Source organism: Agrobacterium genomosp. 2 str. CFBP 5494, from assembly GCF_900013495.1.
In the GTDB taxonomy this organism is placed as follows: Bacteria; Pseudomonadota; Alphaproteobacteria; order Rhizobiales; family Rhizobiaceae; genus Agrobacterium; species Agrobacterium pusense.
This window is the reverse complement of the sequence record NZ_LT009718.1, coordinates 1933462-1988564: the sequence shown is the minus strand read 5'-3', so window position 1 is coordinate 1988564 and position 55103 is coordinate 1933462. Positions and strand designations below refer to the sequence as shown.

Here is a 55103-nt window from a genome sequence, read left to right as displayed (position 1 = left end):
ATCTTATTACGACATCAGGTACCTTCGCCAACGGCCGCAACTCGATCCTCGACATCGCACGCTCTATGCGACCCGAGGCCGAGCGCGCAGCCATGTCTGTCGATAACGTCTTCGTCGAGGTCCGCACGGTCGGAGGCGGAGCTGGCGGTGCATATGGCGGTTTCCAGCCGTTCGGCGGCTATCCGGGAATCGTTGTCACTAAAGGCTTCTGGCTCCACGAGCTTCCGGATACGGCGATTACCTATGTCATTGGTGCGGGGGCTGCGTCCGGCGGCGCATGGGGTGGCCAGACGACGTTCGGAAGCGGTCGGCATTACGTACGGTCGGCAGCTACGCCGCGCGGCGGCAACTCACCCCTCGAACATTACAAGCTTGGCACCATCGCGGCGTCGTGGGATGCAGATGGCTCGTTGCCGCCCATGCTTTTCCTGCCGCTGAACTCTGTGACAGGCTTCGACACATTTGACTTCGCGTGGCATTCGAACCGAGGCCCCGGTGGCGGCGGCAGTGCTGCAAGGGATTCTGCAACATCAGGCGGAGCCATTGGTCGCTTTTCGCGATACGGCGGTCAGGGCTCACGGCAGTCGCCGTCCGGCGCTACGAACGGCGGCGCTCCTGTCGTGACGGACGCGAGCCGTCACGGATCAAATCACAACCCCCTCTACTTCGATTCATTAGGCGGCGGAGGAGCTGCGATGGCGAACGCCTCTTACCCTGTAGGATCCGGCGGATATCCCGGCGGCGGCGGAGGAAGCGGACACAACGACGGTAGCGGCACCGTCGGAGGCACCGGAGGCGATGGGTGCATCAAGCTTCGATTCCGCCGAAGGGAGATCAAGTAATGACCGAACCCCGTTACCTCGTCCTCGACGACAACGGCATGGTGACGAACGCCGTCATCGGCTTCGTCGATCTCCCTGCTGTTGGCTTCATCGAGCAGACATCGGAGCTGACGCACGTCGGCCTCTATTGGGTCTACGACGCGATTGCTGACGATTTCATAAACCCCTACGGGTCGATGCCTCCGACCGCAGTCGAAGAGGAGTCGATCTGATGACCGCCCGCGTCTTCGCCCCCCTCCCGCGGATCCTCACTCGCACCTTCCGCGAGACCGCCGCTGCTGTTTGGCACCGGCATCGGGATGATGGGAGCACGGCATCGGATCCGCTGGTCGTCATCTTCAACGCCAGCTCCGATGTTGCCGATGCGGACGGCATCTCCATGCGTTTCGGGGTGCCGATTGCCTCGTGTGCGATGGCGGATGCGCTCAAGCTGGAGCCGACACGAGCCGGAAATCCGAACGAGATCTTCCGTATCGATGGCGCGGACGAGCTGGTGATCGATGGCGCGGCGTACGATGTCGAATCTTGCAGAGCGGACGGCTACGGTATGCTGACCATCGTCCTTAGAGGATAGCCGAAACGCATGCCGCACGTCCGCACTCAGCTCAGGAACGCCGTGAAAACGAGGCTCTCGACCGTGCCTTCGATCAAGGGCGCGCACAACATGAGCCGCCACGGGCGCGACTTCCAGACCAGCAGCTTCCCGGTGGCCCTCGTTGCGGTAACGGAGGCTTCGTCGCCGAATCCGGGACATCCGGCTGTCGGCGAGCGCCCCGTCACCCGCCGTTATCGGGTCGATATCCAGATCGGTGTCCACGAAGACGAGGCAGATGCCGAGGACATCATCGATTCCGTCTGCTGTGACGTCGAGAAGGCTTTCGTAAAGCCGGACTTCGGCTTCGGCGGGGTCAACAAGTGGATCTACACCGGAACGACGGCGATCGATGGTCAGCCGACTTCCAGCGGAATGCTCCTCGTCGAGACCATGACCTACACCTGCGAGATCCAGACGCTGGATAGCGCGCCCGACATCAACCTATACGCCTAGCTCTTTGGGAGAACAAAATGGCAACATATCCAGTAAGACAGCTCACCAAGATGCAGAGGCTCATGGGTTGCATCAACCTCTTCCGGAGGCACGGCGACAAGTCGTGGCTCAAGTGGGGGCCGTCGGCGAGCGTCGACTTCGAGCCGAACATCACCACGCAGCCGGTCTACACCAACGAATTCGGCGACCGTCGCCTTCTGCGCAACATCACAACGCTGAAGGAAGGCACCGTCAACATCAATGAGCTGTCGGCCTTCACGGATCTGACGTATGCAGCCACCTTCGTCGCCGAGCAGAAGTATCTCGAGCAGGAGGCCGTCGCGAACGGCACCCTAATCATCGAGGACGCGGTCGTGCCGGGCATCTACCAGATTCCTGGAGTTAACGGTGCGGTGACGGGCATCTCCGACGGTGCCGACGTCGATTTCATCGAGAACACGCACTTCACGTTCCACTCCGCTACCAACCTCATCGAAGTCCTGTCGAAGCCTGTCGGTGCCGATGCGGATCTCGCCATCGCGTACACGCTGCCTGAGATCACCGCAGCCGATGGCATCCTGAACCTTGAAGTCATGTCGGCTTCCGGCACGCGCGGCGAATTCATGTGCATCGGCATGATCGCCGACAGCGACAACGGGGTTCCGATGACGCTGTATCTCCCCGACGTCGAATTCCGCCCGTCCGGAGCGATCTCTGCCGGAGACACCGAGAACGTGAACACCGTGGGTCTGACCGGATCCGTCTACACGACCGCGGACAAGGGCTACGGCACGCTCACCGGCCAGCGGAAGATCGTCAACGCCTGATCCATTCAGGGAGCCGGATCACTCCGGCTCCTCTCGCCATGCATGCATGCAAGGAGGAACGCATGTCCACTATCCCAGAACATCTCGACATTCTCTCGCCGGAAGATCTTCTGGCCGCGATCCAGCATCAGAAGGTCACCATCACGGTGCAGGGCAAGTCATTCCAAGTTCGTGCGCCTACGATCACTGAGATCTGTGAGATCTTCGGAAAATACCAGGATCTCCTTGAGCTTCTCGATCCCGCCCGTCGTGACGACACCGAGGCCGACAAGCAGGATGCTCTCATCTATCTCTTCCGTAGAGCGCCGCGTGCTGTCGCCGCCTTTTCCGCGTGCGCGCTGGATCGGCCTGGCAACGCCCAGTACGAGGAAGCGCTCCTGGGCAAGCCGGATGATTTCCGACTGGCTCTCTGGTTTGCGGCGGTTGAAACACTCCTGCGCGAGCACGGGACGCTCCAGAGTTTTTTTATGATGATCGCGGGCCAGCTCCAGGCGCTCGGGTTGACCCGCGTGTCAGCGCTGCTGCTGCCGATCTTGGAATCGATGTTGTCGACCCCAACGCCGGGTCAGCCGACAGCGGCAAGTCCAAAGTCTCGAAAGACCGCTGGACGCAAGGCGGCCTGAACCTCGACGGCGCGCTCGTTCAGATCGTCAAGCTAGCCGTCGAATTCGAATGCCGGACCGGCCGCTCTGCAGGAGACCTGACGCTCGGACAGCTTGCAGCGCGGACGGCGACGCTCCGGGAGATGGACAAGCTCAGGACGTTCGAGATGGCAAAGGCCGTCGCGGTGGCAATGAGCGGAGACGCCAAGGCATGGGATGCGCTGACGAAGTGAGATAGAGAATGGCGACGACACCTGAAATCAAAACCAGATTCACGATCGACGGCATGCGGCAGGCCGCGACGGGTCTGCGCGGTTTCGCGAGGACGGTGTCGCAAGTCCTGTCCTCTGCGGGTCGTGGTGGCGATCCTCTCAAGTCCACGAAGAAGGGTCTGTCGGGCGCGACGAAGGGCACCAAGGATCTATCCAAGGGACTGAAAAATGCCAAGAAGGACACGGACTCGCTCACGAAGTCCGTACTGAAACTCGGCGCGAAGGGTACGTGGGGCGGGGTCAAGATCGGCGCAGGTGGGGCCACTCTTGCAGTTGGCGGTCTCGCCACGAAGATGTCGTCCCTTTCAGCGGCGGCGATCAAGGCTGCCAAGGATTCGGCAACGAGCCTGAAGGCGATCTCGATCGATGCCCAGCGCATCGGCGGCAGCACGTCCGACGTCGCAGTCCTTGGCTACGCTGCCGACATCACAGGAACGGATCGCGACGAACTCGTTACACAGATCGCGACGATCTCGAACGAGTTTTTGACGCTCCGAGAAAACATTTCGAAGACGGCGAAGCAGTATTCAGACTTCTATCGCCTCACGGCAAGAGAGGCCGCGATCTATGCTCGGCTCGGCCAGAGGGAAGAACTGAATGGCCTGATTACCGGATTCTCGGCAGCCGACACGGAAGCGCGGAAAGCATCGATCGCCGACATCGAGAACCGTCTCTCCATCATCGATGGCGCGCTCAACTCTGCCGAGGCTTCGAAGAACGCCAATTACGGCGGGCCCGATCTTACTGAGGTATTCAATAATCCGGACACCATCGCGTCGTCTCGTCCGAACTATGGAAAGCGGCAGATGGTCGACCGTCAGGCAGCTCGGTTTGCGCTTGAAAAAGAGCGCATGGAGCTGCAGCAGGCGTATGACGAGTTCTGGAGCGGTCAGTCCACGCAGGCGCAAGCCCTTCACGAACTCGAGCAGTACGGGATCGACATCGAACGCGCGAGCCGCGGTGGGGTCGAGGGGTTGCTCGAGATTTCTGACGCGTTCCAGCACATTCAGGATCCTAGCCAGCGCGCTCGTGTCGCGATGAGGCTTTTTGGCGAGGATGCGGGCGTCAAATTGATCCCGCTTCTCAACGGTGGCAGGAAGGCGATCGACGAATACCGTCGGACGCTCGAGAACTCCGGTGCCATCGCAACTAAAGAAGATATCGCGGTCGCCGAGGAGTACACCCGCGCGATCCAGAATCTGAAGACCGCAACATCCGGTGTGCAGTTGACGATTGGTCGTGCACTCACTCCGGATCTCATCAAAGGAAGTCAGGAGCTGACCGCGTGGCTGATTTCGTCACGTCAAGAGATCGCAAAGGCTGCCGTCGAGGCTTTCAATGACACCCGGGTGTTCGCTGAGGACGCGGCCAGCCTGTTCTCCGGTAACACCGACGACATCAAAACGCCCTGGCTCGATTCCGTCGTACAGAAGACGCTCGCCCTGCGCGCGGTGTGGGCGGACGTCCGCAAACAGGTCGGTTTGCTGTGGGAAGGCAAGAATTCGGACTACGCATGGATCAACGCGATCCGGGACGGCCTCATCTCGATCAAGGATTTCGCGGTAGATGCCTGGAAGGTCGTCTCCGGAGGAGATGCCGTCGACTTCACCTGGCTGAACACCGCCAGAGACTACGTCGTATCCTTCGCGACACGTTTCCAGGATGCGTTCGGGATGCTGAAGGATCTCGTCGCGAGCCTCGGCGAATTCTTCAAGCCTGTCCTCGACTACCTCGGCAAGGACATCATGACCGTGGGTCTCTTCCTCGGTATGACGCGCATGATCGGGCTGTTCTCGGCGCTGACCGCAGGGGCCGGATTGCTCTTCAAAGCTCTCGGCGGCGTCTTCTCCTTGGCCGGAGCGGCAGTCGGGGCTGTTGGGGGACTCGCTGGTGGGGCTGTTGGGGCCGCCGGGGCGACCGCGGCGGGTCTCCGCGTTGCGCTTGCTGGTGTCGGTACCGCCCTCGGCGGACTCACTTCAGCGGCGCTCCTGCTCGGCACCACGCTCGCCGGAGCATTCCTGCTCGGTCAGCAGGCCGCGAAGCTGTTCATGGCCGACACGATGGCGGCTTACGACAAGGTCATCGAAGGACAGGCGGCGGTCATCCGGGCGAACGACGAGAAATACATGCGGGAATATCTGGGCCGCCGCGATGAAACGAGCCGAGACCGCAGAACTGCCTACTGGAAGAGTCAGGGCATCCTGCAGGGCGGCTGGCAAGGCAAGTCGGCAGCCGAGCGCAATCTCGAAAACGCACAGAACTCGGACATCCGGATCTGGGGTGCAGCTCGCTACTCCGGGCCGGATGCGGCTGCGCGGTACCGTGAGGAGCAGGAATTCCAGAGAGCCGAGCAGGAACGCCAGAACGCGCAGCCCTACTCGAAGAGAGTCGCCGTCGACCTGAATGTTGCAGGCCGTACGACTACGCTCGAGGGCGACGAGGTCGGCGTGATGCAGCTCACGCGTAGCCTCGAACAGGCAACGCGAGGGTACTGATGGCTGACTACCAAGGACACACGAAACTTCTCTGCCCGGCTCTAGGCATTGGCTGGCAGACCGCGCTCAATCTCAGCGTGGAGCTGTCTCCAATCGCCGAATCCGCCGCCATTGAACGAGACTGGAACGGCCGTGCGGTCAATTTGGCCGATCCAATGTTCCGCCTGTTCGCCATTCGAATCTCTAGCAGTGCCGACGACATGCGGCCACCCGCGCTCGCCAACCTGTGGCCCGGAGAGACATTCACCATCGTTCCTCCGGGCGAGATCTGCGTCGTCATCCCTGCAGGAAGCAGCACGGCTATCTTCCCGCGTAAAATTCATTCGGCAAGGGCGTTGACGCTGGGCTTCGATGACGTCGCACATGTGTTCGCTGGCAAAACTGTCACCCTGTCGTCACCCGCGACAGAAACGGTGCGCGTCTATGCCCGTCTTGAGCACGAGGTCATGGTCACTGAACCGTGGCGGCAGTCCTTCCAGGAAGCGGAGGCTGCCTATTCATGGCAGCTCGCGACTGAAGAAGTGGGAGGTCTGTTCGTATGAAGCGGCTCCAGTTCATCGAATCCTATGATGCTCCGTTCGCTCCGGTATCTGCCGACGGCGATGCCTTCGTCGTGCTTTCCGCTGTGGTCACCGAGCAGCGCGTCGGCCGGAAGGTCGAGCCATCCTTCCGCGTTGTCATCGCCAACCCAGGAGCCGCGGGGTGGATGCCGGCAGCCCTCCGTTATGCCGATCTCTGGGAACAGCGGGAAGAAGATCCGGATCCGGTTCTGATCGCGCGCGGACGTCTCGTGCCGCTGCCCACAGACATGGCCGAAGCCACCATCGAGCTTGCGTTCCGGTGCCTGCCTCCCGACAGCGACGACATCCTGACATCCGCCGCCGACGCACTGCGTATCGGCGAGGATTTCGACTACGATCCGGATGCGGATCCCGCTGACCGGCTCGATGCCGAATGTTACGACCCGCTATTCTTCAGTTCAGATGCCTCCGACGATCCCGAGAACGTCCTTGCAGCTCGTCCGGAGATCTGGAGATGGGATCGCGCGTCCCTTCAGCTCGGCCGCACGCACCTCGTCGACAGCGACGTCGTTCATGACATCGGCTATCAGTCGGTCGGCGCGGCTCCGTCGCTGTCCGTCACGAATCCCCCGAAGCCGATCAGCAAGCTGCGGATCATCGCGTCCTGGACACAGGCCGCCAAAGGCAGGCAGACGGTGTCGGAGCCGGATTCCGTCTCGACCTATACATACGATGACTTCATAGGTTCGTTCCCGCAGCCTGGTGCCGCGATCGGAGCCAACACTGGGTGGACGCTGGCCGAAGCTGAAATCGAGGATGTCCAGAACGACCTGTCTTCATGGATGACGATCAGTGGTGTCAAATTCGGGAACGCGTCGGGCGGTCAGGTCGAACTCAGGTCGAAGACCGTTCATTTCCGCCTCACGGCCGCGTATGACTATTCGCAACAACGGCAGGAAATCCTAGATATCGTGATGCCCTCCGGGCTCCAGGATCTGCCGGACGAAGACGACCAGAGCGAGCTGATCGAGTCTCCGATCCAGCTTGGGCCTCTCAACATAGACTCCTCAACGCGCGAGTGGATCTACGAAGACCCGGAGACGCTTGAGGTCATCCAGTACGTCGTCGGCGACGAGGTTCTGGCTGCCGGCAAGGCGTGGACGTGCGCCATCGACCACGAAGCCACTGAAGATTTCAGGGTAAGGGAATACGACGGCGGACCGGTCCTATGGCTTCAGCGAGAGAAGCGTGCTCCCATGCGCGACAGCCGGAACTCCCGGTTTCTCGATCTGCCACGCGGCATCCGGGCCGTTCGCCACGCCGTCCTGCGCCTTGATCGTGCTGTCATGGAACGTCGCCAGTGCGCTGAGACGACGTTCGAGGTTCCATGGATGCTCGGCAGAGGGATCACGACGGCGCACTCCTGCCGGATCGCGCATCCGAAGCTGCCGGGAGTCGAGGTCACCGGAAAGGTCACGGCGGTCGAACTCAACATCGAACGCGGCGGCAGGCGGTCGGCCAAGATCACCATCGTGAGCATACCAGGATCTGGTTCAATCGCTCCGATTCCTGGACCCGACCAACACCAGACTGGCGACATCGTCTACAGCACGAGCTATCGGCAGCCGCGCGTCCCGGTCAACGCCTTCGCTCTCGCATCGGTGCCGCCGCGTCACTATTTCTTCGAGAACACGGCTGCCGATCAGAGGCTGGCCGCCATGGGCTCGGACGACCCCGTCGGCACGATCGGATCGATGCCGACGAGGCTGAAAATCGCGATGCCTGCTCTCCGGGAGGAAGACCTCCTGACGAGGCGGATGTCGGTGACGTGCCTGCCGCCCGCGCTGCCGCGCCAGATCAACCTGAGGCCTGACTTAGGAGGAGAGTGAGATGTCGCAGAAGCTGATTATGGGGCTGTCGGGATTCGTGCAGAGGCGGATCCGCTCGGAAGTGGACGGGCGGCCGCGCACGGTGACGGTCGACGTGATGGCAAGGTGGGATGTCGATAACGAGACGGGGTTGATAATCGGAAGCGAGCAGCCTGTGGATGCGTCGTCGTGTCAGATCAACACGAAAATCGTGTTTGTGGCGCCTACCTCAGGCGATCCTGCAGATACCGATGCCACATCGCCTTGAGCCTCGTTTTGCCTAAGTCGACGAGCAGCATGTGATCCTCGATCGAATGCTCGACTTGGTAATCGACGTGGCCGAGTTCGTACAGCCGAAACATCAGGAAATGGCGCGGCATGCGGTCGGCGAGCTGACGCAGATCATCGTCCTGGACGGTGCCGCGATTAATCATCAGGCTCAGTTCCGGCGACACGCGGAGGATCGTCTGCCGATGCTTCTCGATGTAGTTGTCCTCTTTGTGCCATTCGTGCGTCGTTGCCCGGTATAGCGAGCCGCTGGGCGTCACCACGACAATCTCCAGGATACCGGGATAAATCCCGAGAAGCAGGATCTCGTCGACGCTGAGGCCGCTGTGGTTCGGTCGGTTTCGGATCGTCCGGATCTTCTCGCCGAGATCAAGCCTACCGACGATCTCCGGCGGGATGCCGCCGCCAAGGATGTTGTGTTCGGCACGTGCGAGCACCGTCAGGCCGTCGGCAGAGAGGTAGTAGTGGATCTGCTGGTCTTCGAGCGCACGGATCTCTCCGATGATGGCTTCCTCGATTGGCGTAAAGGCAGAAAATGTCATGTCCGACCTCGAATCTTGCAGGGCACCAGGATGCACTCATGTAGTTGACACCCAGTTGCACCGGAACCCCTTTCATGGCCGATAACAATATGCCGTCAGGCGAGATCCTTGAGTTGATCAAGGGGCAAGCACGCCTCGAGACCAAGCTCGATCAGTTTTTCTCGACGCAGGCGGCGATGAAAATCGAACTCGACAGCCTCAAGGCCGACATCGGCTCGGTAAAGTCCGACGTCGCGGAGATAAAAGCACAGCGGCGCGCCACAGCGGCCTATGTCGCCGCTCTTTCGACCGCTGCCGGCGTTTTCTGGATCTTCGTCGGCGAGAAAGTCAAAAAAATCTTCGGCGCATGAAGTGAGGCGGTGTCTGGTGCCGTCAACAAAGTGTCGATTCCTGATTGAAAAACAGTGCGTTGACAACTTGCGTCAGGTTCCGCCGACGCAAACCATCCTTGCAGACCGCCCAACAAAGAGGCGGCGATTGAAGGATGTAAAATGATCAGAAATTGCAGAATGGCCACCAACGGCCGCCCCCTCGAGGAAGATATCGATGCCGTCCTTGCTCTCAGCGCGCAGGGTAAACGGAACAGCGAGATCGCCGCCGCCCTCGGAGTTTCCAGACAGCGCGTTGAACGGGTCTGGATCCTCATCCGAGAAATCGAAGCCACAACACCCCCACCTCCCGCCGTCGAGCCAGTCGCTCCGACACCAGAACCCTCCGAAAAAGAAAAGAAGAAGCCGATCCGGATCTCGAAAGTGAACGAGGTGGACATGGATCTCCCCAAGGGGATCGTTCACCGCTTCATCCTGTCGTCCGCCCAGGACGATACTCCGGTCTTCGAGCCCTTCTGGCGCAACCTGCTCGCATACTCCGAGTATCTCGGAACCGACATCGGGCTCGGCGGCTACACCTATCAGCTCGGCCTCTACGAGGATCACGCGGTCGCCACCGCCGTCTACGCTCCCGAACTCCACCAGTACCTCAGCTTCGACCGCACCCACATCACGGACAGTCTCTTGTGGATCGGCGATGCCAATGTTCTCCCCACGACCGCGAACCCACTAAACGGATGGACGACGGCCAACAAGGGGCAGCACGTCATCGTGCCGCATGCCAGGGTCGCTCTCGAATCCATCCCGCGCATGCAGGGACAGCCTCCACGGATGGCGGTCTCCACCGGAACTGTCACCCAGCCCTCATACACACCGCGCGCCAGTGGCCGTAAGGCGCTTTTCCATCACACGTATGGCGCTCTCCTGGTCCAGATCGACACCGATGGCGAGATTTTTTTCAGGCACCTGCTCGCAGACAGCGACGGCAACTTTCAGGATTTGGACGTCAAGGTGACCGATGGCGTGGTCACGACAGGGCATCGGGTTGCAGCCGTAACCTGGGGCGATATCCATTTCGAGCAGCTCAATTCGACCGTCGCCCTGAGGTCATGGGGCTTCGATATGCAGTCCCGCGCGATCATCGCCAACGACAACATCCTCGATCGCCTGCGCCCCGAATATCAGTTCCTCCACGACACCCTCGATTTCCGTCGCCGGAATCATCACGGGATCAAGGATCCGCATCAGCGTGCTGCTGTCCGCGCCGTCGGATCCGAATGTGTTGAAGACGAAGTCAGGGATGCGGCAGCCTTCGCGAACGCCGTTCGTCGCGACTGGTGCCAGACCGTGATGGTCGAATCCAACCATGACGCCGCTCTCGCGAAATGGCTTAAGGATCCGGAGGGCGCACTGGACGCGCACAATGCCTGGTACTGGCACGATCTCAATGCGGACTGGCACCGCGCGATCCGCGACAACGTCGTCGACTTCAACATTGTCAGGCAGGGCATGCGCCGGGCGGGGCTTGCAGATGACATCCAGTTCGTCAGCTCCGGAGGCAGCTATGTCGTCGGCGACGTCGAATGCGGCCTTCACGGCGATCTCGGTGTCGGCGGTACGAGGGGATCCCCAAACCAGTACAGGCGCTTCGGGCCGAAGACGAGCAGCGGGCACACGCACACGCCGAAAATTGTCGAGGGGGTCTATGTGGCAGGGGTCAGCGCGAACTTGGATCAGGGCTACAATCGCGGGCCAACGACATGGGCGCATGCTCACATCGTTCAGTACGGAAACGGCAAGCGGGCGATGCTCATCCTGAGCGAGGATGGCAGGTATGAGCCTGCAGCAGAGGCTGTCGAGTTCAGGGCTGCTGCCTGACGATCCCGACATCGAACAAGGCGGCCACAGTGCCGCCTTTTCCTTTCCCGGTCCGCTGCCGGCGCTTCCTGTTCTCTTGATGTAATGTTAGAACATAACAAGAACATCCGGAGACGCTTATGGGGGCCACATACATTCCAACAGCATGGAAGTCGGCGACTGCACAGCAGATCGAAGACGCGCTGTCGTCGGCCGTCATCCGGCACATCGATCTTCGCGGCCTGACGGCCTCAGACATCTCCCGCCGATATCCGAGCATCCGTCTCGAACACCTCCAGAAACTCCGCCGCGGCGAAGCTCTCGGCTTCCGCATGCTCTCTTCCCTAGCTGAGGCGGTCGGCCTCCGAGTCAAAATCGAGGTCACCCCATGAAGAACACATACGCACGCGCCATGAAAGGCATCCACATCTCGGAAGGCGGCTACGTCAACCACCCGAAGGATCCGGGTGGAGCAACCAATTTCGGCATCACGCAGCGCGTCTACGATTCCTATCGCAAGGATCGCGGCCTGACAGCCCGGTCGGTAAAGCAGATCACGAGCGACGAAGTGGCCGCGATCTACAAGACCCAGTACGCCGACAAGATCCGCTACGACGAGCTGCCGGCCGGAATCGACTACGCGACCCTCGACGGGGCCGTGAACAGTGGTGTCTCACGCGGGGCGAAGTGGCTTCAGAGCGCACTGGGTGTCAGTTCCGACGGCAAGATCGGCAGCCAGACCATTGCGGCTGCCACGAAAGCCGACGCCATCCACACAGTGAAGTCCATGTGTGCGAAACGGATGTCCTTCCTTCGCGGCCTCTCGATCTTCAGCACCTTCGGAAAGGGATGGACTTCCCGGGTGGCGCGTGTCGAAGCCGAATCCGTGTCCATGGCGATGGAGGCTCGCGGCATCTCGAAGGCGTCTCTTCCCATCGCATTGTCCTCGGAATCGCGTCGAGCATCCGAGGACAGCGCTGTTACGAAGGGAGGCGCAACCGCCTCAGCAACCGGAGCCGCAGGTGGCGCAACCGGCACCACGGCAGCATCCGGCGGCGACTGGTCGAATCTTGCAGGGGTCGAGAGCATCCTTCTGATCGGAGCCACCGTCGGACTGATCGTGCTGGCTGTCTATCTGATCAACCGCAGCCGCGTTCAGAGAGAGCGCGCCGCTGCCTACGCCGCGGTCGCGGCAGGAGCCACAGCATGAACCCTGCAGTTCTCGGATTCGTCCGCCACGGCATTACCCTGGCATTCGGCATGTTTCTGGCGAAGACGAGCCTGTCGCCGTCCGATGTCGAGACCCTCGCGTCGGCCGCCATCATCCTGATCAACTGGGCCTGGTACGCGTACGACAAGCGCGCGGATCTTCCCCGGAGGAAGCGGAAGGCGGATCCATGCTGACCTGGCTGACCTCGTCGATCGGGAAGATCGTGGCCAAGTGGACGGCCTTCATCGGCATCGCGGTCGCCGTCTACTGGAAGATCTACGCCGACGGACAGGCTGCCGAGCGCGCCAAGCAAGTGGCCGAGAAGATGGATGCCGTGAAAGAGCGGGAAAGGATTCAGGATGCAGTTGCGAAGATGCCTGCTGATGCTGTGCGTGGCGAGCTGTCTCGCTGGGTGCGCCGCGACGGCTGACTGGTGCGCGTCGAACAGGCCGATCCGCCCGACGGCTGCCGATATCGAGACGATGTCGGAAGGAACCGCTCGACAGCTCCTTGAGCATAATCGGACGGGTGCAAGAGCGTGTGGCTGGAAGCCATGAAAAAAAGCCGGAAACTGATCCCGGCTTTTTCACTCGTTCGTCCGCGCTAGTCTCCGCGCCAGTTGTTTCTTCCGAAGGGGTCGTTCCAGTCCTCCCATCGAGCGTAGTCCGATTGTGGACGTCCGACCGCGTTGAGACTACTCGATGCGCGAATAAGCCATGTCGGCTTCTCGACTGCCCGCTCCTCGACCTCCGGATATGCACCCGGATTTTCAAGGATCCGCTGCTGCTCCTGTTCACGCGCAATCCGCTCTGCGATCTTCTCGCCAAAATGGTTCTTCCTCGGCTTCTCGATCACGCAAACAACTCCTTCTGTCCTGCATTCTCGCGCTGCTCGATCTCCTGAATCGACCCCTCCCGGTGGTAGTCCGGTGTCGGCCTCGGGATGGAGCCGATCCATCTCGTAGTTCTCAGCCGGTCCCGCTCATGATCCCACCGATGCCAGACCCAGCGCGGCGCCGAGGTCGATTTCGGCTGCTCCTTCATGACATCGTCGTACGCGGCTCGTTTGACCGCCGCTTTCGTGATGCGCTTGCTCATGCTGCCATCCTTTCCTGCTCGGCGACGAGTTCCTCGAGGGCCACGACAGCCGCCGGGCTAGGGCTGCCTGTGATGTGGATCAACTCTATATCCTCAATGCCCATCTCAGAAATCCTCCAGTTCGGCCATCGCACGGGCCGTTGCCGATTCCCATGGCTGAATATCCTCGCCGCGCTCGATGTCACCGACGGCAGCTTCGAGGCGCTCGACCTGCGATGTCGTCACCTGGATCTGCCACGGCCGATATTCTGTGCTGAACAACCACAAGCTATAGCGATCACAGTCCGCGATCTCGCAGAGCAGTGAGTTTGCATCTTCCTGATCGTCGAATGCCGTTCCGATCTGCCACGCGCCCCGCCTCCAACGACTGCGGAGAGCCGCCATCGCATCGAGAGGCGGCACCTCAGTCACACGCGGATCCGCACACCAAGTCACGCGTACGCTGCCGCCCATCTTGTCGGCGACCTCCCGCATGCGCAGAGGATGTGGATGCCTGTCGCGCACCAATCCGATGTCATCGTGGGCGGTGTAGATCGGCGTCAGATGAGCAGCATCGCCGCCGATTTCACAGCGATACGGCCACGCTGCTTCGCGCCAGTAAGCGTCGACGGCCAGATCCCGGATCCGGTCGAGGGTGGCTGCTGGTATCCGGCGATGTGCGGCTGTCGAGACACCGCGCGAGTACGCGACGAGGGTCGTCGGGGATAGGCTGAGAGCGGCGGCTGTCGCATCGCGGTCGATGCCGTGGTGCGCGAGCAGTGCCTCCGCATCGCGGAAAGCGGTGACGATCTCACTGTCGGTGAGGTGGTAGAGCGCAGTGTATGGCTGCTCCTCGACGTCGATTTGAAGTTCCATTTGATTTCTCCCGGAATTGTTCGTGTCCCCTGCGGCGAACGTGGTCATCTGTGTGAGTTGGCTGCCGCGACCTCCGAGCGGAGGTTTCGGGGGCTGCCAGGCCCCCATCATCAGGCGGCTCTACCCATACTGGTCCCCATCCTTGCCTCCCGTTTGGCGTACATGATCAAAGCCGCTTCGAAGGCCGCATCGCTCATCGGCATTGTCTGCTCCACCATGCCGTCAACGACCTTCTCGAAATGGGTCTTGCGATACACCAGGCGTGCGTCACGCCCCTTCTCGATCCTGACCATGCAGACTGCGCCATCTTCGATGGATCCATTCTCTATGATTTCCTTCAGAATCTGGGGGTTGTAGTGGTAGCCTTTTGCCGACTGGAGTTCTGCTTCAGCTTTTTTGACGAGGTCAGTGGCGTTCATCTCGATGCTCCTTGTATCGGCGGCCCGATGCCGTGTGCCGATGACTAATGCTGTATCGTCGGCGCGATGCAGGCAATAGCCGAAATCAAAATAATTCATTGTCAACAATTACTTAGGTTAACGACGCCTGATTTCACGGCCAGAAGTACACACATTTGTCCGTGAGTTTTTCGCCGGCGAGTTCGGCCGTTTGTTGTTTTCGGCCGCCGGCGGGATCCTGGTCTCATCAGACAAGGAGGTGTCTCATGGAAACGAAGAAGAAATCCTGGATCACGTTGCTGAATCCGTTCAACTGGCTGTTCGCTCTCTTCGAGCCGATCCTGCGGTTTCTCGGCCTGATGCCGCCGCCGCGCACGGACGGTTTCGAGAACCTGCAGAAAGCCGACGTCGACGAGGCAGCAGAGGATGCCAAGCGAACTGAGGAGGCCATCGATGCGATCATGAAGGAGATGTCGCCCGCCGAGGTCGTGAAAGCCTACGCGACTGCTTCTCCCGAGGATCGCGCCACGATGGATCTGTCGGCTCTCGATGCGGGAGGTCAGGACTGGCTCCAGAGCCTCAGCGCGGACGACCTGACGCTCTTGTCGATGTCTACGACGGGCGGATGCGCACGGAGCCTGGAAGCTAGAGCCGTGAAGCCGATCTACCCGCGGCCGGCAGCCGAAACAGAAAAGGCCGAGATCCTGAAGATCCCGACCTTGGAAGACGTCGAAGAAGAGAAGCGGGCGTTCGTCGCCGCGCGGTATCGTGAGCTATTCCATGCTCCGGGCATTGCCAACACGAATCCGCGATACGTGCCCAGCGGCACCGTCCACTGAAACTGACACCCAGTCGCTCTTGATCTTGAAGCCGCCCGATGTAACCGCCGGGCGGTTTTCGATTTCGAAGAGCCGGATAGCGTCCCACAGCTCCGGGATTTCGTTCAGGATGCCGCCCCAACGGATCGCCATCGCTTCGTCGGAGAGATCGGTACGGAAGTCCATCAGGCGGCTCCACGGTCACGGTTGCGCTCGATGTGCGCCTGACGCTGTGCGAGAGCGACCCGGAGACGACGGACCTCGGCTTCCAAGCTCGCGACATGGCGGACGGCGCGCATGGCAACGCGACCCAGCTCGTCAGCGCGGCCGCGCGCCTCAGCCAGCTCGCATGCATAGCGATAGGCCGCCCGGCGCTCTTTGCGCTCTTCGGCGGCCTGCTTGCCAGCGGCGTGCGCGTCGGCGAGCGTGGTAACGATGGCTGTGGTAAGGAGGCCGAGTTCCAGGCCTGCGCGGCCAGCCGGATTGCGAGAGTCGAAAATCGTCATGCCCATACTCGATACCTCCTGGTGAACTCGAAATGTATCGATATACGGACCCGAATCGCTTGTGAGCCCGCAATCTCTTAGAATCCTTAACGGAGTGCGATCGCGCTCATGGACTTCTGCCTGAGCTATCGCGGCAGCTTGCGCAGAGATGCATCGTTGCCAGATCGACTTCCGCAGACGGTGCATCTCAGACATTCGGCAACCCGCGACAGCACCGCCCGGATACCGAGGACGCGGCGGATATCGCGGCGCTCTACCTGGCCGAGACGGCGGCAGCGCGGACAGTACCCGAGGATGACGTACCATTCCGGCAAGCGATCGAGGGTGTCGTATGCGGACATCGGTTCGCTCCGGCGACTGCCTTCTCCGACCGTATAGCCGACCTCTTCAGCCCGCAGCAGATCGATGCCGCGGCGGTGTTTCACAGTGGCCTCTCGTATTTCGGCTTCCACCCTCGCGCCATGCCAGCCGACATCACGCAGGACGCAATATAGAGCTGATCTCGTAGGAAATCGGCGTCGGCGAGCAGGGAACGGATCGCAACAAGCGGATCACCGCCTGCGGCCTTGAGTACAGACACAGCGAGATCGGGTTCGGGAGATGACTGGGTGCCAGTTCCGGCGTCCGGGATATCGAGTGCTAGCTGCTGAGCCATGAGATCTCCTTTAGGAATGTTATCCGCGTCAACGAATTTGTTCCTATTTTGTTCTCATACACTCCGGAGTCAAGCGAAGTCTTGCGTCTCGAATCTTGCAGGCGTCCGGATGAAGATCACACCACTGCGACGAAGCTCGATGGATGCGCGTACCCCATCCATATCCGGATGACGAGGGATGCCCGGCGGTTCGAATCCGCCTGTTGCAGTGATTTGAAGCTAGGAATTGCTAGCTACATCAACGGCGCGTTGGAGACTTATCCACAATCCGTTGACAAACGCAAAAATGACGACGAAATCCTGTCAACAAAATTCCGGTGATTTGCTGGTGATTTTGGGGGCTTGTTGTGTTTTGTCCGCTGACAGATTTTTCAGCGGAAGCATTTGATTTCCTTGAGGAAATTTGGTGGGTGATGTAGGGCTCGAACCTACGACCCGCTGATTAAGAGTCAGCTGCTCTACCAACTGAGCTAATCACCCGACCGGCACCGTGTGGCGGTGTGAGGGGGCGTATAAAGGGGAAGTTTGGGCTTGTCCAGCGCGTAAATGAAATTTCTTCGATTTTTGTGACGAAAAAATTTCGGCCGCGCTGGAAAAGCCTGGAAATCCGGGGTTTTACGGATTTTTTCTTTTCGTCATCCGCGCCTGAACGCCCGCCCGATAAAGATGAGGATGCAAGCGCCGATGAAGCCGGCGATCAAATATCCCAGCCAGCCGGTCAAGACGATTCCGAAGACCGAAAGGATGGCGTTGGCGATGATGGCGCCGACGATTCCGAGAAGGATGTTCATGAAAACACCCATATTGCTTTTCATGAATTGTTCGGCGAGCCACCCCGCGACGCCACCGATGATGATGGCTGCAATCCAGCCAATGCCAGCAGATTCCATGATTTCCTCCCATGTTTGCTGCACGATCAAAGGTGATGATTCGCGCGGGGAAAAGCAAGGTAAACTCCTGAAAACCTCGCTTCATGCGGGTGGTTTTCCGCGCTGCAGGCGCTAAATAGCCTGATGCGGTGCAAGAGATGAAAGGCGTGGATGTGCGGTTGATGTTTGGCGGATGGATGAGCGGCAGGCGAGTGCTTCACAAGCGGGCGGGCCGTGGCCGGCGGAGCGGCGGACTTGCCGCCTTTCTGGTCGCGATTTTTGCGCTTTTCAGCGTCTTGAGCGTTGCGCCTGTCTCGGCGCAGGAGGCGACGACGCCCACGGCGCCGGGCGCCATCCAGCCCTCGACCATCGAGCAGGCAAAAGCCGATCTGGAAAAATGGAAATCGGATCTGGCGTTTATTTCGGGACAGGTGGAGGCAGGCGGACGCGATGACGCCCAGCTTGTCGATCTCAAGGGGCGGGCGGACGGTATCGCCGCCGATGCTGCCGCAACCAACACCAAGCTTCGCGCGCGGCTGGACCAGATCAAGACCCGGCTGGATGCACTGGGTGCCGCGCCCGGCGAAGGGCAGCCTCCGGAAGCCGACATGGTGACGGACGAGCGTAACCGGCTGACGGCGGAACGCGGCGAAGTGAATGCCATGGCCGGCGAGGTGGAGGCCACGGCCACCAATGCCGCACAAATTTCCAACAATATAACAGCCGTCCGCCGGGCGCTGTTTGCCGCAACGCTGTTCAAGCGAACGGAAGTCTCCGCCGAGACGCTCGGTGATGCCTCATCCGCCTTCCTGACGGAACTCACCAACCTCAACAATGCGTTCAGCAGCTGGGCAGCCTATGTATGGAATTACAAGCGGCTGCCGATGTTTGGGGCGGTGACGCTGTCGATCATGGCCGCATTGCTGTTCCTGGTTGGCGGCTACCGTCTTTTCGGCAGTCGTATGGAGCGGCGCGCCTTCACGGGGGCACCATCCTATTTGAGACGACTATCGGTGGCCTTCTGGTCCACCATGGTGCAGTCGCTGTCGCTGTTCCTGTTTCTGCTCACATCGGCGTTTTTCCTTGATAATTTCAACGTGTTGCGGTCCGACATCGCGCCGATCCTGTTCGGCGCCATGGCGGTCACGGGCTTTGTTTATTTCGTGTCGCGGCTGAGCTATGCGATCTTTGCGCCGACGCAGCCGGAATGGCGCCTGCTGAAGGTTTCCAATCGCGGCGCACATCAGCTGTCCTCGGCCGTGCTTTTGATGGCGCTGGTGAATGGTCTCGATTATCTGTTCGGCACCATCAGCGAGACGCTTTATTCGCCGCTTATCGTCACCGTTGCCAAGAGTTTCGTCGCCTCGATCATCATCGGCCTCATTCTGCTCGCCGTATCGTTCCTGCGGCCGGTGATCGGCGAGGGGCAGGATTATGAGACCGGCAACCAGCGCCTGCCGCGCTGGCTCGTCATTCTGCTGCGCATCGGCGGCCTCGTTCTCATCGGCGCGTGCCTGACGGGTTATGTCGGTCTTGCGCGCTTCCTCGCCACGCAGATCGTTGCGACAGGCGCGGTGCTGGCCACCATGTATATCGGCATTCTCTCAGGCAAGGCCATTTCCCGGCAGGGCGCCTTCGCCGAATCGCTCGTCGGCCGTTACCTTGCCCGCCGTTATGGCCTTGGACCCGTGCCGCTTGATCAGGCCGGGCTCGTGGCGGGGCTTGGCATCTATGCCGTGGCCTTGACCTTCGGTGTGCCGCTCATCCTGTTTTCCTGGGGCTTCCAGCCCGGCGATATAGAAAGCTGGGCCTATCGCCTGCTGACGGGTATCACCGTCGGCAATGCCTCGATCTCGCTGATCGGCATTTTCGGCGGCATTCTCGTCTTCGCCATCGGTTACATCATCACCCGCTGGTTCCAGAAGTGGCTGGACAGCAACGTCATGGCGCGCGGCCAGGTGGATGCCGGCGTGCGCAACTCCGTCAAAACAGGCATCGGATATCTCGGCATTGCGGTTGCGGCCATTTTCGGCGTGTCTTCCGCCGGCCTCAACCTCTCCAGTCTGGCGCTGGTCGCTTCCGCCCTTTCGGTCGGTATCGGTTTCGGCTTGCAGAATATCGTGTCGAACTTCGTCTCCGGCCTCATCCTGCTGGTGGAGCGCCCCTTCAAGGTGGGCGACTGGGTGGTGACCGGCACGACCGAAGGCACGGTCAAGCGGCTTTCGGTGCGCGCCACGGAAATCGAGACCTTCCGCGGCCAATCTATCATCGTGCCGAATTCCGAATTCATCAATTCCTCCGTTGGTAACTGGACGCACCGCAACCGCATCATGCGCGCTGAAATCCCGGTCTCCGTTGCCTATGATTCCGATCCGCAGCGGGTCATGGACATTCTGCTTGAGCTGGTGCGCGCCCAGCCGCCGGTATTGCGCAATCCCGAGCCGCATGTGGAATTCCTCCGTTTCGGCGACTTTTCGCTGGATTTCGAACTGCGCTTCCATCTCGCAGACCTCTCGAATGGGCTTGCCGTGAAGAACTCCCTGAGGATCGCCATTCTCCAGCGCTTCCGCGAGGAGGGCATCGCCATCCCGTTCCCGCAGCGCAACCTCAACATCCACGTGGAAGGCGACGCCAATCCGCAGATGCTGGCAGCCCTGCTTTCGGAGGAGGGCGACAAGGCGGTGGTGGCCCATACGGGGGCAGCTGCGCCGGAGAAAGAGGTCTTGAAGAGTGAGAAGTCGACGGAGCCGAAGGATCAACCCGGCGCGAAAGCGTAGATTGCTGTTGCTTGTGAACGTTGAGGTCCGGGCAGGGGCTTAACGCTTGTCGCCTTCTCCCCGCCGGGACCCGTTGCAAAATTCATCACGGGACCCTTTCGGGAGATTTTCAGCCGTGATTTCCCGTCCCGCCTCTGTCTTTGGCGGGTTTTGGGTGGGTTGGGGATGTTTTCGGTGGTTTTCAGGCGCAGTGGGGCCTTGCAGGTGTTGTCAAAGTCACCCAGCGGCGCATGTTGAAGGCCATGGCTGCCAGTAGCACCTGCGCCCTGGCCTTGATCAGCCCACGGTAGCGGATCACGTCGAGCCCCATGCGGTTCTTGAGTGTGGCAAACGTCGTTTCGACGGCCGCCCGCCGTTTCGATATCAACAGGTTAAGCCGGGCAAGCCGCGGCGACAGAACGCGGTGATGCCGGTTCGGACGGCGCATCAGCCGCGGCTTGATGCCTTTCGCCTTCAAGGCTTTCTCCCGCGCATGGGTATGATACGCCCCATCTGCCAGAACGCAGGCCTCGTCGCCGACGATCAGCCGATCGGCGACGACCGTATCGTTCACATTGGCAGGCGTGGTGATAATCCTGCGGATCAGGCCAGACCCTTCATCGACACCGACATGCGCCTTGTAGCCATAGGCCGAGCCGTGCTTGCCCTTATGCCGGACAAAGCGGGCATCCGGATCGATTGTCCGCTCATCGCTCCCGGCAGCACCAGGATGATCCGGCTCTTCCGGTTTGCGCCCATCTGCAAATCCAGCGGCCGCATCGAAGTCACCATTGCGCCCCCTGGGTGGCCGCGACGCCGTCGTTTCGATGATCGTCGCATCCAGCATCGTGCCGCGCCGCAGGATCAGGCCCGCGGCATCGAGCTGCCGGTCGAGTTCTCCAAACAACCTCTCCAGCAGACCTTCGCCAATCAAAAGGTTACGGAAGCGGCAAAGCGTGGAATGATCCGGAACGGCCTCCTCAAGCGTCAGGCCGACGAAACGCTTGAACGACAGCCGGTCGCCAAGCGCCTCCTCGAGCTCCATGTCGGAAAGCCCATAGAGTGACTGCAACAGCAGGGCCTTGAACATCACCAGCGGTTCATAGGCCGGACGACCGGCGCTTTTCTCATCACGAAGACGCGACAGAAGCTTTTCGAACCGATACCACTTCACAACGCCCGACAAGCGCTCCAGCCGACCGGAACCCTTCGCCTGCGGCATCAGCGCCTCAACGAAACTGAACTGCCTGTTGTCTCGCACCGACATCGTAACCTCGCCCGCTATCCTCGACCGAGTGAATCACAACCACGGAATTTTGCAACGGGTCCCGGCCGGGGAGAAGGTCCGCGGCAGCGGGATGAGGGGGGCAAGCTCTCCGCATATCTCCGCGCTTGCCCCCTCATCCGATCCTTCGGGCCAGCTTCTCTCCGGCGGGAGAAGAAAAGAGCGGCAAAGCTGTGCAACGTTCGTCCGGCACGCTCCGCAATTTCTTCCCTGTCGCAGCACCCTATGGCCATGTCGCAATCAGGCGGCTGAACGACCCGCAAGCGCTTCATATTCCTCCCATCCAAAGCTGGCGGAATAAGGCAAGGCCGGCGCTTTTCAGGGGTTCTGTAAATGAAGACACATGCACGGGCGGTGGTGATCGGTGGCGGCGTCGTCGGCGTCTCGACGCTTTATCATCTGGCCAAGAAGGGCTGGAGCGACAGCGTGCTCATCGAGCGCAAGGAGCTGACCTCCGGTTCCACCTGGCACGCGGCCGGGCTTCTGCCGCTGTTCAACATGAGCTACTCGGTTGGCCAGATCCACAAATATTCCGTGAAGTTCTACGAGGAACTGCAGGAAGAGACCGGCATGAATGTCGGTTTCTCCAAGGTCTCCAACATCCGTCTCGCCCGCACCAAGGATCGCTGGGACGAATATATGTATTATGCCGGCATTGCCGAGACCATCGGCGTGCGCGTCAACATGCTGACGCCGGAGCAGGTGAAGGAGATCTGGCCGCTCTGCGAGACGGACGGCCTGCTCGGCGCCATCCAGCATCCTGACGATGGTTATATCCAGCCCGCCGATCTGACGCAGGCGCTTGCCAAGGGCGCGCGTGACCGCGGCGCGACCATCTATCGCAACACGACAGTCACCGCCATCGAGCAGCTTGAAGACGGTCACTGGAAGGTGACGACCGACAAGGGCGAGATCATCGCCGAACACATCATCTCCTGCACGGGCTCCTTTGCCCGCAAGACCGGCGAGATGGTTGGCATCAACATTCCGGTCATTCCGGTCGAGCATCAGTATATCGTCACCGAGCCGCATCCGGCCATTCAGGAACGCCGCCGCCAGGGCTTGCCGGAAATGGGCGTGCTGCGCGAATCCGATTCCGCCTGGTACATGCGTGAAGAGGCGGGCGGGCTGATCCTCGGTCCTTATGAAGTTGGCGCGCCGGTCTGTTATGTCGACGGTCCATCCGATGACAGCGAATATGAGCTGTTCCAGGAAGAACTCGACCGCCTGATGCCGCATATCGAAACAGCCATGGTGCGCGTTCCGGCCTTCGGCGAAGTGGGCATCAAGAAGGTCTATAACGGCGCGATCGCCTATACGCCTGATGGCAATCCGATCGTCGGTCCTGCGCCGGGCCTGAAGAATTTCTGGCTGAACGAAGGCCATTCCTTCGGCATCACCGCCGCTGGTGGTGCTGGCTGGCAGCTGGCCGAATGGATCGTCGATGGCGAGCCGACGCTCGACCTGATGGGTGTCGATCCGCGCCGCTTCGGCCCTTACGCAACGGAAGGTTACCTCATCGCCAAGAACGAGGAAGCCTATGCCAACGTCTTCACCATGCATTACCCGGATGAAGAGCGCTCTGCCGCCCGTCCGCTGAAGACGACGCCGGTTTACGACCGTCTGAAGAAGCTCGGCGGCGTGTTCGGCTCCGTCTATGGCTGGGAGCGCGCCAACTGGTATGCGCCCGAAGGTTACGCGCTGCGTGAGGAAGACCTCGGCGTTGGCGCCGATGTCATCACCAGTCATAACCATGCACCGGCTCTGGATGACGGCCGTATCGTCGAGAAGTGGTCGTTCCGCCGCTCGAACTACTTCGAGCATGTCGGCAACGAAGTGAAGAACGTGCATCAGAATGTCGGCGTGCTCGATATGTCGGCCTTCGCGAAGATGGAGGTTTCCGGCCCCGGCGCGCGTGCCTGGCTCGACAGCATTCTCGCCAACGCGGTGCCGAAGAAGCGAGGCCGCATCGCGCTCACCCATCTTCTGACGCCGAATGGCGGCGTGAAGGCGGAGTTCACGGTCTATGAATGGGCGCCGGGCCGCTTCTACATGGTTTCGGCCGGTGGTCTCGAAGCGCATGACCACGACGTGCTATTCCGCCTGGCGCCGACCGATGGCTCGGTCGTGCTGCAGCCGATCACCCAGAAATACGGCGTGCTGGTTCTGGCCGGTCCGAAATCGCGTGATCTCCTGAAGAAGCTGACCCGCACCAGCCTTGAGAACAAGGACTTCCCCTGGCTCACCGGCAAGCAGATTTCAGTCGGCGTTGCGACGGCGCATGCGCTGCGCGTCAACTTCGTGGGTGAACTTGGCTGGGAGTTGCATCACCCGATCGAGATGCAGAACTACATCTTCGACCGGCTGATGGAAGCCGGTGCCGAATTCGGCATCAAGCCTTTCGGTATCCGCGCCATGGTTTCCATGTCGCTCGAAAAGTCCTATCGCAATATGGGCCGCGAGCTTTCGGTGGAATACAATGCCTATGAATCGGGTCTCGACCGTTTCCTGCGCCCGGAGAAGAGCTTCATAGGCCGCGACGCACTGGTGGCCTACAAGGAGGCGGGCCTGAAGTCGGTCTTCTCGACGCTCACCGTGTCGGGCAATACGGATGTCGATGCGCGCGGTTCGGAAGCGATCTTCGATGAAAACGGCGCACTTGCAGGGCGCGCGACGAGCGGCGGTTTCGGCTGGCGTCTCGGCAAGTCGATCGCGCTCGCCATGCTCAAGCCGGAATATGCCGCAGTCGGCACCAAGCTCAAGATCCGCATTCTCGGCACGTCCTATGACGCTGAGGTGGTGGAAGAAAGCCCGTTCGACACCGACAACGCGCTTCTGCGCGCATAAGACCAGAATCCCCTCCCAAAGTCGGAATACGGCCCCTCGCGGGCCGTATTTCCGTTTAAGTAAGCATGTGCTCAACTGATGCTTCAGGAAAAGTGCTATTAATCATTCTGAAAAATGAGCCTGCTATCTTCCGCTGACATACGATGGGGGATCGGGGCAGAATGAATTTCCTGGGCATCACGGGCATGCAATATTCGGGCGTGCCTTTTACCAATAACCGCATTTTACTGGCGGAAGACAGCAACGTGTTTACCCAGATGGTGAGCAGGCGGCTCAACGAGATGCTGGGCGTTACCGTGGAAGTATGCCGCTCCTTCGAGGAATTGCAGGCCTGCTACGAACATTCTTCCGAGCCGGTGACGCTCGCCATTTCCAACATCAACCTGCCGGGCGCGGAAAAGGGCGAAGCGCTGGAATATCTGATCGATCTATCGATCCCGACCATCGTTTTCACTAGCACCTTTCACGAGGCGACGCGTGAAACGCTGATCGCCAAGGACGTGGTGGATTATATTCTGAAAGACAATATCTTCGCCGTGGATATGCTGACGGAATCCGTCTGCCGCTTCCTCACCAACCACCGCCATCATGTGCTGATCGTTGACGACAGCCCGACGGCGCGGGCGCTGCTTTCGAGCCGTCTCAAGCGTTATAATTTCCGCGTCAGCCTGGCAGACAGCGGTGCGAAGGCGCTCGATATTCTAAGGGCCAATCCCGATATCGGCCTCGTCGTCACCGACTATAACATGCCCGACATTGACGGTTTCGAGCTGACGCGGCGCATCCGCACCGTGCGCGGCTCCCATGAACTGCGCATCATCGGTGTTTCCTCCTCCACCAACCGGCTGCTGTCGGCGCGTTTCCTGAAGGCTGGCGGCAATGATTTCATGCTGCGGCCCTTCATTGATGAAGAGTTCTATTGCCGCGTCAACCAGAACCTCGATACGCTGGTGCAGATACAGTTGGCGAAGTCCGGGGTGCGGCCGGCTGCGTGAGCCGGACGCTCGTCTTCAAAGCTGAGATTCAAGCGGCAGGAAACGCATGATGCCGGCGATGAGGCGGCGGCCGATAGCGGCGTCTGGCTCGCGCCGGTAGGTCTTGGTACGGCCCTGTTCCTCCGTCGTCCAGACGATGCGGTTGCTGCTGTCGATCTCCAGTTCAAAGCTCATCGTGCGGCGGATTTCCTCGGCGAATATTTCGTCCATGCAAGCGACCAGCGGCGGCGATGTGAAGACCACGCCCATCTCCGTATTGAGGGAGGCCGAGCGCGGATCGAAATTCAGCGAGCCGATATAACCTGTCATGCCGTCACGCGTGAATGCCTTGGTGTGCAGGCTCGCCTGTCCGGAACCGCGCAGGGTGAAGTTCGGCTGGTCCACCTGCGAACGCAGCTCGTGCAGGCGTACGCCGCCCGAGAGAAGCGGCTTGCGATAGCGGGCATATCCGGCGTGAACGGCGGCCACATCCGTTGCCGCCAGCGAATTGGTGAGGATGGCCAGCGATACGCCCCGTTCGGCAATATCAAGGAAAATCTCAACGCCCTGTTTGCCGGGAATGAAGTAAGGGGATGTGACGTGCAGGCTGTCGCTTGCCGCCTGCAGCAGGGGCAGCAGGCTTTCCATCAGGAAGTTGTGGCCCTTCCGCCGTTTGCCTGCCGCTTTTTCCGGAGGATCGGCAAGCACATCCACGGAATCCACCCAGTGCATGCGGTCCGACATCAGGAAATGATCTCGGTCATACTGGCTTTCAACGCGCTCCAGATAAGGTTTGGCGGCTTCGCTTTTTGGCAGGGCGTCCAGCTCGCCCCGTAATCTTGCGAGTTTGCTCGGCCTGCGCGCCAGAAGCGAGCGAACGGGGACGGAAACGGCGCTGTTCCAGTAATCATCGAATATTTCCGTTGCGTCGGCCACGACGTCACCGAAGCCGAGAATATCGAAATCGTGGAAATTCGCCCGTTCGGCCGCATCGAAATAGGCGTCGCCGATATTTCGGCCGCCAACGATCACCGCGCGGCCATCGGCAATCCAGGCCTTGTTATGCATGCGGCGATTGACACTGCGAAAGCGCAGCAAAAGTTCCATGCCGCGATGGAGCATGTTCTCCCGCGCCCGGGTGGGGTTGAACAGGCGAAGTTCGATGTTGGGATGGCTGTCGATGGCGTGGAAAATTCGGTCTGACATGGAGACGCCGAGATCATCGAGCAGCAGCCGTACCCGCACGCCGCGATCGGCCGCCGCGATGACCTCGCGCATCATCAGCCGTCCCGTCAGGTCCGCATTCCACATGTAATACATGAGATCGAGGCTACGCCCGGCCGCGCGCGCCGCCGCGACGCGTACCGCAAATGCATCGAGATTGGAATGTAGCAGGCACAGCGCATTCTTTTCGCTCCAGCCATTTTTTATGGTCTGCCAGTGCCGATCCAGAACGGTTTCGTCCTCAGTGACGGGCAGGGCGGCGGAGGGGCGTTTGGGAATGGATTTTTCCCGCTGTTTACCGATGACGACAAACAGGCTCGGCCCGACGAGCAGCAGAAGAATGATGATGAAGACCGTAAATGCAGTCACTTGTTTTGATCGCTCCCGGCCTGGAGAGTATCAGGCGGGATGGAAACGCGCGAGGGAATAAAGCGTTCATTTCGGTTCGGCGGCAGTACGAAAAACCGGTACAGGCGCGACAACCGGCTTGCCAAACACATAAGTGCGTGCTTATGTGTATTTATGACAGAGAACGATATATTCCGGGCACTGGCCGATCCCACGCGCCGTGCCATTTTCGAAAAGCTGGCGGATGGTGCCATGAATGCCTCTGCCCTGCGCGAAGGGATCGAGATCAGTCAGCCGGCCATGTCGCAGCATCTTTCGGTTCTTCGCGGCGCAGGGCTAGTGGTTGAAAGACGGCAGGGCCGTTTCGTCAATTACGAGGTCGATCCGGAGGGGCTGACACGCATTGCTGCGTGGCTCGGCAAATATCGCGCCTACTGGCCACAGCGCATTGAGGCTCTCAAACTCCTGCTGAAGGATATGGACCAATGAACAGGGATGCAGCGGAAGCGCCGAAAAACGGCATTGAACTTGAATATGATCTGGACGAGCCGCCGCAGAAGGTCTGGCGCGCCATCAGCGTTGCAGCGTTCCGTGAAAACTGGCTGCCGAACGAGGCTCTGGCGGAACCTGACGCGATCGACATCAAACCTGGCGAGGAAGTGCGCTACCGGCTGCGTGAAGACATTCCACCATTTCTGGAAAGCACCGTAACCTTCAGGATCGCGGCCAATGCCGAGGGCGGCACCAGTCTTCGCATCATTCATGAACTGCCCACAAATACCGGCCGGACGATGAAGGCCGCCGCAAACCACAACGGCCCGCCGATCAAGCTCGCCGCCTGATCCCACTCGTTTCCCGACATTTTCAAACACAGGAGTTCGCCAATGCGCGAAGTGATGCAACTCGTCCCTATGGTCGTCGAACAATCATCAAGGGGAGAAAGATCTTTCGACATTTATTCGCGCCTGCTGCGGGAAAGGATCATCTTTCTCAATGGCGAGGTCAACGATGCAGTTTCAGCGCTCGTCTGCGCGCAATTGCTGTTTCTCGAAGCGGAAAACCCGAAGAAGCCGATCTATCTTTATATCAATTCTCCGGGTGGCGTCGTGACGAGCGGTCTGGCGATGTATGATACGATGCATTACATCCGCGCCCCGGTTCACACACTCTGTATGGGCACGGCCCGTTCCATGGGATCGTTCCTGCTAATGGCAGGCGAACCGGGCGAGCGCACAGCACTTCCCAATGCCAGCATCCACATTCATCAACCGCTGGGCGGTTTCCAGGGACAGGCATCGGACATGCTGATCCACGCCGAGGAGATGCAGCAGACCAAGCACCGCATGACGCGGCTTTACGCCGAACATTGCAAACAGAGTTATGAGAAATTCGAAGCGGCCATGGATAGGGATTTTTTCATGACGGCGGAGCAAGCGTTGGAATGGGGTCTGATCGACCGCGTTCTGGGCGTTCGTGAGGATATCGCGGCGTAGTGCCGGGTACTATTCGCAAGATGTTGTTTCCATATCAACACAAAAGGCAGCGCCAATGCGCTGCCTTTCAAAGGTCTATCCGGATGATCAGATATCCAGATTATCTGCAAAAGCCGCCCGCTCCTGAATGAAGCGGAAACGGGCATCGGCCTTGGTGCCCATCAGATTGTCGACAGCCTCGCGCGTGCCCTCGAAGTCCACGTCATCGATCTCGACGCGCAGCAGGGTGCGCTTTTCGGGGTCCATGGTGGTTTCCTTGAGCTGGGCGGCCATCATTTCACCGAGGCCTTTAAAGCGGCCCACTTCGACCTTTTTGCCCTTGAAGACGGTTTCCATCAGCTCGGCGCGGTGGGCGTCGTCGCGGGCATAGGCGGATTTCGCGCCCTGACGGATGACGTAGAGCGGCGGCACTGCCAGATAGAGGTGGTTGCCGCGAATGAGTTCCGGCATTTCCTGATAGAAGAAGGTGATGAGCAGCGAGGCGATATGGGCGCCGTCGACGTCGGCATCGGTCATGATGATGATGCGCTCATAACGCAAATCTTCTTCGCGGTACTTGGTGCGGGTGCCACAGCCGAGCGCCTGGATGAGATCGGCGATCTGCTGGTTGGCGGAAAGCTTTTCGCGGCTGGCACTGCCGACATTGAGGATTTTACCACGCAGCGGCAGAATGGCCTGATTGGCGCGGTTGCGCGCCTGTTTGGCCGAGCCACCAGCCGAGTCACCCTCGACAATGAAAAGTTCGGCGCCTTCGGCCGTGTTCTGGGAGCAATCCGCCAGTTTGCCGGGCAGGCGCAGCTTGCGCACGGCGGTCTTGCGGTTGACTTCCTTTTCCTTGCGGCGGCGCATGCGCTCTTCCGAGCGCTCGATGACCCAGTCGAGCAGCTTTGCCGCCTCGGCCGGGTTGCCGGTCAGATAATGGTCAAATGGATCGCGCAGCGCGTTTTCGACGATGCGCTGGGCTTCGACGGTGGCGAGCTTGTCCTTTGTCTGGCCGACGAATTCCGGCTCGCGGATGAAGACGGAGAGCATGCCGGCAGCCGAAATCATCACGTCATCGGTGGTGATGTCCTTGGCGCGCTTGTTCTGCGTCAGGTCGGCATAGTTCTTCAGGCCCTTGGTGAGCGCGATGCGCAGGCCCGCTTCATGCGTGCCGCCTTCGGGTGTTGGGATGGTGTTGCAATAGGAATGGATCTGCGTGTCGCCGCCGTACCAGGTCACCGCCCATTCCAGCGCGCCGTGGCCGCCGGTCTTTTCGGTACGGCCTGAGAAAATCTCGCGGGTGACGGTAAATTCCTTGCCGAGCGTGGCGGCGAGATAATCCTTCAGGCCGCCCGGGAAATGGAACACGGCCTTTTCGGGGATTTCTCCATCGGCCGGCACCATGCCGGGATCGCAGCTCCAGCGGATTTCGACGCCGCCGAAGAGATAGGCTTTGGAGCGGGCCATGCGGAAGATGCGGGCCGGTTCGAATTTCGCGTGATCGCCGAAGATTTGCGGATCGGGATGGAAACGCACGCGGGTACCGCGGCGATTATGCACGTCGCCAAGCTCTTCCAGCGGACCGATCGGCAGGCCGCGCGAAAAACGCTGGCGGTAAAGCTTGCGGTTTCGCGCCACTTCCACTTCGAGAAGATCGGAGAGCGCATTCACCACGGAGACGCCGACGCCGTGCAGGCCGCCAGAGGTCTCGTAGGCCTTACCGTCGAACTTGCCGCCGGCATGCAGCTTGGTCATGATGACTTCGAGCGTCGATTTGCCCGGAACCTGCGGGTGGTTCTCCACGGGAATGCCACGGCCGTTATCGGTGACCGTCAGGAAGCCTTCGGCATCGAGATGAACCTCGATGAAATTGGCGTGACCGGCGACGGCCTCGTCCATGGAGTTGTCGATGACTTCGGCGAAGAGGTGGTGCAGCGCCTTCTCGTCCGTGCCGCCAATATACATGCCGGGACGCATGCGCACCGGCTCGAGGCCCTCAAGCACGCGGATCGATGATGCGCCGTAGTCGTCACCTGTAGGAGACGCGGGCGGCGGAGGGGCAGACGACGCGACGGGGGCCGCGGCTGCAACGGCTGCGGGTTTCTGCTGCACGTTCACATTGGCAGCAGCGGTCGCCGGGGCCTTCGCGGGCTTCGCCGCGTCCTCGTTCGTGTCCGTGTCGCTGTTTCGTGCCGCCGGAAGACCGGAGAAGAGATCGTTGCTGTCGTCCATCATGTCCAAAGTTCAAAAGCGTGTGTCAGAATTTCGCCATGCGAATCATTTTGCCATCAGCGTCAATATACCGCCAAATGTGGTTCCCGTCCGATTGAACCGGGGTCCGCCTGGGCGAGCGCGGCGCATCCTATGCCACGATTGTGTCAGGGTTTCGCAACAGGAGGATTGCGCTGCCGGCCTTGCGATGGCAAGTCTCGCAGCCACGAATGAACGGTTAGCCAAGGCATGTCCACAGCTCATTTCACGTTTTGTACTCTTTTCAGCCTGACTGTGGCGGCCATGCCCGTCGCAGCCTCCGCCGCCGACGGGCCGCTGCGGCCTTTCAAGGACGAGTTGTTTTCCGCGCAGACGGTGCTTTCCACGGGCGATGGCGGCGCATCCGAAGTCATCGATTACAAGGAGATGCGCGACATCAACGGCCGCGACGAGGTGCCGGAGCGGCGGGTGAAGCGGCAATATGTGGATATGGCGCCGAAGAAGGTGCAGGCGCTGGAAACCGTGTCCGCTGAGGGCAGGGCGCTTGAGGTCGGCCGCGTCGGCCCGGCCAGCGGGCAGGCGTTCACCATCATCTTCATCCATGGGCGCGGCGGTGACCGGCGGCTTGGCATGAACGACTATACGTTCGGCGGTAATTTCAACCGGCTGAAAAATCTGGCCGTGACCAATGGCGGCACCTATTACGTGCCGAGTGTTCGTTCTTTCGATGAGAACGGCGTTGCCGACATTGCGGCGCTTATTGCGGATGTGGCCAAAAAATCCGGCGGCAAGCCTGTCATATTGACCTGCGCCTCAATGGGCAGTTTCATCTGCTATGGCATTAGCCGCGACAAGGCAGCCGTTGCCAATCTCAAGGGAATGGCGATCCTGGGTGGCGCGGTCGATCCCGATTTTCCGAAAAGCGCTTTCGCGAAGGCGAAGAAGCCGGTCTGGTTTACCCATGGCAGCGCCGACAAGGTTTATTCGGCCGATCAGCAGGCGACGATCTTCCGCACGTTGTTGAAGGCTGGGGAGCCCGCGCGGTTCACGCGTTACGAGACCGGAAGCCACGGCACGCCGGTGCGAATGACCGACTGGCGGGCGGTTCTGAACTGGATTTTGAGCCGATAAGGGATCGCGGCGGGCTCGGTCACGACAAATTTTGCCAGATTTGCCGCTGGTTTTAACCCTTGGGCCGCTTTTTTGTACCAATTGCTGCCCGCTGCGGTTAAAGGAATATCCGGGAAATTGCGGCAGAGCTTCTGTCGTGATCAAGGGCCGTCAGCGGCTGAGGGATAGGGCGCCGCTAGGGCTGCGCCCCGAGACAAAGGGAATGGGATACGCATGACGCCGAATGTTCGACCGCTTGTTGCCGGAAACTGGAAGATGAACGGCACGCGTGCCTCGCTCGACCAGATCAAGGCCATGGCAGAGGGTGTCAAGGGCGCGCTGTCCGAGAAGGTGGATGCGCTGATCTGCCCGCCTTCGACCTTGCTTTACGTCGCGACTGCGCTCTGCGATGACAGCCCGCTGATGATCGGCGCTCAGGATTGCCACCAGAACGCCTCCGGCGCGCACACGGGCGATATTTCCGCCGAGATGATTGCCGACTGCTTTGGTACCCACGTCATCGTTGGCCACTCCGAGCGCCGCACCGACCATGCCGAGACTGATCACCTGGTTCGCGCCAAGGCATCTGCCGCCCATGCGGCCGATCTCATCGCCATTGTCTGCATTGGCGAAACGGCCGATGAGCGCAAGGCGGGCCAGACGCTCGATATTTTGAAGCGCCAGCTTGCCGGCTCGCTGCCGGATGAGGCAACGGCGGAAAATACCGTTATCGCGTATGAACCCGTCTGGGCGATTGGCACCGGCCTTACGCCGACGGTGGACGATGTGCGCGAGGCTCATGCCTTCATGCGCGACGAGCTCGTCAAGCGCTTCGGCGATGCCGGAAAGACCATGCGCATCCTTTATGGTGGATCGGTAAAGCCGGCCAATGCGCTGGAACTGATGGGCGTTGAAAACGTCGATGGCGCGCTGATTGGTGGCGCGAGCTTGAAAGCGTCGGACTTCCTGTCCATCTATGCGGCATATGAGCGACTGACGGCCTGAATGAGGCTTTCCTGAAAGAGTATCGGGAAAGGGGCTTGGAATAAGCCTTCGCCTCATGTAAAGAGCCGCAAAACCTTCTTTATGGTGCTCCGCGCGGGGCATGGAATGGATTGTCATGCAGACCGTTTTGATTGTTATTCACCTCATGATCGTGCTGGCGCTTGTCGGCGTGGTCCTGATCCAGCGTTCCGAAGGCGGCGGCCTCGGTATCGGCGGCGGTTCGGGCTTCATGTCCGCGCGCGGAACGGCCAATGCCCTGACGCGCACCACCGCGATCCTTGCGGCGCTGTTCTTCGCAACGTCGCTCGGCCTTGGTCTTCTGACCCGTTACGAATCGCGTCCGACCGATATCCTGAACCGTATTCCGGCCACGCAGGGCCAGGGTAACGGCATTCTCGACACGCTCGGCCCGTCGACGACGCCTTCGACGCCGGCTCCGGCTGAAAATGGTGTTCCGACCAATAACGGTGCTGCTGCTCCCGCACAGACCACACCGGCTCCGGCCGCTTCCGGCACGGCCGCTCCGGCCCCGGCGCAGCCCGCCGATCCGAACGCAGTTCCGACCGGTCAATAAGCCCGGTTCTGATTTAACGCTCCGGCAGGCCAAAAGCCTGCCGGTTTTCTTTTGTTCGCATTCCGGCCAGTTGAATTGTGAATTCGTCAACAGCGAATTTGCAACAGCATGAAATTTGGGCTGGCGGAATCAGAGTTAAAAAGGTATCCGGTGAATCCCATGGCGCGATATGTATTCATCACAGGCGGCGTGGTCTCCTCTCTCGGTAAGGGCATCGCAGCTGCTGCACTCGGAGCTTTGCTGCAATCCCGTGGTTATCGGGTGCGGCTTCGCAAACTCGACCCCTATCTGAACGTCGATCCCGGCACCATGAGCCCGACACAGCACGGCGAAGTGTTCGTGACTGACGACGGTGCCGAGACGGACCTCGACCTTGGCCACTATGAACGCTTTACCGGGCGTTCGGCCACCAAGACCGACAACATCACCACCGGTCGCATCTACAAGAACATCATCGACAAGGAACGGCGCGGCGACTATCTCGGCGCAACGGTTCAGGTCATTCCGCATGTCACCAACGAGATCAAGGATTTCGTGATCGAAGGCAATGACGATTACGACTTCGTCATCTGCGAGATCGGTGGCACAGTGGGTGACATCGAGGCGATGCCGTTCATGGAAGCGATCCGTCAGCTCGGCAACGACCTGCCGCGCGGCACGGCGATCTATCTTCACCTGACGCTGATGCCCTATATTCCGGCGGCAGGCGAGCTGAAGACCAAGCCGACCCAGCATTCCGTGAAGGAGTTGCAGGCTCTCGGTATTCACCCCGACATCCTTTTGGTGCGCGCTGACCGGGAAATCCCGGAAGCCGAACGCCGCAAGCTTTCGCTGTTCTGCAACGTGCGTCCTTCCGCCGTCATCCAGGCGCTGGATGTGGCGAATATCTATGACGTTCCGATTGCCTACCACAAGGAAGGCCTCGATTCGGAAGTGCTGGCCGCGTTCGGCATCGAGCCGGCGCCCAAGCCGCGTCTGGAGCAGTGGGAAGAGGTCTGCAACCGTATCCGCACGCCGGAAGGCGAAGTGACGATTGCGATCGTCGGCAAATATACCGGCCTCAAGGACGCGTATAAGTCGCTGATCGAGGCGCTGCATCACGGCGGCTTTGCCAACCGCGTCAAGGTCAAGCTCGAGTGGATCGAGTCTGAAGTCTTCGAAAAGGAAGATCCGACGCCATACCTTGAAAAGGTCAACGGCATTCTGGTGCCGGGCGGTTTCGGCGAGCGCGGTTCGGAAGGCAAGATCATGGCGGCGCAGTTTGCGCGTGAGCGCAACGTGCCCTATTTCGGCATCTGCTTCGGCATGCAGATGGCGGTCGTGGAAGCGGCCCGTCATCTGGCTGGCATCGAAAATGCCTCTTCGACCGAATTCGGTCCGACGTCCGAGCCGGTTGTCGGCCTCATGACCGAATGGGTGAAGGGCAACGAGCTGGAGAAGCGCTCCTCCAAGGGTGATCTCGGCGGCACGATGCGCCTCGGCGCCTATAAGGCGGCGCTGAAGAAGGATACCAAGATCGCCGAGATTTATGGCTCCACGGATATTTCCGAGCGCCACCGTCACCGCTACGAGGTGAACGTGGACTACAAGGACCGGCTGGAAGAATGCGGCCTCGTCTTCTCCGGCATGTCTCCGGACGGTGTGCTGCCGGAAACGGTGGAATATCCTGATCATCCGTGGTTCATCGGCGTTCAGTATCATCCGGAATTGAAGAGCCGCCCGCTCGACCCGCATCCGCTTTTCGCCAGCTTCATCGAAGCGGCGGTGGAACAGAGCCGGCTGGTTTAAAGGATTATGAAGAGGGTCGCGAAAGCGGCCCTTTTTTTGCCGGGATGTGCGCCGTTCAGCGGCACTTAGGCGTCGAGTTCGGCCAATATCGCGGTTGCACTCACCTTCAGTTCAGGCCAATCCGGGCAATGGAGAAATATATAACGATTGCCTTCGCTGTCCTGCCGTTTGGTTCCCATCGCGTGCGTCGTTTCCACCATACGGCGAAAAAGCTTTGAACCGGGGAAATCCCCATATAGCTTCTCCAGCAGTGGCCTCAGCACGGACTGAATGAGATCACCGTCACCGCCGTGCTGTGCTACCAGTTTAACCAGAAGGTCTTCGACTGCCGGGCATCGACCATGTGATTGAACGATTTCCATCACGACGCTGTGCTGCTGAGCCTGAGCGGGATCGTCCCAGACGTCCAGAAAACGGGTGAAAACCGGAACGAAGTCCAAATGCGTGACGGCTAGGATGCTTAACGGCACTTCGCCCAACAAGACTTCGTCGGTTTCCCTTATCGAGGCATGTTTTTCCTGCAAGTGAAGCGCAAGCAGGTTTTCCAGGTCACCAAACCACACATGAAGGCCTTCCAGAAACTCGCTATGATTGGCCAATTGAACCCAGGCGTCCGCATTTGGCGATGTCCACGGGTCTTCAAAATCCTCTTTATCCGAACTCCACTTTCCGGATACATCGATCACCCTGTACCACACGTCTTCGCGGGACAGGCTTTTCTTAATTCGCGGAATGACTTCGTTGAGTTCCGCGATTATTTTGCTCTTGTTTCTATTGAATGAAATGCGGAACGCAATAGTCATTGCGTCTTCATCGAAAACTTCTTTTATGGTCATTGTTATATCCGGGAATATAATATTGGTATATTATGTAGATAAACTCATTTTTATATATTGATTTCAGTGTATTTTCGATAATTTTTATGCCTATTTTGTCGTTGTGGTCAAATTTATTTTAGTAAAAACATTTGAGGCAAAATAAAAAAACGGGCCCGAAGGCCCGTTTTAACTCCAGTGACAAATCCCGACCGGCTTACTTCGGCCCGATCATGTTTTCCGGGCGTACGAACTGGTCGAATTCCTCGTTGGTGAGGTATCCGCCGCCCACTGCTTCTTCGCGCAGCGTCGTACCGTTCTTGTGGGCGGTCTTGGCGATCTTGGCGCAAATGTCGTAGCCGAGCTTGCCGTTCAGTGCCGTCACCAGCATGAGCGAGTTTTCGACGCCCTTCTTGATGTTGTCTTCGCGGGCCTCGATGCCGACGACGCAATTGTCGGTGAAGGAGACGGCCGCGTCGCCGAGAAGCTGAACGGACTGCAGGAAGTTATAGGCCATCATCGGGTTATAGACGTTGAGCTCGAAGTGGCCCTGCGAACCGGCGAAGGAGAGCGCTGCATTGTTGCCGAAGATGTGGGCGCAAACCTGCGTCAGTGCTTCCGACTGGGTAGGGTTGACCTTGCCCGGCATGATGGACGAGCCGGGCTCGTTTTCCGGCAGCGAGAGTTCGCCGAGACCGGCGCGGGGGCCGGAGCCGAGGAAGCGGATGTCGTTGGCGATCTTGAAGAGTGCCGCTGCTGCCGCGTTGATCGCGCCATGCGAGAAGACCATGGAATCATGCGAGGCGAGCGCTTCGAACTTGTTAGGCGCGGTGACGAAGGAAAGGCCGGTAATCTTCGAAATTTCCTCGGCTACCTTTTCGGCAAAACCAACAGGGGCATTGAGGCCCGTGCCGACGGCCGTGCCGCCCTGGGCGAGCTTGGAAAGCGCGGGCAGGGTGGTTTCGATGTTGGCGATGGCGGAGGCAACCTGCGCGGCGTAACCGGAGAATTCCTGGCCGAGCGTCAGCGGCGTTGCATCCTGCGTGTGAGTGCGGCCGATCTTGATGATCTTTTCGAACTGCTTGACCTTGGCTTCCAGCGCCTTGTGCAGGTGCTTCAGGCTCGGCAGCAGGTGGTGAACGATCTGCTCGACGCAGGCGATGTGCATCGCCGTCGGATAGGTGTCGTTCGAGGACTGGCTCATGTTGACGTGGTCGTTGGGATGAACCGGCTTCTTGCTGCCCATTTCGCCGCCGAGCATCTCGATTGCGCGGTTGGAGATCACCTCATTGGCGTTCATGTTGGACTGGGTGCCGGAGCCGGTCTGCCAGACGACGAGCGGGAAATGTTCGGTCAGCTTGCCGTCGATGACTTCCTGTGCGGCGGCGATGATGGCTTCACCGATCTTTGGGTCGAGGCCGGCGAGCGCCATGTTGGCACGGGCGGCGGCCTGCTTGACGATGCCGAGCGCGCGAACGACAGAAGCGGGCTGCTTTTCCCAGCCGATCTTGAAGTTGCCGAGCGAGCGCTGCGCCTGCGCGCCCCAGTAGCGATCGGCCTGAACTTCAATAGGGCCAAATGTATCGGTTTCCGTCCGTGTGGCTGTCATCAATCTTGCCTTTTTACTCGTGTTCCTCCGCCAAAACGGCGCCTTCGCCCGCCTTGCGCGGCCGATATATAGAATCATCGCGGCGGCAAAGAAAGCCGCTGCAATGCGGCGCGGGAAGATATTTCACGTCGTTGCGCGGCGATTTGCCTGCAGCGAATGCAGCAAGGCGAAAAACCCGGCCGCGTGGCATTTTTACTACGTCATGAAAAGGCAGGGAAACCGGGCTTGTACCGGGGCGGGCGCTCAAAGCAAAGTGAATGAAATAAATAGAAATTTAACCATTCTCGCCAATTCTGGAAATTACGTTTTTACGGCTTTGGCTGTATTATGAGGTTCATTTCGGCACGATTTTGAGCTTTGGGCGTTTTCTTTTCAACAGGCCGTTGATCGGCTAGACAGGCATGAAACTAATGCCCGCCGTTTTTCCGGTGGTGCTGGGTGCTACGAGGATCAAATTGCAAGTCACATCTGGAAAATCATCGGCAGCACTGGTGCTGGCTCTCGGTCTTTCCGTTTCCACCGCTCTTCCCGGCACCGCCGGTGCGGTGACCCTGATGGACCTCCTGCGCGGCGGGCCCGGCAAGATCGCGCGGGATCGCGGCGAGTTGCCACCGGCCGGCATCGTCACCTCGCCATCCGGCTCCGGATCGGGCGCCGGTCAGAGTGCAGATGCCTCCGATCCCGAGCCGCTGCCCCGCGTTTCCGGCCCGCGTTATTATGATTACAAGGCGGATGCAGCCCGGGCGGTGAACACCGCGAATTTCGGCGAAGGCCTTGCCAATCTCAAGTTCAGCGCAACGCCTGAGATCGCCAAGGCGCTTGAGGCTTATTACGGCGCTGGCGGCAAGACGTTGTGGGTCTCCGGCGGCGAACTGACGGAGCGTGCCAATGCTGTTCTAGCCTTCTTCGAGACAGTTGGCGAAAGCGGCCTTGATCCTGCCGATTACAGCATTTCCGCACCGGCCAAGGATGTGACTGCGAGTATCAGCAGCAATGTTGCCGGCACCACATCGAACGGCACACCGGTCGAGACGGCTTCGGCGCCTGTTTCCGATGCCTATCAGCGGGCGCAGATGCAGTTCGAGCTGGCGCTGTCCGCCAAGGTTCTCGCCTATGTGCAGGATACGACCCGTGGCCGCGTCGATCCGAACCGGCTGTCCGGTTACCATGACTTCAAACGCAAGACGGTGAACCTTACACCTGTGCTGAAGCTCGCGGGTCTGAGCCCCGATGTGGCCGCTTATCTGCGCAGCCGCGAGCCTTCCAGCGCCGAGTATCTCGCGCTAAAGGCAGAACTTGCCCGCCTGCGTGGCGAGGGCGATGCCGCCCATGTCGTGCGTGTTCCCGCCGATCTGGTGCTGAAGCCCGGTAACAGCAGCGCGGATATGGCCAGCGTCGTCAAGGCCATCGAACATCGCGCGTCGCCGGCTTTCAAGGCCGAACATGCGGCGATCATTTCGGGTTACCAGCAGACGCCGGATTATACGCCTGATCTCGTTGATCTCGTAAAGGCGTTCCAGAGCGAAAATGGCCTGAAGGCGGATGGCGTCATTGGTCGTGCGACCGTGCGCGCCATGGTCGGCGAAAGCAACGACGCGAAGATCGCCAAGGTGCAGGTGGCCATGGAGCAGATCCGCTGGCTGCCGGCCGATCTCGGCCAGCGTTACGTCTTCATCAACCAGCCCGCCTTCATGGCCTATTACCACAATGATGGCGTCGAACAGTTCGGCATGAAGGTCGTGGTCGGCTCCAAGGCCAATCAGACCTATTTCTTCCAGGACGAGATTCAGACCGTCGAGTTCAACCCCTATTGGGGCGTACCGCAGTCGATCATCATCAACGAAATGCTGCCGAAGCTGCGCCGTGACCCATCATACCTCGATCGCCTGGGTTACGAAGTGCAGGTGAATGGCCGCGCCGTGTCGTCCTCCAGCGTCAACTGGTATGGCTCGACCAATGCCGTCTCCGTGCGCCAGCCGCCGAGCAGCGACAATGCGCTGGGCGACCTGAAAATCCTCTTCCCCAACGCACATGCCATCTACATGCATGACACGCCGGCCAAAAGCTTCTTCAACCGCGACATGCGGGCGCTGAGCCACGGCTGTATCCGCCTGGTCGACCCGCGCCGCATGGCGGCTGCCGTTCTTGGCACCAGCGTTGACAAGGTTGGCGAGCAGATCGCGTCAGGCAAGAACCGCGCCGTGCAGGTGCCGGAAAAGATTCCGGTTTATGTGGCCTATTTCACTGCCTGGCCGGATAAGGACGGCAAGGTCCAGTTCTTCGATGATGTCTATGATCGCGACAGCTACGTGCAGAAGGCCTTTGCGGTGACGACGAAGGCAAGGGCTGCTTCGATCTGATAGGTCGCACCTAGAAAAAGCGCCGGAAACGGCGCTTTTTTGTTCCGGCGATTGCGGTTCTGGCTACTGCTTGAAAAGTGCGAATGCGAGGTCGCCATCGTCATCGATCGTTGCAGCGAGGCTAAGCGCGTCTTCAAGCGATGATTTGCCGACTAGCAGTTCGTAAAACAACATATGGACGAAAAGTGGCGTCGCCGCACCGTCCGGGTAACCCGCCGAAGCAATGTAGGCTTTCGCGCCGCCTTCAATAAAGGCCTTCCCGAAAGCATCGTAGCCCGTGCAGCACGCCGTGCTGAAAATTACAGTGCCCGACAGGTGGACTTTTCCCAGAATTGCTTCAACAGGCAGGCTGCCCTCGCGCAATTTCAATTGGGTCACGTCGGGATTGATGTCTCCGATCACGAGGCCATTTTGATCGCCATGGCCGCTGATGATGAGATAGGGCGGCGGGTTATCAGGTTGATTCAGGCACGCCAGAATATCTTCCGGCGTTCCCGGGAGGTGCAGGCGAACCGCGGCTCCCAGGCTCTCCAATATAGCGCGCAAAAGTAGAGCTTCGCCTGTGTCGCCCACCGCGATGATGCTTACAGCCTTGCGCGGGAAAAAGAACTTTTCGTCGACCATCCCGATTTCGTCAGCACGCAGCACTCAAGCCGCAGCAGCGCCTCTTTCAATCAGCTTCGCGAACAAATCAGGTGTCAGGGCTTCGAAATCATCGATGACGACATCTGGCTCGAGCTCGGCCATCGGTATATCCGTGTAACCGAAGGTGACGCCGATGGAGGGGACGTTTGCATTCCGGGCGGCGAGGATATCGTTGATGCTGTCGCCGACCATGACCGTGCGCCTGATATCGCCGCCGGCCTTTTCGATGGTGCCGAGAATATGGCGTGCATCCGGCTTGCGGAATTCGAAAGTGTCACCGCAGGTGATGGCGGCGAAATAGTGGGTCAGGCCGAGTTTTTCGAGCAGCGGTACAGCGAGGACTGCGGTCTTGTTGGTGCAGACGGCAAGCGTGATGCCGGATTGCGAAAGCGCATCCAGCGTTTTGACGATGCCGGGGTAGGGGCGGCTTTCGCCGGGCATTTCAGCGCGGTAATGGGTGATGAAGCGTTCGTAGAGCGGATCGATTTCGGCTTCCGGCAGTTCCGTTTCGCGCAGTGCAAAGGCGCGCTTGATCATGACCCGTGCGCCCTGGCCGACGAGATGCGTCAGGTCGTCATAGGTGACGGGCGCAAGCCCGGCTGCGGCAATGGTATGGTTGAGGCTCGAGACGAGATCAGCGGCGGTATCGACCAGAGTACCGTCGAGATCGAAAATGGCGAGCGGGGCGAGCGGGCGGGATGTCACGGAAACGGCCTCTTGTAGAATGCGGGGCTGAGCTATTCATGCTTTCATTCGCGCCAAGCCTAGGCAAAGCCTCCTGTCTTTGCAACCGCATCACAACGTTCTGTTCGTTGCCTTGAAAAAGGCTTTCGTTTGGCTTTCGACCCGTGTAAACAGCACGGCGACGACAAAGCTACCGGAGTTTCAGGCACATGGATGCCCGCCAGATGAAGATCAAGGCCGCCGAGGCCGCATTGTCCCATGTACAGGATGGGATGCGGCTCGGTATCGGCACGGGTTCGACGGCCGAGGAATTCGTCCGGCTTCTGGCCGAGAAGGTCGCCGCCGGCCTCAAGGTCGAGGGCGTGCCGACATCCGAGCGCACCGCGCGTCTGTGCGTCGAGCTTGGCGTGCCACTGAAATCTCTCGATGAATTGCCGGAACTGGATCTGACCATTGACGGTGCGGATGAGGTTGACCACGCGTTGCGGCTCGTCAAGGGCGGCGGCGGTGCACTGCTGCGCGAGAAGATCGTCGCGGCGGCATCCGCACGCGTGATCGTCATCGCCGACCAGAGCAAGGTTGTGGAGACGCTGGGCGCCTTTCCTCTGCCCATCGAGATCAATCCGTTTGGCCAGGTTGCGACCCGCATCGCCATCGAAAAGCTGGCATCGCGGTCCGGCCTGTCGGGTGAGTTGAAGCTTCGCTCTTCCGGTGACGGCGTCTTCATGACGGATGGCGGACACCTTATTCTCGACGCATCTTTTGGCCGTATTCCTGATGCAGAAGCGCTAGCACGCGAGCTGAACACGATTCCCGGTGTCGTCGAGCACGGACTTTTCATAAATTTGGCATCGCTTGCCATTATCGCTGGCCCTGAAGGCGCCCGCGTGATGCAGGCAGTATAACAGGAGCGAGATTTTCATGATCAAACTAGCGGGACTGGGCAAAGCTGCCGCTGCTTCGATCCTCATTTCCGGCATCGTGTTCGGTACTGCCGCACGCGCCCAGGAAATTTCCGAAGCGCATGTTGCTGCCGCGCGGCAGGCGATCGCCTCTCTTGGCGTTACCGACCGTTTCGACGACATTCTGCCGGGACTGGCCGAACGTCTGAAGGCCGAACTTATTCAGGCTTCGCCGAATGTTCAGGATGCGATCACCGCGACGGTTGACGCTAAGGCGCTTGAGCTTGCACCGCGCCGCGCCGATCTCGAGCGTGAGGCCGCGCTGACCTATGCACGTGCTTTTTCGGTCGAGGAACTGAACGCCATCTCCACCTTCTACAGCAGCGAAGCTGGCAAGAAGCTGTTGAAGGACGGCCCGATTGCGACCCGCGAACTGATGAAGGCTGCCGATATCTGGGCCGCCGGTATCAACCGCGATCTCAACGCTGCCAGCATGACCGAACTGCAGAAGGTCGCCGGCGCTGATCTGAAGCCGCTTCCGGCGGATCACAATGCCACGGGTGGCGCTCCGGCTGCCAAGCCATAAGGCGCTTTTCCAGGTTCAGAAATATTCAAAGCCCGGCCGCAAGACCGGGCTTTTCATTTGTGCGCCGCAGCACCTATATGTGGGCGTGAATGCACCGCTGCCCGTTTTCGGCTGATGGCGGTTTTGATCAGGGGTTTTGACTATGACAGCTTATGACTACGATCTCTTCGTCATCGGTGGCGGTTCCGGCGGCGTGCGCAGCGGCCGTGTAGCTGCCTCGCTCGGCAAGCGCGTTGCGATCGCCGAGGAATACCGCTATGGCGGCACCTGCGTCATCCGCGGCTGCGTGCCGAAGAAGCTGTTCGTCTACGCCTCGCAGTTCCCCGAGCATTTCGAGGATTCTGAAGGTTTCGGCTGGAGCGTCGGCGAGCGCAGCTTCGACTGGAAAAAGCTGATCGCGGCGAAGGACAAGGAAATCACCCGTCTCGAAGGGCTCTATCGTAAGGGTCTGGAAAACGCCAAGGCTGATATTTTCGACAGCCGGGCGGAACTCGTGGATGCCCATACCGTCAAGCTGACGAAAACCGGAGAAACCTTCACCGCCGAGCGCATCGTCATCGCTGTCGGCGGCACGCCGAACGAACACAAGGCGCTGCCCGGCCACGAGTTGACGATTTCGTCCAACGAGGCTTTCGATCTCGAGGAGCTGCCGAAATCGATCCTGATTGCCGGCGGCGGTTACATCGCGGTGGAATTCGCCAATATCTTCCACGGGCTCGGCGTTGAAACGACATTGATCTATCGCGGCAAGGAAATCCTGTCGCGCTTCGATCAGGATATGCGCAAGGGCCTGCATGAGGCGATGGAGGCCAAGGGCATCCGCATCATTCTGGAAGACATCATCGAGGAAGTCAGCAAGGACGGCGCCGGCGGTTTCGTGGCCCGCACCAAGCAGGGCGCTTCGCTGCATGTGGGCCTGGTGATGCTGGCGCTTGGCCGCGATCCGAATACCAAGGGGCTCGGTCTCGAGAATGCCGGTGTGGAGGTGGACGCCCGCGGCGCGATCGTCGTTGACGATTATTCGCGCACGAACGTGCCCAGCATCTTCGCACTTGGCGACGTCACCGACCGGGTACAACTGACGCCGGTGGCGATCCACGAGGCGATGTGCTTCATCGAGACGGAATACAAGAACAACCCGACCAAGCCGGATCACGAGCTGATTGCGACGGCGGTATTCTCGCAGCCGGAAATCGGCACTGTCGGCCTTTCGGAAGAGGAAGCCGGCAAGAAATATCCGGAACTGGAAGTCTATCGCGCCCAGTTCCGTCCGATGAAGGCGACGCTATCTGGCCGTCAGGAGAAAACGATCATGAAGCTGATCGTCAATGCCGCTGACCGCAAGGTCGTCGGCGTGCATATCCTCGGCCATGAGGCCGGCGAGATGGCGCAGCTTCTCGGCATCACGCTGAAAGCCGGCTGCACGAAGGATGACTTCGACCGCACCATGGCCGTTCACCCAACGGCGGCAGAGGAACTGGTGACGATGTATTCGCCGAGCTATCGCGTCGTAAACGGTGAGCGGGTCTAGCTCATCTTCCGCTCCGGCTTCCAGCTCGTCTCTGCCTGATAATGGCGGTTGCCATCGAATAACGCCTCGTTGCCCTTCAGGAGAGCGACGAGGCGATCTATGGCGAGTCGCATTTCCGGGGCGTGCCGGTCGTCGTCGTTGACGATGATCCAGAGCGGATGGGACAGTTCCTCGATGATCTCGCCGTCGCGGACGAGGCCGGGGACGTTATCACCAATAAAGCAGGGCAGGACGCCTTTTCCAGCCCCGCTCTGGATGAGGCTCGGCAAAAGGGCAGGGGCATTCGTCCAGGTGTGGATCAGCGGTTCCCGATGCCGGAACACCCATTTTTCGGCGTCGGATTTCGCGACCTCGGTGCCGATCGAAATCCATTGCTCAACATTCTTGCTTGAGCCGTCGCGCGCGATAGGCGCAATAGGCAACGTCGACCGATTTCCGGACGGCGAAATTCCCGGTGGCTGGCCTGACGTGCCTGATCGCGATCATGCCGCGCCTGTAAGTCAACTCGTCGTCATTCTCACATTGCTTGCAGCACAGGCGGAAAGCGTCTGACGGGCCGCGAATGGCCGCCGCATTGGTGGCTATGAAACCGGCAGTCCAGATGTCACTCGACAGAGAAACGATCGGTAGCGAAAAAGCGTCGCTGTGCCATTGAGTGATTTCCGCCGCGCTGTTGCGCATGGACCTTACTTTCTCGAACAGGACCTGGCCGTCCGGTGCGAGCCGGTATCCGTTCTGACTCCGAATAAAGAGCGTTCGCCCCATTTTGCGTTCAAGAAGCATCATCTTTCGGCCAATCGTTGGCGCACTGAGCCCGGCTTTACCCGCCGCGCCGGCGAGGCCGCCCTCTGTGGCGACAATGTCGAAAAGCCTCAACTCGTCCCAGTCCACTTCTGTCACGGCATCCTCTCCACATCATGGCAGCATCTTAGCCGCATCAGGGCCTGTCCTCTCCGTTCAGATATGAAACGGGTCTTTCAGTCCTGCCTCTATGCTTGCTGCAGGGCGCAACCTAACTCGTCTCCAACAAAGGAGACAGACATGTTACCCGAAACGATGTTCCTTATGGAGAAGATTAGACACATGGAAATCCGCCACGGAAGAGGAGGGTGTGTTTCCGAATGGGAGAACTGGCCTTGCTCGCCACTGGACCGGCTTGTGGTGTTTCTCTTGCATCTGCCCCATTCCCTGCGCCGATATCTCTGCATCAAGCCCGGAAGTCGGTGACTTCGGAGGGATGGGCAACCATCCACGGAAACTATTTAAATCGTTTGAAATCATTTTTCTCCTTCGTGGCGGATCAAAACGGTCCGAAAGAGGGCGGGCGGCGCGCGGATGTCTATGCAAAGCCTGTGCTTGGAGCTATAAGCCGCTCAAATTTCCGAGGCGGTCGCGCGGCGGTTGCGCGGTCGAAAGAAGGGTAAGAACATGGCACAGAATTGGACCCCCGGCAGCTGGCGGCAGAAACCGATCCAGCAGGTTCCCGAATATCCCGATGCGGCAGCGCTTGCGGCAACGGAAGCCACGCTTGCAACCTATCCGCCGCTGGTATTTGCCGGTGAGGCCCGCCGCCTCAAGAAGCAGCTTGCCAATGTGGCGGAAGGCAACGCCTTCCTGCTGCAGGGCGGCGATTGCGCCGAAAGCTTCCTCGAGCACGGCGCGGACAATATCCGTGACTTCTTCCGTGCCTTCCTGCAGATGGCCGTGGTGCTGACCTATGGCGCACAGCTGCCAGTCGTAAAGGTGGGACGCATTGCCGGCCAGTTCGCCAAGCCGCGCTCTTCCAACGTGGAAGTGCAGGATGGTGTTTCCCTGCCGTCCTACCGCGGTGACATCATCAACGGCATCGAATTCAACGAAGCCTCGCGTATTCCGAACCCGGAGCGTCAGCTCGACGCCTATCGCCAGTCGGCGGCGACGCTGAACCTGCTGCGCGCTTTCGCAATGGGCGGTTATGCCAACCTCGAAAACGTTCACCAGTGGATGCTCGGCTTCATCAAGGACAGCCCGCAGGCCGACCGTTACCGCAAGCTGGCCGACCGAATCTCCGAAACCATGGACTTCATGAAGGCCATCGGCATCAGCGCGGACAGCAATCCGAGCCTGCGCGAGACCGACTTCTTCACCAGCCATGAGGCGTTGCTGCTTGGTTACGAAGAAGCCTTGACCCGTATCGATTCCACCTCTGGTGACTGGTACGCCACGTCGGGCCACATGATCTGGATCGGTGACCGCACGCGTCAGCTCGACCATGCGCATGTGGAATATTTCCGCGGCATCAAGAACCCGATCGGCCTGAAATGTGGTCCGTCGCTGACGCCCGACAATCTGATCGAGCTGATCGACGCGCTGAACCCGGCAAACGAGGCCGGCCGTCTGACGCTGATTTGCCGTTTCGGCCATGACAAGGTGGCGGACAGCCTGCCGAAGCTCATCCGTGCTGTCGAGAAGGAAGGCCGCAAGGTCGTCTGGTCCTGCGATCCGATGCATGGCAACACGATCACGCTCAATCACTACAAGACGCGCCCGTTCGAGCGTATCCTGTCGGAGGTCGAAAGCTTCTTCCAGATCCACCGCGCCGAAGGCACGCATCCGGGCGGCATCCATATCGAGATGACCGGCAAGGACGTGACGGAGTGCACGGGTGGCGCGCGCGCCGTGACGGCGGATTCGTTGTCCGACCGTTACCACACCCATTGCGACCCGCGCCTCAATGCCGATCAGGCACTGGAACTGGCGTTCCTGCTGTCAGAGCGCATGAAAAGCGGGCGCGACGAGAAGCGCCTGGCAATCGCCAGCGCTTGATGGAAGAGCTGAAAGTCTCTCTGCGCTTGCGCGAGGTCTGATCGTGCCGGACTGAAGATCTGGTCCGGCTTCGGGAGTGTGAGGCTCCCGCTCGCGGACGCTTCAGCCTCTGGTAATGATAAAGCCGCCGGATTTCCGGCGGCTATTTTTATCTGTGGCTATAGGCTTACTGTACCAGAGCCGGCTGCTGGCAGCGGACATCGGTAACACGAACATCGGCTTCGCCGATCTTGACGCCGAGAACCAGAAGCGTGTTGTAAAGCAGCGTATCGACCGGTGCGGTGACGAGGGACAGCGTGTTGGCGAGCGCCGTCTGGATGACGCCGAGGCCGCCAAGGTTGAGGAAGAGAATCCTGATGTCGAGATCAAGGTTCTTCAGCAACGAGCTGACGAGCGTCGTGACGGTATCCTTCGTGGAGACGCTCTTGATCTTGCCCTGGGCAATATCCAGCTGCGTGAAGGTCAGCTTGGTCTTCGTCATGTTGGTGGCGTTGATGAGGGCGCTGCCGTTGACGGCAAGCAGGGCAGAATCCACGATTGCCGCCTTTGTCACGCGCGGGTCCCGTCCGAAATTGGCGAAGGCCGTGGTATCGACATTGCCAAGTGCAATTTCTGCAACGCCGGGAACAACTTCGACATCCACGGTTCCCTGTCCGCCGCCCGTGCAGCGAATGTCCGCAAGCCGGGCTTCCGCGTGGGCGACTTCCACATAAAGCGGGACATTGACCTTGAGGCCGGCGATTGCCTGGAGCCCATCCACCACGACATTGACCGCAAGGCGGGTCTGGGCGGTACGGACCACGGTGCCCTGGCCGCCAACGGCGAGCGAAGGCGTTTCGACCGGCGGCTGGCCGATGGCGAGTGTCACCTTGGCCGAGGCGAGGCCGAGAACATTAGCGCCGAGATCAAGCGCCAGCTGGTTGCCGCCATTGCCGGCAACGGCTGCGGCATTGAGAAGGTCGAAGACGCTGGCATTGACCTTGAGATTTTCCCCGCTGCCAATGAGCTTTTCGGTGAAGGGACCGAGATTGACGATTTCTTCTAGCTTGAGCTTGATGTTGCTCTTGCCGGCGGTTTTTTCCAATGTCTTCAGAACGGTGACGACGGCTGGCTGCAGGCCCGTCGTTTTCGTCAGCGCGTTCAGGAACTTGCCGTAGGTAATCTCAGTCTGCAGCACGTCCTTGTAGGTGCCGGCGGTGAGGCCAAGATCGATCGCGAGAGCTTCGACGACATGCAGCGCGTTGACATCGGCATCGACGAGGGCCTGATAGTCCATGAGCTTGAGCGAGACCGTGGTGCCGAGCAGACCGCCGAGCAGGCTGTTCAGGAGGCCGTCATTGAGGCTGGCAAGCCGCGATCCCACCGAGAATGCAGCGACTTTCTGAGACGAGGCGGTTCCGGCGGCCGAAATCCTTGGCGGCGTTGTAAAGGCCGAAGCGAAGAAGATCTGGCCCTTTTCGAAGATGTTTACTTTCACCGCATTGGTCGGCTGGGCGTTTTCGACGAACCGCTGTCCGACCGGGAGGCTGGCATCCGGTTCATAATGGCCTTTGACAACCTCGGCGTAGCCGTGGGTTTTGGCAAACTCATTCCGGGGATCGAAAGGCTGCAGCCCGGTTGGCGTTAGCAGCCCCTGCGCCGTCCTGACGCCGAGGTCCAGGCCGTTGAGTGCAAAATATTGCTGCACCGTCTTTTCGGCGTCGGTGACGTTGGCTGCTGCCGAAATGGCCGCGAGATCGGCGGTTTGCTGCAATTGCCGCTTCTGCAGGGTCAGATAACCGTAATCGACGCCAATCGCCAGGATGCCGATAAAAAGCGGCGCCGTCAGGCCGGCGGAGATGGCTATGTTGCCGGCGCGATCCCTCAGGAAACCGGAGAGCAGGGAATGGATGGTCCTCATGTCATGCTCCTCCGATCCGGATGGTCGAAAAACGCCGGATGACCGGCTCGGGCAGGGTGTAGCTGTAGAGGCTCCAGATCGGCAGATCACGGGCGTCATATTCGACTTTCACCGTGAACTGGTTGGCATTGGCGGGATCAGTGGCGACGTCGACCGTGAAGTGTCTTTTATCCAGGAAGGCGTAACCGAGATCGCTCTTGGCGACGAAATCCCGGGCGAGCTGCTGGCGCTCGGTGGTGTTAAGGCCGGCGACCGCCGTTCTTGCCGCGTCGGCGGCGATCTGCTGCACCGAATAGGCCGCCATCAGATAAATGCCGTAGGCAATCATGGTCAGGAGGACAAGAAAGAAGATTGGCGCGACAATGGCGAACTCGACAGCGTTCGAGCCGGACCGATCGCGAAGGAAACGCACTGCATTACGCATAAAGCACCCCCGTTCCTTAAGGCACCAAGGTTCGATGCCTTGATTTATTATTTTCGGAAATGCTAATTTATAGGTGTTAATTTTGTGTTGACGTGCGCTTATGGGTTGCAGGCCTGTGTAAACCTTCGCGTCTGCTTCAGATCAGGCGAAGGCCCTTGAAGCTGGCGTGGCCATCCTTGCCGATGATGATATGGTCGTGGACGGCGATACCGAGCGGCTTTGCCGTATCGATGATGGTCTTGGTCATCTCGATATCAGCACGCGAAGGTGTCGGGTCGCCGCTCGGGTGATTATGTATTAAAATCAAGGCGGTAGCGGATAGTTCGAGAGCGCGGCGCACCACTTCGCGGGGATAGACCGGTGTATGGTCCACGGTCCCGTGCCCCTGCACTTCGTCGGCGATGAGGACATTGCGCTTATCGAGGAACAGGATGCGGAACTGTTCGCGCGTTTCATGGGCCATGGCGGCGTGGCAATAATCGATGACCGAGGACCAGGAACTCAGAACCTGCTTGTTGCGGATTTCGCTTTTCAGCATGCGCTGGGAAACGGAGGCGACGAGTTTCAGGTCGAACGCCACGGCTTCGCCCACGCCCTTCACCTCCTGCAACAGCGGCAGAGGTGCGCCGAGTACACCGCCCAGCGTGCCGAAACGGGCAAGGAGCGCCTTGGCGATGGGCTTTGTGTCGCGCCGCGGTATCAGCCGGAACAGTAAAAGCTCCAGCAACTCATAATCGGCAAGCGCCGCGTCGCCGCCATCGCGATACCGCGCCCGCAGCCGGTCCCGGTGACCATGATAATGGGCGGCATCCGCCGGCGGCTCGATGACAGGCACCGGCTTCTTCACCGCATTTCGCGGCTCGGCGAAAAAACCGCGCTCGTCCGCCCCTTCGAAGAGATCGCCTTCGCCCGCCTGAAAGCCGGACGTCGTGGAAAGCTCGGCGGGAGGCGGGGCGGGGCGTCTTGCCATGGGCGGTCTGGCCTTATGAAGGGGTAAGCGGCGGCAGGCCCGGACGGTCGAAGCCGCCGGGCGACAGCGTGAAGATTTCGCAGCCGGTGGCCGTGACGCCAACGGCGTGTTCATATTGGGCGGACAGCGAACGGTCGCGCGTCACCGCCGTCCAGCCGTCGGAAAGCACCTTCACATGCGGTTTGCCTAGATTGATCATGGGCTCGATGGTGAAGATCATGCCTTCCCGGATTTCCGGACCTTCGTCCGGATGGCCGTAATGCAGGATGTTTGGCGTATCGTGGAACAGCCGCCCAACGCCGTGCCCGCAGAAATCGCGCACCACCGAGCAACGTTCGGCTTCCGCATAGGTCTGGATCGCCGCGCCGATCGCGCCGGTGCGCACACCGGGCTTTACAGCCGCGATACCACGCAGCAGGCATTCATAGGTCACTTCCATCAGCCGCTCGGCAGCGCGCTTGATCTGGCCGACCGGATACATGCGGCTTGAATCGCCATGCCACCCATCGAGCACATAGGTAACATCGATGTTGACGATATCGCCTTCCCGCAGCGGCTTTTCATCGGGAATGCCGTGGCAGACCACATGGTTGATCGAAGTGCAGACGGATTTGGTATAACCACGATAATTGAGCGTTGCCGGCAGCGCGCCGTGATCGGCGCCGAATTCGAAGACGAAACGGTCAATGGCGTCCGTTGTCACACCCGGCTTGACGATTGCGGCGAGTTCATCGAGACAACGCGCCGTCAGCTGGCACGCCTTGCGCATGCCGTCGAAATCCTCAGGGGTGTAGAGGCGGATGACGCCTGTATTCTTGAGGGGGGCGGAGGCGGCGTCGATATAGGTGACCATCATAGTGCTTTCTGTCTCTTTACGTCCCTGTTCATAAAACAGCCGGACGCCACTCGTCCATCTTAACCGTTCCGTTGACTGAAATTTGTGCCGGGGTGACCGCGCATTTCACGGCATAAGCCTCCACGCCCCGCGCCATTGCCCGTTGGAAAGCCAGCGCATAGACCGGATCGAGATCGTCGCAGATGCGCATCCGGTCGCAATCGCCGCGCTGGATGAGATAAAGCATCACCGCCCGGTGACCGGCTTCCGCTGCATCGCCCAGTTCCTCGAGATGCTTTGCGCCGCGTTTGGTGGCGGTATCGGGGAATTCTGCAAGGCCCTTCTCGCGCATGAAATGCACGTTCTTCACTTCCACATAGGCGTCCGGCCGACCGGGTTCGGATAGCAGGAAATCGATGCGGGAATTGCGCCCGTATTTCTGTTCTCGGCGGATTATCGAATAGCCGGCGAGTTCCGGGATACGGCCGTTCAGGATCGCCTCTTCCGCCAGCCGGTTCGGCATGCCGGTATTGATGCCGACGACGGTGCCATCGGCCTCGACCATTTCCAGCATATGACGGTATTTACGGGTGGGGCTGTCATGTTGCGACAGCCAGATGCGGGAACCCGGCGTCGTCAGCCCACGCATGGAGCCGGTGTTGGGGCAGGACCCGGTGATCGCCGTGCCGTCTTCCAGAACTGCGTCGAAGAGGAAACGTTTGTATCGGGAGATCAGCGTTGCGGGAACGAGCGGGGGCGTGAAGAACATGATGCCTTGAGCTAAGCTTGTGTGTTTGCAGGGTCTTTTTATCCCTCATCCCTGTGCTTGTCACAGAGAACCAGCCAGCCCAAGTCCTTGGGCTGAAGCAAGTCTTTCGCCGCGTAGACCGGCGCCTACTGGATTCCTGTGACAAGCACAGGGATGAGGGTGACGGAGAACGCCTGTGGAAGAGGCCTTTCTGCCGTGTACTCGTCATCTTTTTCACAGATATCCTACAAAAGAACATAGGTTCCCGGCGCATCGCCGAGCACCGGGCGCTTGCCGTCTTCCGGTTTCCGCGCCTTTACCTTCTCGGCGTTCTGGCTTTCGATCCAGTTCTGCCAGTGCACCCACCACGAACCCTTGTGAGGTGTGGCGGCGGCCTGCCAGGCGTCGAAGTCTCCGGCTGGTGATGGCCCCGTCCAATATTGGTACTTCTCGAGCTGCGGCGGGTTCACGACGCCGGCAATGTGGCCGGAAGCGCCGAGCACGAATTCCACCGGCCCGCCAAACAGGGCAGCACCCGTGAACACCGATTTCGCGGGCGCGATATGGTCATCGCGGGTGGCGAGATCGTAGACGGGTATGTTGATATCGCCGAGATTGATGCGCTTGCCGGCAACGCGCATCAGACCGCGGGCGAGATTGTTCTCGAGGTAACAGTTGCGCAGATAGTACGAGTGGCTGGCAGCCGTCACCCGGGTGGAATCGGAGTTCCAGTAGAGCAGGTCGAATGGCAGGGGTTCGGTGCCGCGCAGGTAATTATCGACCACATAGGGCCAGATAAGATCGGAGGCGCGCAGCATGTTGAAGACGGTGGCCATGATCGAACCGTCAAGATAACCGACGGCCTGCATGTGTCTGTCGAGCGCGTCCAGCTGACCTTCGTCCACGAAGACCTTGAGGTCTCCGGCATGGATGAAATCGGTCTGGGCGGCGAGCAGCGTGGCGCTGCGGATGCGCTCATTGTCCTGCTGTGCATGCAGCGCCAGCGCCGAGGCCAAAAGCGTGCCGCCGACACAATAACCGACGGCGTTGATCTCCTTTTCGCCAGTCCGTTCCTCGATGGTATCAAGCGCAAAGTCGATGCCTTCGCTGATATAATCGTCCCAGCCTTTTTCGGCCAGACCGGCATCCGGGTTGATCCAGGACACCATGAAGACGCTGTGGCCCTGTTCGAGGCACCAGCCGACGAAGGATTTCTGCGGGTTGAGATCGAGAATGTAGAACTTGTTGATCCAGGGCGGCACGATCAGCAGCGGCCGTTTGAAGACCTTTTCCGTCGTCGGCTCGTAATGGATGATTTCGCAAAGCGCGCTTTTCGCAACGACCTTGCCTGGCGTGACGGCAATGTTCTGGCCAATGACGAATTTGCTGTAATCGGTCTGGCGAAGCTTCAGATGGCCGTTTCCGGCCGCGACATCCTCCGCCAGCTGCGCCATGCCCTTGACGAGATTGGCGCCGCTGGAGGCTACCGTCTCGCGGAAGACCTGCGGATTGGTGAAGACGAAATTGGCCGGAGAAAGCGCCTCTGTCACCTGCCGCATGTAAAACAGCGCCTTGGTGCGGGTGTGCTCATCCAGCCCCTCCGCCTCCGTCACCATCCTGTCTGCAAAACCGACGGTCGTCTGATAGGCCTTGAGAAGAAAATCGAAGAACGGGTTGGCCTGCCAGTCGGCATCGGCAAAACGTTTGCTTCTGCGCTGTGCAGGGCCGCTTTCGGCCGTTTTCTCCGAGGTCGAATCGGAGGCTCCGGAAAATTGCGCCACCGATTTCGACCACAGATCGTAATAGCTCGACAGCAGATGGGTCTGCGCTTCCAGTGACCGCTTCGGCTCGGCCATCCAATATTCGGCGACATCGGAGAGCGTCTTGACCAGATCGGTCACGGGATCGGCGCTCGTCTGCGGAATTTCGCCGCGTTCGCGTGGCGCCAGCCATTCACCGGCAGCCTTGCCGAGATTTTCGAGTGCGCGTGCGATGTTGATCGCGAATGTTTCGGGGTCGCGGATCAGGTAGGCCTCGGCGGAACTGGCGTCGAAGCCGGGCGTTTTGTCACCCTTTTTCGTGCCCCCGCCGTCAACACCTGCCATGCACCATCCTCCACCAAATTTGTGTTTGCACATTCTGCATGAAAACGAATACAAGTTCCACCAGCAAGGGGAGGCCGCAAAGGGCCGAACCGCGGTCGAATTCGATATCGGCAGATATCCTTACAGGCGGAACATGACGATGGGCAAGCACATGGGCAAATGCGGCACATGGGGAACATATGCGGAAAGCGCCGCAAGAATAGCGTTCCTCTCGCTCTCCGGCGCCATGCTCGTCACCACGCTTGCCGCCTGCAAGGCCCCCGAGCCGATTGTCGCGCCCGCCCATATGCGCCGTCCGACGGCTGAAATCGTCGGACCTCGCCCGGTCAGCGACACCGCGGTAAGCCAGAAGCGCGACACCGGGACCTATCCGACGTTCTCGCAGCCGCTGACGGCCGCTGGCACACAGATGGGCGACGACGAAGCCTCAACCATGGAATCGAGCCTGTCTCGCCTCGGCGCGGCACGGCGCAACGGCCAGATATCGGAAGCCGAATATAAGCGCCGGGTGGCCGAGCTGCGGGCGCTGGCAGAAAATCAGAAGCCGGTTGCGACGCCTGCATCGCAGTGACGAGCTGGGCGAGTGCATGCTTCTCCCCGAGGGGAGAAGTCCGCGGCAGCGGGATGAGGGGCAAGCTCTCCGCATATCTCCGCGTTCGCCTCCTCTACGCCGTCCGGCCGCCGTCCGTCCGTCCCGGTCCGGACGGAA

58 protein-coding genes and 1 tRNA gene (1 of these 59 running past the window's edge) are annotated in these 55103 nt (G+C 60.0%); 34 read left to right on the top strand and 25 right to left on the bottom strand.

Annotation, left to right across the window (positions count from 1 at the left end):
* From AGR2A_RS09810 to AGR2A_RS28950, 10 genes are all read left to right on the top strand, one after another.
* On the top strand, positions 1-842 hold the 3' portion of the coding sequence (locus AGR2A_RS09810; protein ID WP_080822730.1) for a hypothetical protein. 97 nt of this gene lie to the left of the window's left edge; only the last 842 of its 939 coding nucleotides appear in the window; the start codon falls outside the window, past its left edge; the stop codon is at positions 840-842.
* Positions 842-1054, top strand: a complete 213-nt coding sequence (locus AGR2A_RS09805; RefSeq protein ID WP_080822728.1) for a hypothetical protein — start codon at positions 842-844, stop codon at positions 1052-1054. The genes AGR2A_RS09810 and AGR2A_RS09805 overlap by 1 nt, the downstream gene beginning before the upstream one ends.
* Positions 1054-1416 carry a head-tail joining protein gene (locus AGR2A_RS09800; RefSeq protein WP_080822726.1) on the top strand — a complete coding sequence of 121 codons (363 nt, stop codon included), beginning with the start codon at positions 1054-1056 and terminating at the stop codon, positions 1414-1416. The genes AGR2A_RS09805 and AGR2A_RS09800 overlap by 1 nt, the downstream gene beginning before the upstream one ends.
* 9 nt (positions 1417-1425) lie before the next feature.
* Positions 1426-1890, top strand: coding sequence for a hypothetical protein (locus AGR2A_RS09795; protein ID WP_080822724.1), 465 nt, complete (start codon positions 1426-1428; stop codon positions 1888-1890).
* A gap of 17 nt (positions 1891-1907) precedes the next feature.
* Positions 1908-2696, top strand: coding sequence for a hypothetical protein (locus AGR2A_RS09790; protein ID WP_080822722.1), 789 nt, complete (start codon positions 1908-1910; stop codon positions 2694-2696).
* A 62-nt stretch (positions 2697-2758) separates the two neighbouring features.
* Positions 2759-3319, top strand: a complete 561-nt coding sequence (locus tag AGR2A_RS09785; RefSeq protein ID WP_080822720.1) for a hypothetical protein — start codon at positions 2759-2761, stop codon at positions 3317-3319.
* Positions 3320-3539: 220 nt separating this feature from the next.
* Positions 3540-6065 (top strand): hypothetical protein, encoded by a 2526-nt coding sequence (locus AGR2A_RS09780; RefSeq protein ID WP_080822717.1) that lies wholly within the window; start codon positions 3540-3542, stop codon positions 6063-6065.
* Positions 6065-6607: a hypothetical protein gene (locus AGR2A_RS09775; RefSeq protein WP_080822714.1), complete on the top strand. Its 543-nt coding sequence runs from the start codon at positions 6065-6067 to the stop codon at positions 6605-6607. The genes AGR2A_RS09780 and AGR2A_RS09775 overlap by 1 nt, the downstream gene beginning before the upstream one ends.
* Complete coding sequence (locus tag AGR2A_RS09770) at positions 6604-8475, top strand: hypothetical protein (RefSeq protein WP_080822712.1); 1872 nt, start codon at positions 6604-6606, stop codon at positions 8473-8475. The genes AGR2A_RS09775 and AGR2A_RS09770 overlap by 4 nt, the downstream gene beginning before the upstream one ends.
* Before the next feature lies 1 nt (position 8476).
* Positions 8477-8722, top strand: coding sequence for a hypothetical protein (locus AGR2A_RS28950; RefSeq protein ID WP_139786358.1), 246 nt, complete (start codon positions 8477-8479; stop codon positions 8720-8722).
* On the opposite strand, the gene AGR2A_RS09765 is transcribed toward AGR2A_RS28950, so the two are convergent.
* Complete coding sequence (locus AGR2A_RS09765) at positions 8679-9284, bottom strand: hypothetical protein (RefSeq protein ID WP_080822708.1); 606 nt, start codon at positions 9282-9284, stop codon at positions 8679-8681. The two genes, AGR2A_RS28950 and AGR2A_RS09765, sit on opposite strands and share 44 nt — an antisense overlap.
* Positions 9285-9358: 74 nt before the next feature.
* Here AGR2A_RS09765 and AGR2A_RS09760 point away from each other — a divergent pair, with 74 nt between their 5' ends.
* The 6 genes from AGR2A_RS09760 to AGR2A_RS09735 all read left to right on the top strand — a co-directional run bounded on the left by AGR2A_RS09760 (position 9359) and on the right by AGR2A_RS09735 (position 13110).
* Positions 9359-9634, top strand: a complete 276-nt coding sequence (locus AGR2A_RS09760) for a hypothetical protein (RefSeq protein ID WP_080822706.1) — start codon at positions 9359-9361, stop codon at positions 9632-9634.
* Positions 9635-9793: 159 nt separating this feature from the next.
* On the top strand, positions 9794-11491 hold the full coding sequence (locus AGR2A_RS09755) for a hypothetical protein (RefSeq protein WP_080822704.1): 1698 nt from the start codon (positions 9794-9796) through the stop codon (positions 11489-11491).
* A 119-nt stretch (positions 11492-11610) separates the two neighbouring features.
* A complete protein-coding gene (locus AGR2A_RS09750; protein ID WP_080822702.1) occupies positions 11611-11862 on the top strand; it encodes a hypothetical protein in 252 nt (83 codons plus the stop codon).
* The gene (locus AGR2A_RS09745; RefSeq protein WP_080822700.1) at positions 11859-12680 is read left to right on the top strand and encodes a glycoside hydrolase family 108 protein; all 822 of its coding nucleotides are present in this window, start codon (positions 11859-11861) and stop codon (positions 12678-12680) included. Before AGR2A_RS09750 ends, AGR2A_RS09745 begins: the two co-directional genes overlap by 4 nt.
* The gene (locus AGR2A_RS09740; protein WP_080822699.1) at positions 12677-12874 is read left to right on the top strand and encodes a Pam3-gp28 family putative phage holin; all 198 of its coding nucleotides are present in this window, start codon (positions 12677-12679) and stop codon (positions 12872-12874) included. Before AGR2A_RS09745 ends, AGR2A_RS09740 begins: the two co-directional genes overlap by 4 nt.
* A complete protein-coding gene (locus tag AGR2A_RS09735) occupies positions 12868-13110 on the top strand; it encodes a hypothetical protein (RefSeq protein ID WP_080822697.1) in 243 nt (80 codons plus the stop codon). Before AGR2A_RS09740 ends, AGR2A_RS09735 begins: the two co-directional genes overlap by 7 nt.
* Before the next feature lie 173 nt (positions 13111-13283).
* On the opposite strand, the gene AGR2A_RS09730 is transcribed toward AGR2A_RS09735, so the two are convergent.
* The 4 genes from AGR2A_RS09730 to AGR2A_RS09715 form a co-directional block, all read right to left on the bottom strand.
* Entirely contained in the window at positions 13284-13535 is a 252-nt protein-coding gene (locus tag AGR2A_RS09730; RefSeq protein ID WP_080822696.1) for a hypothetical protein, read from the bottom strand.
* A complete protein-coding gene (locus tag AGR2A_RS09725) occupies positions 13532-13777 on the bottom strand; it encodes a hypothetical protein (protein ID WP_080822688.1) in 246 nt (81 codons plus the stop codon). Before AGR2A_RS09725 ends, AGR2A_RS09730 begins: the two co-directional genes overlap by 4 nt.
* Before the next feature lie 105 nt (positions 13778-13882).
* Positions 13883-14632 (bottom strand): hypothetical protein, encoded by a 750-nt coding sequence (locus AGR2A_RS09720; RefSeq protein WP_080822687.1) that lies wholly within the window; start codon positions 14630-14632, stop codon positions 13883-13885.
* A gap of 110 nt (positions 14633-14742) precedes the next feature.
* Positions 14743-15150 carry a hypothetical protein gene (locus AGR2A_RS09715; protein ID WP_080822685.1) on the bottom strand — a complete coding sequence of 136 codons (408 nt, stop codon included), beginning with the start codon at positions 15148-15150 and terminating at the stop codon, positions 14743-14745.
* Between the two features lie 146 nt (positions 15151-15296).
* Here AGR2A_RS09715 and AGR2A_RS09710 point away from each other — a divergent pair, with 146 nt between their 5' ends.
* The gene (locus AGR2A_RS09710; protein WP_080822683.1) at positions 15297-15869 is read left to right on the top strand and encodes a hypothetical protein; all 573 of its coding nucleotides are present in this window, start codon (positions 15297-15299) and stop codon (positions 15867-15869) included.
* Positions 15870-16033: 164 nt separating this feature from the next.
* Here the strand turns inward: AGR2A_RS09710 and AGR2A_RS09705 are convergent, their stop codons facing one another.
* The 5 genes from AGR2A_RS09705 to AGR2A_RS09685 all read right to left on the bottom strand — a co-directional run bounded on the left by AGR2A_RS09705 (position 16034) and on the right by AGR2A_RS09685 (position 17899).
* Positions 16034-16360: a hypothetical protein gene (locus tag AGR2A_RS09705; protein ID WP_080822682.1), complete on the bottom strand. Its 327-nt coding sequence runs from the start codon at positions 16358-16360 to the stop codon at positions 16034-16036.
* Between the two features lie 119 nt (positions 16361-16479).
* On the bottom strand, positions 16480-16779 hold the full coding sequence (locus tag AGR2A_RS09700) for a hypothetical protein (protein WP_080822680.1): 300 nt from the start codon (positions 16777-16779) through the stop codon (positions 16480-16482).
* The gene (locus AGR2A_RS09695) at positions 16776-17009 is read right to left on the bottom strand and encodes a hypothetical protein (protein ID WP_080822678.1); all 234 of its coding nucleotides are present in this window, start codon (positions 17007-17009) and stop codon (positions 16776-16778) included. The genes AGR2A_RS09700 and AGR2A_RS09695 overlap by 4 nt, the downstream gene beginning before the upstream one ends.
* A 404-nt stretch (positions 17010-17413) precedes the next feature.
* Positions 17414-17489 (bottom strand) — tRNA-Lys (locus tag AGR2A_RS09690).
* 155 nt (positions 17490-17644) lie between these two features.
* The gene (locus tag AGR2A_RS09685; RefSeq protein ID WP_004442014.1) at positions 17645-17899 is read right to left on the bottom strand and encodes a GlsB/YeaQ/YmgE family stress response membrane protein; all 255 of its coding nucleotides are present in this window, start codon (positions 17897-17899) and stop codon (positions 17645-17647) included.
* A gap of 137 nt (positions 17900-18036) precedes the next feature.
* Between AGR2A_RS09685 and AGR2A_RS09680 the strand changes: the two genes are divergently transcribed.
* Positions 18037-20655: a mechanosensitive ion channel family protein gene (locus AGR2A_RS09680; RefSeq protein WP_072494411.1), complete on the top strand. Its 2619-nt coding sequence runs from the start codon at positions 18037-18039 to the stop codon at positions 20653-20655.
* Positions 20656-20836: 181 nt separating this feature from the next.
* Here the strand turns inward: AGR2A_RS09680 and AGR2A_RS09675 are convergent, their stop codons facing one another.
* Complete coding sequence (locus AGR2A_RS09675; RefSeq protein WP_080822424.1) at positions 20837-21901, bottom strand: IS5 family transposase; 1065 nt, start codon at positions 21899-21901, stop codon at positions 20837-20839.
* Positions 21902-22252: 351 nt separating this feature from the next.
* On the opposite strand from AGR2A_RS09675, the gene AGR2A_RS09670 reads away from it, so the two are divergent.
* Entirely contained in the window at positions 22253-24766 is a 2514-nt protein-coding gene (locus AGR2A_RS09670) for a GcvT family protein (RefSeq protein ID WP_060942363.1), read from the top strand.
* A 161-nt stretch (positions 24767-24927) separates the two neighbouring features.
* Positions 24928-25761, top strand: a complete 834-nt coding sequence (locus AGR2A_RS09665) for a response regulator (RefSeq protein WP_004442009.1) — start codon at positions 24928-24930, stop codon at positions 25759-25761.
* Positions 25762-25776: 15 nt separating this feature from the next.
* Here AGR2A_RS09665 and AGR2A_RS09660 read toward each other — a convergent pair whose 3' ends face one another.
* Positions 25777-27333: a phospholipase D family protein gene (locus tag AGR2A_RS09660; RefSeq protein ID WP_072494410.1), complete on the bottom strand. Its 1557-nt coding sequence runs from the start codon at positions 27331-27333 to the stop codon at positions 25777-25779.
* A 153-nt stretch (positions 27334-27486) separates the two neighbouring features.
* On the opposite strand from AGR2A_RS09660, the gene AGR2A_RS09655 reads away from it, so the two are divergent.
* Genes AGR2A_RS09655 through AGR2A_RS09645 form a run of 3 tightly spaced genes read left to right on the top strand, consistent with a single transcriptional unit; the run spans position 27487 to position 28805 of the window.
* Positions 27487-27801 carry an ArsR/SmtB family transcription factor gene (locus AGR2A_RS09655; RefSeq protein ID WP_006697387.1) on the top strand — a complete coding sequence of 105 codons (315 nt, stop codon included), beginning with the start codon at positions 27487-27489 and terminating at the stop codon, positions 27799-27801.
* Positions 27798-28154, top strand: a complete 357-nt coding sequence (locus AGR2A_RS09650; RefSeq protein WP_072494409.1) for an SRPBCC family protein — start codon at positions 27798-27800, stop codon at positions 28152-28154. The genes AGR2A_RS09655 and AGR2A_RS09650 overlap by 4 nt, the downstream gene beginning before the upstream one ends.
* 42 nt (positions 28155-28196) lie before the next feature.
* Complete coding sequence (locus AGR2A_RS09645) at positions 28197-28805, top strand: ATP-dependent Clp protease proteolytic subunit (RefSeq protein WP_072494408.1); 609 nt, start codon at positions 28197-28199, stop codon at positions 28803-28805.
* 87 nt (positions 28806-28892) lie between these two features.
* On the opposite strand, the gene parE is transcribed toward AGR2A_RS09645, so the two are convergent.
* Entirely contained in the window at positions 28893-31022 is a 2130-nt protein-coding gene (gene parE, locus AGR2A_RS09640; protein ID WP_072494407.1) for a DNA topoisomerase IV subunit B, read from the bottom strand.
* A gap of 225 nt (positions 31023-31247) precedes the next feature.
* Here parE and AGR2A_RS09635 point away from each other — a divergent pair, with 225 nt between their 5' ends.
* The 4 genes from AGR2A_RS09635 (at position 31248) to AGR2A_RS09620 (ending at position 35475) form a co-directional block, all read left to right on the top strand.
* Complete coding sequence (locus tag AGR2A_RS09635) at positions 31248-32129, top strand: dienelactone hydrolase family protein (protein ID WP_072494406.1); 882 nt, start codon at positions 31248-31250, stop codon at positions 32127-32129.
* Between the two features lie 213 nt (positions 32130-32342).
* Complete coding sequence (tpiA, locus tag AGR2A_RS09630; protein ID WP_035210909.1) at positions 32343-33113, top strand: triose-phosphate isomerase; 771 nt, start codon at positions 32343-32345, stop codon at positions 33111-33113.
* A 115-nt stretch (positions 33114-33228) separates the two neighbouring features.
* Complete coding sequence (gene secG / locus AGR2A_RS09625) at positions 33229-33687, top strand: preprotein translocase subunit SecG (RefSeq protein ID WP_004442000.1); 459 nt, start codon at positions 33229-33231, stop codon at positions 33685-33687.
* A 159-nt stretch (positions 33688-33846) separates the two neighbouring features.
* Positions 33847-35475 (top strand): CTP synthase, encoded by a 1629-nt coding sequence (locus tag AGR2A_RS09620; protein WP_006697393.1) that lies wholly within the window; start codon positions 33847-33849, stop codon positions 35473-35475.
* Between the two features lie 65 nt (positions 35476-35540).
* On the opposite strand, the gene AGR2A_RS09615 is transcribed toward AGR2A_RS09620, so the two are convergent.
* Both AGR2A_RS09615 and fumC read right to left on the bottom strand, forming a co-directional pair.
* On the bottom strand, positions 35541-36311 hold the full coding sequence (locus tag AGR2A_RS09615; protein WP_072494405.1) for a hypothetical protein: 771 nt from the start codon (positions 36309-36311) through the stop codon (positions 35541-35543).
* A 196-nt stretch (positions 36312-36507) separates the two neighbouring features.
* Positions 36508-37899, bottom strand: a complete 1392-nt coding sequence (gene fumC / locus AGR2A_RS09610; protein ID WP_072494404.1) for a class II fumarate hydratase — start codon at positions 37897-37899, stop codon at positions 36508-36510.
* On the opposite strand from fumC, the gene AGR2A_RS28940 reads away from it, so the two are divergent.
* Together AGR2A_RS28940 and AGR2A_RS09605 are read left to right on the top strand one after the other, a co-directional pair.
* Entirely contained in the window at positions 37889-38230 is a 342-nt protein-coding gene (locus AGR2A_RS28940) for a hypothetical protein (RefSeq protein WP_139786355.1), read from the top strand. The genes fumC and AGR2A_RS28940 overlap by 11 nt on opposite strands.
* Positions 38231-38390: 160 nt before the next feature.
* Positions 38391-40259: a L,D-transpeptidase family protein gene (locus AGR2A_RS09605; RefSeq protein WP_072494403.1), complete on the top strand. Its 1869-nt coding sequence runs from the start codon at positions 38391-38393 to the stop codon at positions 40257-40259.
* 63 nt (positions 40260-40322) lie between these two features.
* On the opposite strand, the gene AGR2A_RS09600 is transcribed toward AGR2A_RS09605, so the two are convergent.
* Positions 40323-40883, bottom strand: coding sequence for a hypothetical protein (locus AGR2A_RS09600; RefSeq protein WP_048902820.1), 561 nt, complete (start codon positions 40881-40883; stop codon positions 40323-40325).
* A 24-nt stretch (positions 40884-40907) separates the two neighbouring features.
* Entirely contained in the window at positions 40908-41609 is a 702-nt protein-coding gene (locus AGR2A_RS09595; protein ID WP_072494402.1) for an HAD family hydrolase, read from the bottom strand.
* 188 nt (positions 41610-41797) lie between these two features.
* Between AGR2A_RS09595 and rpiA the strand changes: the two genes are divergently transcribed.
* The 3 genes from rpiA to gor all read left to right on the top strand — a co-directional run bounded on the left by rpiA (position 41798) and on the right by gor (position 44607).
* Positions 41798-42493 carry a ribose-5-phosphate isomerase RpiA gene (gene rpiA, locus AGR2A_RS09590; protein ID WP_006697397.1) on the top strand — a complete coding sequence of 232 codons (696 nt, stop codon included), beginning with the start codon at positions 41798-41800 and terminating at the stop codon, positions 42491-42493.
* Positions 42494-42509: 16 nt separating this feature from the next.
* Positions 42510-43076, top strand: coding sequence for a DUF2059 domain-containing protein (locus AGR2A_RS09585; protein ID WP_004441989.1), 567 nt, complete (start codon positions 42510-42512; stop codon positions 43074-43076).
* Positions 43077-43218: 142 nt separating this feature from the next.
* Positions 43219-44607: a glutathione-disulfide reductase gene (gor, locus tag AGR2A_RS09580; protein ID WP_037093218.1), complete on the top strand. Its 1389-nt coding sequence runs from the start codon at positions 43219-43221 to the stop codon at positions 44605-44607.
* On the opposite strand, the gene AGR2A_RS30445 is transcribed toward gor, so the two are convergent.
* Positions 44604-45029 (bottom strand): hypothetical protein, encoded by a 426-nt coding sequence (locus tag AGR2A_RS30445; RefSeq protein ID WP_313476580.1) that lies wholly within the window; start codon positions 45027-45029, stop codon positions 44604-44606. The genes gor and AGR2A_RS30445 overlap by 4 nt on opposite strands.
* Complete coding sequence (locus tag AGR2A_RS30440) at positions 44983-45507, bottom strand: LysR family transcriptional regulator (RefSeq protein ID WP_376750285.1); 525 nt, start codon at positions 45505-45507, stop codon at positions 44983-44985. The genes AGR2A_RS30445 and AGR2A_RS30440 overlap by 47 nt, the downstream gene beginning before the upstream one ends.
* A gap of 528 nt (positions 45508-46035) precedes the next feature.
* On the opposite strand from AGR2A_RS30440, the gene AGR2A_RS09565 reads away from it, so the two are divergent.
* Positions 46036-47412, top strand: coding sequence for a class II 3-deoxy-7-phosphoheptulonate synthase (locus AGR2A_RS09565; protein WP_022556211.1), 1377 nt, complete (start codon positions 46036-46038; stop codon positions 47410-47412).
* A gap of 166 nt (positions 47413-47578) precedes the next feature.
* Here the strand turns inward: AGR2A_RS09565 and AGR2A_RS09560 are convergent, their stop codons facing one another.
* The 6 genes from AGR2A_RS09560 to AGR2A_RS09530 all read right to left on the bottom strand — a co-directional run bounded on the left by AGR2A_RS09560 (position 47579) and on the right by AGR2A_RS09530 (position 54394).
* Positions 47579-49312: a TadG family pilus assembly protein gene (locus tag AGR2A_RS09560; RefSeq protein WP_034498925.1), complete on the bottom strand. Its 1734-nt coding sequence runs from the start codon at positions 49310-49312 to the stop codon at positions 47579-47581.
* A gap of 1 nt (position 49313) precedes the next feature.
* Positions 49314-49736: a TadE/TadG family type IV pilus assembly protein gene (locus AGR2A_RS09555; protein WP_004441978.1), complete on the bottom strand. Its 423-nt coding sequence runs from the start codon at positions 49734-49736 to the stop codon at positions 49314-49316.
* Positions 49737-49872: 136 nt separating this feature from the next.
* Entirely contained in the window at positions 49873-50706 is an 834-nt protein-coding gene (radC, locus tag AGR2A_RS09550) for a RadC family protein (protein WP_004441977.1), read from the bottom strand.
* A gap of 13 nt (positions 50707-50719) precedes the next feature.
* On the bottom strand, positions 50720-51559 hold the full coding sequence (gene map / locus AGR2A_RS09545; protein WP_185933370.1) for a type I methionyl aminopeptidase: 840 nt from the start codon (positions 51557-51559) through the stop codon (positions 50720-50722).
* 31 nt (positions 51560-51590) lie between these two features.
* Positions 51591-52310: a DNA/RNA nuclease SfsA gene (sfsA, locus tag AGR2A_RS09540; protein ID WP_004441973.1), complete on the bottom strand. Its 720-nt coding sequence runs from the start codon at positions 52308-52310 to the stop codon at positions 51591-51593.
* 224 nt (positions 52311-52534) lie between these two features.
* Positions 52535-54394 (bottom strand): PHA/PHB synthase family protein, encoded by a 1860-nt coding sequence (locus AGR2A_RS09530; protein WP_072494400.1) that lies wholly within the window; start codon positions 54392-54394, stop codon positions 52535-52537.
* Between the two features lie 25 nt (positions 54395-54419).
* Here AGR2A_RS09530 and AGR2A_RS09525 point away from each other — a divergent pair, with 25 nt between their 5' ends.
* On the top strand, positions 54420-54965 hold the full coding sequence (locus AGR2A_RS09525) for a hypothetical protein (RefSeq protein ID WP_100911034.1): 546 nt from the start codon (positions 54420-54422) through the stop codon (positions 54963-54965).
* Positions 54966-55103 lie beyond the last annotated feature (138 nt).

What these genes read in the sequence shown, in the direction of transcription:
- AGR2A_RS09715 (WP_080822685.1), bottom strand. Translation starts at nt 15,150, where the DNA reads ATGAATTATTTTGATTTCGGCTATTGCCTGCATCGCGCCGACGATACA.
- AGR2A_RS09695 (WP_080822678.1), bottom strand. Translation starts at nt 17,009, where the DNA reads ATGGCTCAGCAGCTAGCACTCGATATCCCGGACGCCGGAACTGGCACC.
- fumC (WP_072494404.1), bottom strand. Translation starts at nt 37,899, where the DNA reads ATGACAGCCACACGGACGGAAACCGATACATTTGGCCCTATTGAAGTT.
- map (WP_185933370.1), bottom strand. Translation starts at nt 51,559, where the DNA reads ATGGTCACCTATATCGACGCCGCCTCCGCCCCCCTCAAGAATACAGGC.
- AGR2A_RS09780 (WP_080822717.1), top strand. Translation starts at nt 3,540, where the DNA reads ATGGCGACGACACCTGAAATCAAAACCAGATTCACGATCGACGGCATG.
- AGR2A_RS09650 (WP_072494409.1), top strand. Translation starts at nt 27,798, where the DNA reads ATGAACAGGGATGCAGCGGAAGCGCCGAAAAACGGCATTGAACTTGAA.
- AGR2A_RS09565 (WP_022556211.1), top strand. Translation starts at nt 46,036, where the DNA reads ATGGCACAGAATTGGACCCCCGGCAGCTGGCGGCAGAAACCGATCCAG.
- AGR2A_RS09680 (WP_072494411.1), top strand. Translation starts at nt 18,037, where the DNA reads ATGAAAGGCGTGGATGTGCGGTTGATGTTTGGCGGATGGATGAGCGGC.
- AGR2A_RS09635 (WP_072494406.1), top strand. Translation starts at nt 31,248, where the DNA reads ATGTCCACAGCTCATTTCACGTTTTGTACTCTTTTCAGCCTGACTGTG.
- AGR2A_RS09530 (WP_072494400.1), bottom strand. Translation starts at nt 54,394, where the DNA reads ATGGCAGGTGTTGACGGCGGGGGCACGAAAAAGGGTGACAAAACGCCC.
- AGR2A_RS09750 (WP_080822702.1), top strand. Translation starts at nt 11,611, where the DNA reads ATGGGGGCCACATACATTCCAACAGCATGGAAGTCGGCGACTGCACAG.
- sfsA (WP_004441973.1), bottom strand. Translation starts at nt 52,310, where the DNA reads ATGTTCTTCACGCCCCCGCTCGTTCCCGCAACGCTGATCTCCCGATAC.
- AGR2A_RS09760 (WP_080822706.1), top strand. Translation starts at nt 9,359, where the DNA reads ATGGCCGATAACAATATGCCGTCAGGCGAGATCCTTGAGTTGATCAAG.
- AGR2A_RS09615 (WP_072494405.1), bottom strand. Translation starts at nt 36,311, where the DNA reads ATGACCATAAAAGAAGTTTTCGATGAAGACGCAATGACTATTGCGTTC.
- AGR2A_RS09775 (WP_080822714.1), top strand. Translation starts at nt 6,065, where the DNA reads ATGGCTGACTACCAAGGACACACGAAACTTCTCTGCCCGGCTCTAGGC.
- AGR2A_RS09785 (WP_080822720.1), top strand. Translation starts at nt 2,759, where the DNA reads ATGTCCACTATCCCAGAACATCTCGACATTCTCTCGCCGGAAGATCTT.
- AGR2A_RS09685 (WP_004442014.1), bottom strand. Translation starts at nt 17,899, where the DNA reads ATGGAATCTGCTGGCATTGGCTGGATTGCAGCCATCATCATCGGTGGC.
- AGR2A_RS09600 (WP_048902820.1), bottom strand. Translation starts at nt 40,883, where the DNA reads ATGGTCGACGAAAAGTTCTTTTTCCCGCGCAAGGCTGTAAGCATCATC.
- AGR2A_RS09740 (WP_080822699.1), top strand. Translation starts at nt 12,677, where the DNA reads ATGAACCCTGCAGTTCTCGGATTCGTCCGCCACGGCATTACCCTGGCA.
- AGR2A_RS09555 (WP_004441978.1), bottom strand. Translation starts at nt 49,736, where the DNA reads ATGCGTAATGCAGTGCGTTTCCTTCGCGATCGGTCCGGCTCGAACGCT.
- tpiA (WP_035210909.1), top strand. Translation starts at nt 32,343, where the DNA reads ATGACGCCGAATGTTCGACCGCTTGTTGCCGGAAACTGGAAGATGAAC.
- AGR2A_RS09800 (WP_080822726.1), top strand. Translation starts at nt 1,054, where the DNA reads ATGACCGCCCGCGTCTTCGCCCCCCTCCCGCGGATCCTCACTCGCACC.
- AGR2A_RS09670 (WP_060942363.1), top strand. Translation starts at nt 22,253, where the DNA reads ATGAAGACACATGCACGGGCGGTGGTGATCGGTGGCGGCGTCGTCGGC.
- AGR2A_RS09770 (WP_080822712.1), top strand. Translation starts at nt 6,604, where the DNA reads ATGAAGCGGCTCCAGTTCATCGAATCCTATGATGCTCCGTTCGCTCCG.
- AGR2A_RS09790 (WP_080822722.1), top strand. Translation starts at nt 1,908, where the DNA reads ATGGCAACATATCCAGTAAGACAGCTCACCAAGATGCAGAGGCTCATG.
- AGR2A_RS09560 (WP_034498925.1), bottom strand. Translation starts at nt 49,312, where the DNA reads ATGAGGACCATCCATTCCCTGCTCTCCGGTTTCCTGAGGGATCGCGCC.
- AGR2A_RS09655 (WP_006697387.1), top strand. Translation starts at nt 27,487, where the DNA reads ATGACAGAGAACGATATATTCCGGGCACTGGCCGATCCCACGCGCCGT.
- AGR2A_RS09620 (WP_006697393.1), top strand. Translation starts at nt 33,847, where the DNA reads ATGGCGCGATATGTATTCATCACAGGCGGCGTGGTCTCCTCTCTCGGT.
- rpiA (WP_006697397.1), top strand. Translation starts at nt 41,798, where the DNA reads ATGGATGCCCGCCAGATGAAGATCAAGGCCGCCGAGGCCGCATTGTCC.
- AGR2A_RS09675 (WP_080822424.1), bottom strand. Translation starts at nt 21,901, where the DNA reads ATGTCGGTGCGAGACAACAGGCAGTTCAGTTTCGTTGAGGCGCTGATG.
- AGR2A_RS09805 (WP_080822728.1), top strand. Translation starts at nt 842, where the DNA reads ATGACCGAACCCCGTTACCTCGTCCTCGACGACAACGGCATGGTGACG.
- AGR2A_RS09645 (WP_072494408.1), top strand. Translation starts at nt 28,197, where the DNA reads ATGCGCGAAGTGATGCAACTCGTCCCTATGGTCGTCGAACAATCATCA.
- AGR2A_RS09710 (WP_080822683.1), top strand. Translation starts at nt 15,297, where the DNA reads ATGGAAACGAAGAAGAAATCCTGGATCACGTTGCTGAATCCGTTCAAC.
- AGR2A_RS09765 (WP_080822708.1), bottom strand. Translation starts at nt 9,284, where the DNA reads ATGACATTTTCTGCCTTTACGCCAATCGAGGAAGCCATCATCGGAGAG.
- AGR2A_RS09735 (WP_080822697.1), top strand. Translation starts at nt 12,868, where the DNA reads ATGCTGACCTGGCTGACCTCGTCGATCGGGAAGATCGTGGCCAAGTGG.
- secG (WP_004442000.1), top strand. Translation starts at nt 33,229, where the DNA reads ATGCAGACCGTTTTGATTGTTATTCACCTCATGATCGTGCTGGCGCTT.
- AGR2A_RS09720 (WP_080822687.1), bottom strand. Translation starts at nt 14,632, where the DNA reads ATGGAACTTCAAATCGACGTCGAGGAGCAGCCATACACTGCGCTCTAC.
- AGR2A_RS09745 (WP_080822700.1), top strand. Translation starts at nt 11,859, where the DNA reads ATGAAGAACACATACGCACGCGCCATGAAAGGCATCCACATCTCGGAA.
- AGR2A_RS28950 (WP_139786358.1), top strand. Translation starts at nt 8,477, where the DNA reads ATGTCGCAGAAGCTGATTATGGGGCTGTCGGGATTCGTGCAGAGGCGG.
- AGR2A_RS09705 (WP_080822682.1), bottom strand. Translation starts at nt 16,360, where the DNA reads ATGGGCATGACGATTTTCGACTCTCGCAATCCGGCTGGCCGCGCAGGC.
- AGR2A_RS09585 (WP_004441989.1), top strand. Translation starts at nt 42,510, where the DNA reads ATGATCAAACTAGCGGGACTGGGCAAAGCTGCCGCTGCTTCGATCCTC.
- radC (WP_004441977.1), bottom strand. Translation starts at nt 50,706, where the DNA reads ATGGCAAGACGCCCCGCCCCGCCTCCCGCCGAGCTTTCCACGACGTCC.
- gor (WP_037093218.1), top strand. Translation starts at nt 43,219, where the DNA reads ATGACAGCTTATGACTACGATCTCTTCGTCATCGGTGGCGGTTCCGGC.
- AGR2A_RS09665 (WP_004442009.1), top strand. Translation starts at nt 24,928, where the DNA reads ATGAATTTCCTGGGCATCACGGGCATGCAATATTCGGGCGTGCCTTTT.
- AGR2A_RS09795 (WP_080822724.1), top strand. Translation starts at nt 1,426, where the DNA reads ATGCCGCACGTCCGCACTCAGCTCAGGAACGCCGTGAAAACGAGGCTC.
- AGR2A_RS09755 (WP_080822704.1), top strand. Translation starts at nt 9,794, where the DNA reads ATGGCCACCAACGGCCGCCCCCTCGAGGAAGATATCGATGCCGTCCTT.
- parE (WP_072494407.1), bottom strand. Translation starts at nt 31,022, where the DNA reads ATGATGGACGACAGCAACGATCTCTTCTCCGGTCTTCCGGCGGCACGA.
- AGR2A_RS09725 (WP_080822688.1), bottom strand. Translation starts at nt 13,777, where the DNA reads ATGAGCAAGCGCATCACGAAAGCGGCGGTCAAACGAGCCGCGTACGAC.